The sequence below is a fragment of the Allostigmatella hybrida genome (assembly GCF_020103775.1).
Classification (GTDB): Bacteria; Myxococcota; Myxococcia; order Myxococcales; family Myxococcaceae; genus Hyalangium; species Hyalangium aurantiaca.
Window position 1 is genome coordinate 1,199,297 of record NZ_JAHXBH010000001.1, and the last position, 56,589, is coordinate 1,255,885.

Sequence of the window (56,589 nt, forward strand, 5' to 3'; positions counted from 1 at the left end):
ATCCAGGGTTTTTCTCTTTACAGCGAGGTGAAACCTCGACTTGTGTGCGCGCGCTGATAATGAGCCGGGGGAGGCCGGTCCCTTGGGGCCCCGAGGACTGCCCTCCAGCGCCGACGCCACTGTCTCAAGGGATGACTGTATGAACCAACCCACTTTCTTGCCCACCCGACCGTTGATGCGGTTGAGCCTTCTCTCCGCGCTGGCGTTGAGCACTTCCGCGCTGGCCCAGCCCGCCGGTTTGCCGGAGTTCGAGGTGGAGCGCCTCGAGTTCAATCCCAGTGGCGCGGGCTCTCTGGTGCTGGGCACCGGCCAGTTGCTGCCCGGCGAGCGCTTCCGCTTCGCCCTCATTGGCCACTACGAGAACCGGCCCCTCACGCCGTCCATCGCGGATGTGAATGGGGAGAATGGCTTCCGCGAGGTGCCGCTGATCACCCACCGCACCACCGCGCACCTGCTGGCCGCCTACGGCTTGGGTGGCAACCTGGAAGTCGGGTTGCAGGTGCCCGTCATCCTCAGCAATGAGCAGGGCAACCTGGCCAACACGCCCTTTGGCACGCCCGAGGGCGGCCTGAAGCTGGGCACCCCGCTGGCCACCTTCAACATCGGCGTGCTCTCCCAGTCCGAGACCATTCCGGTGGACCTGGCCGCCGGCGTGAGCATGGGCCTGCCGCTGGGCAGCGACAAGGCGCTGGCGCGCGAGAGCGGGCTGCGCGCCATTCCCCGCATCATGGTGGGCCGCGAGAGCGACGGGTTCCGCACCGGCTTCGAGGTCGGCGCCGCGCTGCGCCCGCGCGTCACCATCGGCGCAGGGGAGAGCAGCGAGGCGTACAACACGCTGCGCCTGGGCACCTCCGTGGCCACCGTGGGCGAGGGCGTGCGCTACGAGGGCAACCTGCTCCTGAACATCCCCTTCGGCACCGAGTCGCTGTCCGCCGAGGCGCTGGCGGGCGTGCGCAGCCCCATGTCCAACGACGTCGAGGTGTTCGCCATGGGCGGCATGGGCTTCGGCGGCACGCTGGGCACCCCGGACTTCCGCGTCATCCTCGGCGCGGCCTACGGCGGCATGCCCGCGCGCTGCGTGGCCGGTGGCAAGCACACGCCCGCGCAGTGCCCGGACCTGGATGACGACGGCGACAACGTGAAGAACCGCGACGACTCCTGCCCCACCGAGGGCGGGAAGGTGGACACCAAGGGGTGCCCGCTCGCGGATGCCGACAAGGATGGCGTCGAGGACGCGGCCGACAAGTGCCCGCAGGTGGCCGGTACGGCCGCCGCCCAGGGCTGCCCGGACCGGGACGGCGACAGCGTGCAGGACGCCGAGGACAAGTGCCCGGCCGCCGCGGGCCCCGCCGCGAACCAGGGCTGCCCGGACAAGGACGGCGACGGCATCGAGGACTCGGCGGACCGCTGCCCGACCGAGGCCGGTCCCGCCGAGCGCCAGGGCTGCCCCATCAAGGACGCGGACAACGACGGCGTGCTGGATGAGCAGGATTCCTGCCCCAGCGAGGCGGGCCTGCCCGAGCTGAAGGGCTGCCCGGCCAAGGACGCGGACAATGACACGCTGGCCGACCACCTGGACAACTGCCCCAACGAGGCGGGCCCGGTGGACAACCAGGGCTGCCCCGCCAAGCAGAAGCAGCTGGTGGCCATCCGGCAGGACCGCATCGACATCAAGGAAGCCGTCTACTTCGACAGCGGCAAGGCGACCATCCAGGCCCGCTCCAACGCGCTGCTCGACCAGATGGCCAAGCTGCTGAACGAGCACCCGGAGATCGTCTCCATGCTCATCGAGGGCCACACGGACGACAGCGGCGCGGCCGACTTCAACCGCACCCTGTCCAAGCAGCGCGCGGACGCCGTGCGTGACTACCTCGTCAAGAAGGGCGTGGCCGCCGAGCGCCTGGAGACCCAGGGCTTCGGTCCGGACCGCCCGGTGCAGCCGAACACCACCCCTGCGGGCCGCACCGCCAACCGCCGCGTGGACTTCATCACCCGCTACGCGAACGCCGAGCCTGCCGCCGCCACCCCGGAGATGCAGCCGCAGCAGCCGTAAACCCGGCATAGCCAGGGTGTCCTGAGCGATAAGAAGGCCGAGGTCCGCTGCCCCGCCGGGCAAGCGACCTCGGCCTTTGTTTATATTAAAGAGGGCTTGCCTCTGGGTTACCTCCCCAGGCGGGCAGGGTAGGCTTTCTGTGGATGGTGGAACTTTTCCTAGACACCCGGTGCGGCCCCGGGTCTGCTCGCGGCCGCAGAACCCCTTTGGGGGCGGGTGACGCAGCCCATGCCGATTCCAGACCGATGTGCCGCCCCGCCTTCGAGCACCGAGGGCTCTCCCCCGCCTCATCTCTTCAGCAGGAAGAACCACGACATGATTGATGCTTCGCTCTCCACGGGCCCGTCGCGGGCTCCCGGCCGCCGTGTGCGCTGGGGCGGCCTCCGCTGCCTGCCGGCGCTGGCGGGTTGTCTCCTGCCGCTGCTGAGCGCCACCGCGCTGGCTCAGCCCGCGGGACTTCCCGAGATTGAAATCGAGCGGCTGTCGCTGAATCCCAGCGGCGCGGGCTCGCTGATTCTGGGCACCGGCGAGCTGCTGCGGGACGGGGGCTACCGGTTCTCCCTCACGGGCCACTACGAGAATGATCCGCTCGTGCTCTTCGAGGGCGACGAGCGCGTGGGGCCCGTGGTGCAGCACCGGGTGACGGGCCACCTGGCGGGCGCGTACGGCCTGTCGGACATGTTGGAAGTGCAGTTGCAGGTGCCCGTGCTGCTGATGCAGCGCGGAGAGGACCTGACCGCGCGCGGCGTGGGCCGTCCCGAGGAGGGGCTGGCGCTGGGCACCCCGCTGGTGGGCCTGCGGTTGGGCGTGCTGTCGCAGCGCAATGGCGACCCGCTGGACCTGGCGGTGGGCGTGAACGTGGGGCTGCCGCTGGGCAACGCCGACTCGCTGGCGCGCGAGCCCTCGCTGCGGGCCACCCCGAGCGTGATGCTGGGCCGCCGCTTCGGCTTCCTGCGCGCCGCGCTCGACGCGGGGGCGCTGCTGCGGCCTCGCACCCTGTTCAGTGATGACGCCGATGTGCGCGACGAGGTGGGCGATGCGGTCCGCCTGGGCGCGGTGCTGGCCACCACGGACGAGGGGCTGCGCGGCGAAGTGGATGTCATTGGCATGATTCCCTTCCGGCGCGAGGGGGCCAACATCGAGGCGCTGGCCGGTGTGCGGCTGCCGCTGGGCGGCCACTTCGAGGCCTATGCGCTGGGCGGGGTGGGGTTTGGAGAGTCTCCGGGCACGCCCACCTTCCGCGGCCTGGTAGGCCTGGCGGTGGGCAGCGGCGCCCCGGCGGCGTGCGTGGCGGGGGGCAAGCACACGCCCTCGCAGTGCCCGGACCTGGATGACGACGGCGATGGGGTGAAGAACCGGCAGGATGCGTGCCCCACGGAGGGCGGCACGGGTGAGGCTCAGGGCTGCCCCGTGCGTGAGGTGGATTCGGACGGGGACGGCATCCTGGATGTCCGCGATGCGTGCCCCACGGTGGCGGGCGAGGCCGTACATGAGGGCTGCCCGGACACCGACAAGGACGGCATTCCGGACGCGGCGGATCAGTGTCCGTCGGAGGCGGGCCTGGCTGCGTTCCAGGGGTGCCCGGACACGGACCGGGACGGGCTGAAGGACTCGCAGGACGCGTGCCCCACGGAGGCGGGTCCCGCCGAGCGCAAGGGCTGCCCCGTCAAGGACACGGACGGGGACGGCGTGCTGGATGCGCAGGATGCCTGCCCGAGCGAGGCGGGCCTGAAGGAGCTGAAGGGCTGCCCAGCGAAGGACACGGACAACGACACGGTGGCCGACCACCTGGACAATTGCCCGAGCGAGGCGGGCCCGGCGAACAACCAGGGCTGCCCCGCCAAGCAGAAGCAGCTCGTGGCCATCCGCCAGGACCGCATCGACATCAAAGACACGGTCTACTTCGACAGCGGCAAGGCGACGATCCAGCGCCGCAGCTACAAGCTGCTGGATCAGGTGGCCAAGCTACTGAAGGAGCACCCGGAGATGGAGAACATCACCATCGAGGGCCACACCGACAACGTGGGCAAGCCCGAGGCGAACCTCCGGCTGTCCCAGCACCGCGCCGAGGCGGTGAAGGACTACCTCGCCCGGAAGGGCGTGGCGCCGCAGCGTCTGGAGGCGAAGGGCTATGGACAGGAGCGGCCCATTGCCCCCAACACCACTCCGAAGGGGCGGGCTACCAACCGCCGCGTCGAATTCCTCACCACGACCCGCGAGGGCGCGCAGCAGTAATCGCGGGAGACGACCCACATGAAATCAGCCTTCTTGAAGAACTCCTTGCGCACCGCGCTCCTGGCGCTTCTGGCCTGCGCGCTGCCCGTGCTGGCCGCTCCTGACAACGTCCTGTTGGGCACCGGGCGGGACGGGGCTTTCACCGCCGCTTCGGCCAATCAGGTCATCAACCGCTATGCCCAGGTGACGGCGCCCCGTGCGCCGGGCGATACGTCCATCACCGTGCTGGATGCCACGGGCTTCGCCGCGGGCGACCTGGTGATGGTCATCCAGATGACGGGCCTCGTCCCCGAGCCGCCTTCGGGCTCGGCGGCGCCCATTGATCTCAGCAACGACCCGGTGGGCCGCTGGGAGTTCGCGCGCCTGGCCTCGGTGTCGGGCACGACGCTGACGCTGACGGCACCGCTCATTCACTCGTACGCCGCGAACGTCACCCAGGCGGTGCGGGTGCCCGAGTACATCACGGTGATCATCGGCTCGGGCCGCACCCTCACCGCGGATGCTTGGAATGGAAGCACCGGTGGCATTTTGGCCTTCCTGGCCACGGGCGCCGTGACGAACACGGGCGGTATCAACGTCTCGGGCAAGGGGTTCCGGGGCGGCAAGCCCGTGGTGGACTCCAGCGGCACCACGGGCTGTTCTGTTCTGGAACTGGACCTTGAGCCCCCCTATGGGGCGCAGAAGGGTGAAGGCATTGCCATCACCCGGTATGGTCCCTCGCAAACTGGCCGGGGCCGGGTTGCCAATGGCGCCGGTGGCGGTGTGTGCTTCAAGTCCGGCGGTGGTGGCGGTGGTAACGCGGGGGCCGGTGGCCAGGGTGGAAACAGCTTCCTGGACGAGTTTGGAACGCCAGACAGCGGGAACCGGCCGGTGGGCGGTGAGGGCGGTGTGGCGCTGACGCTCTCGACGCTCGCGCAGGGCGACCATCTGCTGATGGGCGGTGGCGGTGGCGCGGGGCACTCCGTGGACGGCACCAGCCGGGCGGGCGGTGAAGGTGGCGGTATCCTCTTCATCCGGGCCCAGCAGCTCTCCGGGACGGGCACGGTCACGGCCAACGGATTGCCCTCGACGCCCAGCAGCGGTACGGATGCTGCGGGCGGTGGCGGTGCAGGCGGTAGCATTTACATGCGGTTGTCTTCTCCGACGCTTCCTCCGATTCCTCCCCCCTGCGGCATCATGCAGGCCGTGGGTGGCCGAGGTGGCGAGGCGGAGCTCGAGGTCGGTCCTGGAGGTGGTGGTGGCGGTGGCCGCATCTACTACCAGCGGGCGGGCACGGGAACTGCGTGTTTCCCTGCGGGTACGGCGGCCAATGGTTCCAATCCCGGCAGCCAGCTCAACCCGGATGTGGGGCTCGCCTATGGCGCGACGGCCGGTACCAACGGCACCCAGACCCGGGTTCCTGGTTCCTACCCCACGGTGCTTCCGCCCACGCCCGTAGTGGTGACGCCGGCCAACGGCTCGACGACGAACAACCCTACGCCCAGCTACAGCGGCACGATTCCGACGACCTTCCCTGCGGGCACCCAGGTGGCCGTGTTCGTGGATGGCGCTCAGGTCGCCCTGGTGACGCCGTCGGCTTCCGGCGCCTGGACCGCTTCGCCCGGCACGACGCTGGGCCAGGGGCCGCACACCGTCTATGCCGTGGCTTTCCTCCCGGATCAGGTGGTGTATGGCAATCCGAGTAACACCAATACCTTCACTGTAGACAGCGTTCCCCCGGCCGCGCCCGTGGTGACGACGCCCGCCAACGGCTCGACCACCAACGACAACACGCCTACCTACAGCGGCACGGCCGAACCGGGCAGCACCGTCGCCATCATCGTGGATGGCACGACCGCGGGCACCGCCATCGTGGATGGCAGCGGCAACTGGACCTTCACGCCCACCACGCCGCTGTCCGAGGGGCCGCACACGGTGAGCGCCACGGCCTCGGACACCGCGGGCAACGTCAGCCCCCCGTCCAACACCAATAACTTCATCGTGGATGCCACCGCGCCGGCCGCGCCCGTGGTGACGACGCCCGCCAACAACGCGGTCATCAACGACAGCACGCCCACGTACAGTGGCACGGCGGAGCCGGGCAGCACCGTCACCGTCATCGTGGACGGCGTTCCGGTGGGCACCGCCACCGCGGATGGCAGCGGCAACTGGAGCTTCACGCCCACCATGCCGCTGGGAGAGGGCCCCCACACGGTGAGTGCCACGGCCGCGGATGCCGCGGGCAACACCAGCCCCGCCTCTCCCACCAACGTCTTCATCGTGGATACCACCGAGCCGGTCGCGCCCGTGGTGGTGACGCCCGCGAACTTCTCGACCACCAGCGACAACACGCCGACCTACAGCGGCACGGCCGAGGCTGGCAGCACCGTCAACGTCATCGTGAATGGCACGTCCGTGGGCACCACCACCGCGGATGGCGGCGGCAACTGGACCCTCACGCCCACCACGCCGCTGCTGGACGGGCAGTATTCGGTGAGCGCCACGGCCACGGACAACGCGGGCAACACCAGCCCCTCCTCCAACACCAATGTCTTCACCGTGGACACCACCGCGCCGGCCGCGCCCGTGGTGACGACGCCCGCCAATGGGTCGCTCATCAACGACAACACGCCCACGTACAGCGGCACGGCGGAGCCCGGTAGCACCGTCACCGTCATCGTGGATGGCAACCCGGTGGGCACCGCCACCGCGGATGGCAGCGGCAACTGGACCCTCACGCCCACCACGCCGCTGTCCGAGGGGCCGCACACGGTGAGCGCCACGGCCACGGATGCCGCGGGCAACACCAGCCCTGCCTCCAACACCAACACCTTCACCGTGGATGCCACCGCGCCGGCCGCGCCCGTGGTGGTGACGCCCGCAAATGGCTCGACCACCAGCGACAACACGCCCACCTTCTCGGGCACCGCCGAGCCGGGCAGCACCGTCAACGTCATCGTGGATGGCACGTCCGTGGGCACCACCACCGCGGATGGCGGCGGCAACTGGACCTTCACGCCCACCGCGGGCCTGTCCTCCGGCCCCCACACGGTGAACGCCACGGCCACGGATGCCGCGGGCAACACCAGCCCCGTCTCCAACACCAACACCTTCACCGTGGACGCCGATCCGCCGAGCGCGCCCGTGGTGGTGACGCCCGCCAATGGCTCGCTCACCAACGACAACACGCCCACCTTCTCGGGCACCGCCGAGCCGGGCACCACGGTGACGCTCTCCCTGGATGGCACCGAGTTCGCCACCGGCATCCCCGTGGATGCGAGCGGCAACTGGAGCTACACGCCCACCACGCCGCTGGCCGATGGCACCTACGCCGTGAGCGCCGTGGCCATCGACGCGGTCGGCAACGCCAGCGAGGCCTCCAACACCAACACCTTCACCGTGGACGCCACGGCCCCCGCCGCACCGGTCATCACCTCGCCGGCGGATGGGTCCAGCACCGGGGATTCCACGCCCACCATCTCGGGCACCGCGGAGCCGGGCACCACCGTGACGGTCATCATCGACGGCACGCCCGTGGGCACCGCCCCCGTGGACGCCAGCGGCAACTGGACCTTCACGCCCCCCACGCCGCTGCCCGAGGGCCCGCACACCGTCACCGCCACGGCCACCGATCCGGCGGGCAACACGGGCCCCGCGTCCCAGCCTGTCGATTTCATCATCGATGAGAGCCTGCCCGGGACGCCGGAAGTCACCAGCCCCACCAACGGCTCGGCGACCAACGACCCCACGCCCGTCATCGCCGGCACCGCGGAGCCGGGCAGCACCGTGACGGTTATCATCGACGGCACGCCCGTGGGCACCGCCCCCGTGGACGCCGCGGGCAACTGGACGTTCACGCCCCCCACGCCGCTGGCCGATGGCCCCCACACCGTCACCGTCACCGCCACGGACACCACGGGCAACGTCAGCGCCCCCTCCACCCCGGTCACCTTCACCGTGGACACGGCCGCGCCGGAGACGGAGATCGTCTCCGGGCCCGAGGGCTCCACCCCGAGCACGGATGCCACGTTCACCTTCTCCTCCAACGAGGAGGGCGTGACGTACGAGTGCAGCCTGGACGGCGGGGACTTCGTGCCCTGCACCAACCCCGTCACCTTCCCGGGGCTGGCCGAGGGCGGCCATGTCCTCGAGGTGCGGGCCCGGGATGCGGCCGGCAACGTGGACGACTCCCCCGCCACCTGGACCTGGACCGTCACCGGTTCGGGCGAGGAGCCCACCCCGGGCGATGACCTGAACTTCCTCGGCGACGGCGTCGGTTGTGCGTCGGCGGGGAGCTCGCCGTCCTCCCTGGCGGTGATGGGCCTGGCGCTGCTCGCGGCGCTCGGCTTCCGCCGCCGCCGGGCGTAGGCTCCGGCGGTTTCTGGCTCGGCCGCCGGTGGAGAGTTCCCCGGCGGCCGTCTCACCTGGGGGGTGGGACCGGGCCCCGAAGCCCGGGAATCCAGGGCCCCCTGGGGGCTCCGCGAGGGGCCTGCCGGGCAGGCCTTCACTCTCGGCTCACCCCGCGTGGGCCCGATGGGGTACGATCCAACCCACGCGATGAGCTCCTCCAGCCCCCTTTTCGGCGATCTTCTGCTCAAGCTTGGCATCGTCACGCCCAGCCAGGTGCAGGAGGCGCTTGCGCTTCAGCCCCGCACGGGCCAGCGCGTGGGCGAGGCGCTCATCTCCCTGGGCTACGTCACCCGGGCACAGCTCCACGACGCGCTGAGCGAGGCGCTGGGGCTCAACAACGAGAAGGGCCCCGCGCACCCGCCCCTGGGCGAGCTCCTGGTGGGCCTCAAGTACATCTCCCTGGGCCAGCTTGAGGAGGCGCTCGCCTTCCAGCGCAAGGATGGGCGCAAGCTGGGCGAAATCCTGGTGGAGATGGGCCACTGCACCTACCGGCAAATCTACGAGGCGCTGAGCCTCCAGGGCCGTATCTCCGGCCGCCAGGAGGCGCCCCGCCAGGTGCTCCAGGGCCACCACCGGGTGATGGTGGTGGATGACAGTCCGCTCGCGTGTGACTTCGTGAAGGAGGGGCTGGAGGCGCTGAGCCTGGGCTACGAGGTGATGTGCTTCCAGGACCCGTACGAGGCGCTGGAGCAGGTGGGCAAGGTGCAGCCGGCCATCGTCCTGTCGGACCTGGACATGCCGGGCATCGACGGGCTGGAGCTGTGCTGGCGGCTGAAGGAGAGCCCCTCCCGGCAGGTGCCCGTCATCATCCTCACCGCCAACGACAGCGAGGCCGAGCGCGTGAAGGGCCTGCGCGCCGGGGCCGACGACTACGTGAACAAGTCGGCCTCCATGGCGGAGCTGTCCGCGCGCATTGAGAGCGTCATGCGCCGCACGAGCGAGACGGAGCGCATGCGCAAGCTGTTCGCGCGCTACACCTCGGACGCGGTGGTGGAGGAGATCCTCAAGAGCCCGGACACCGTGGTGCTCACCGGCGAGAAGCGCGAGGTGACGGTGCTCTTCGCGGACATCCGCAACTTCACGGGCCTGGCCGAGAGCCTCCCTCCTGAGCAGGTGGTGGGCGTGCTCAACCAGGTGCTGGGCCGGCTCTCCGACGCGGTGCTCACCTGCGGCGGCACGCTGGACAAGTTCCTCGGCGATGGGCTGATGGCGGTGTGGGGCGCGCCCGTGCACCGCACGGACGATGCGCTCCGGGCGCTCCAGGCCGCGAAGATGATGATGTCGGCCATGGTGGAGCTGCGCCAGGCGGCCCAGGCCGAGTGGGCCGCCAACGAGCGCCTGGGCCGGCCGCTGGTGCTGGAGCTGGGCATCGGCATCAACTCGGGGCTGGCGGTGGCCGGCAACATCGGCGGCTCCATGCGCACCGAGTACACGTGCATTGGCGATGCGGTGAACGTGGCCGCGCGCCTGTGCGCGCTCGCGGGCCCGGGGGAAATCCTCGCGGGCGAGCGCACGCGGGCGCTCGTCTCCAACCGGGAGATGCCCTTCGAGGACTTGCCCCCGGTGCGGCTCAAGGGCAAACAGCAGCCCGTGCCGCTCTACCGCGTGTTGTGAGGCCATGACCGAAACCCCCGCGCAGCTTGCTCCCAGCCCCCGCCCGGCGCGGCTGCTCCTCGTGATTGCCCTGATTCTGTGCGCCGTCGCCGTGCCCACTTCCCTGGCGCTGCTGGGAAAGCAGGACCCCTCGTACGCGCTCGTCCACGCGGACTTCGCGGTGCTGAAGGCCGCGGCGGAGAAGTACCGGGCCGCCCACGGCACGCTGCCCGAGGAGGGCTCGCTCGACTTCCTGGTGCCCGAGTTCCTCCCGGAGCTGCCGCTGGACCCCTGGGGGCGCCCCTACGTGTTCCTGTACAACGGCCGGCAGGTGTTCCTGGCCACCTTCGGCGCGGACGGGCAGCGCGGCGGCTCCGGGGCGGAGCAGGACCACACCATTCACGATGGCCATTCGCCTTGAGTCCCAGGTCTCCCTGAACGCCCGTTCAGTTTGGGGAGTCCCAGGCCGGAAAATCGGCCCCGCGGGGCAAGCCCCGTTCGACGGACAACCCACCGGGGCGTTAGACTGGGGGGTACCTGACTTACAGGGAAGGAAGGTCTGCCGTGTTGAATCCCCGCGGGTATGGCGAAGAGGAGTTGGTCTCCAACCGCGCGTCTCTGCTGCTCTACGGGGGAACGGAGGAGGAGCGGCGTTCCTGGGCGCAGGAGGCGGCGTACCACTTCGAGCACGAGGGCGCGCTGGTGGAGGTCCGCCAGGCGGCGGAGCTGGCCCCGGCGCTGCAACGCCCCAAGGGCGTGGTGTTCATTCCGGATGTGTCCAAGCTGGGCCGGGAGGCCCAGGGCGCCATCTTGCGGTGTCTGCAGACGCAGGAGGAGCGGCCCAAGCTGGTGGTCGCCATCCTGGGCTCGGCGGAGGCGGCGCTGGAGCGCGGGGTGCTGCGCGATGACTTGCACTACCGGCTGCACCAGGCGCAGGTGAACCTGGCCCAGCCCGGGCTGCGCGAGACGCTGAAGGAGCGCTGGGCCCGGCTGGCGGAGCTGCGCGCGGTGAAGGAGGCGGAGGCGCGCGCGGCGGCCGAGCGGGATTTGCAGGCGGCGATGAACCGCGCGCCCGGCACGGTGACGCGGCTCACGCCCCAGCAGCGCAAGGCGCAGGGCGCGAAGCCCTCGGCGCGCAAGACGGGCCGCCGGTAGGGAGGCCCGTCGAGGGGTGAGGCCCTTCGGGGAGCCTCAGGATTGGAGCTGGAGGGCCACGAGCTGGAAGTTGCCCTCCACGTGGGCGAAGCCCAGGCGCTCGGCGCGCTTCACCACCGCGTCGAGCACGGTGTAGCCCAGCAGCATCTTGAAGCCGAGCCTGCGGGCCTCGTCGCTCACCGCCTTCACGATGGCGTCGATGGCCACGCTGCGCTCCTCGCGGCTCAGCTCCGGGGCGGCCACGAGGTTCTCAATCCAGGCCACCGCGCTGTCCGTGCGGTACAGGAAGCCCGCGGCCTTGCCGGGGAGGATGTAGCCCGTCTGCGGCAGGATGTCCGCGGTGAGCACCTCCTTGCGGGCCTGGTTCCAGTGGAGGATCTGCTCGAAGTGCAGCTCGCGCACGAACAGGATGGGGCGCAGCGTCTCACCACCGGCTTGGGACATGGAGGGCTCCCGGCGGCCGGAGCATCGGCGGGGCGGAAGGCCACCGCCCGTCCGGGCCGGGAGACGTGCTAGTCCAGCGCGCCGGGATGAGCAATGCGCGCGGCGCGCCAGGGCTCCGCGTGAGCGGTGGGCCCCGGCGCGGACGGCCTAGCGGCCGGTGTGCATGTGCTTCTGCCCACGCTTGGCCTTGAAGGCCGGCTTGGCCTCCTTGGCTGCCGCCTTGGAGGGCTTGGTGCGCTTGGCGGAGGCGGCCGGCATCGTCTTGCGGCCCGCGTCGCGGCCCATCACCGCGGCCGGCGCCTCGGGGAGGTTGGCCGGGGCGGCGCTGCGCTTGGACTGCTTGGCCACGGGCGCGTCGCTGGCCGGCGGGGTGTTCACCACCGGCGCGGCGGCCTTGGGCGTGGCGGTCTGCTTGGATGCGGCGGCCTTGCCACGGCCCAGCTTCTTCTGAATCGTGTCCACCGTCTTCACGGCGGCCACGGTGGTCTCCACGATGGCGCGGGCACCCCGGGTGCCGGCCTTGGTCGCCACTTCCGCGCCCCGCGTGCTCACCTTGGCCGCGGCCTTCTTGACCTTCTCCACCAGGTTCCGCCTGAGCGTTGCCATGACTGTCCTCACTTGAGAGAAATCTCGGTTTGTTGCCAAAGGTAGTCATGAAGCGGTGAGTGGGAAGCGGGGGAGGGGCGGATCCTCCTCAGAGGAGTGGAGGCCATGCGGCTGGAGCTTTGGCTTGGAGACATCACGGCGGTGGCGGCGGACGCCATCGTCAACGCGGCGAACAGCTCGCTGCTGGGCGGCGGGGGCGTGGATGGCGCCATCCACCGCGCGGCGGGGCCGGAGTTGCTGGAGGCGTGCCGCACGCTGGGGGGGTGCCCCACGGGCGAGGCGCGCATCACCCGGGGCTACCGGCTGCCCGCGCGCCACGTCCTCCACACGGTGGGGCCGCGCTGGCAGGGCGGGGAGCGGGGCGAGCCGGCGCTGCTGGCACGCTGCTACCAGAGCGTCTTCGCGCTGGTGGAGGCGCACGGGCTGCGCACGGTGGCCTTTCCCTCCATCTCCACGGGCATCTACGGGTACCCCCTCGCGCAGGCGGCGCGCATCGCGCTGCGGGAGATTCACGCGGCGCTCGCGCGGCTGCCCGCGGTGGAGAAGGTGACGGTGGTGCTCTTCAGCCCGGCGGACCTGGAGGTGTACCGGCAAGCCCTGGCGGACGTGCCGGGAGCCCGGGGAGGCGTGCCCGGGTGAGCGAGGCTCCCGAGCGCCGGACGCGTGGCCGCACGTCCCGCTCCCGGCTGCGGGCGCTGGATGCGTACCTCGTGCACGCCGAGCGTCCACTGCTGGAACGGCAGGAAGGACCGTGGGACGAGGCCGCCTTCCTGGACGTGGGCTTCGGCGAGCACCCGTGGACGACGCTGGAGAGCGCCGAGGCGTTCCGGGCGTTGAACCCCCGGTTGCGCGTCATCGGCGTGGAGGCGGATGCCGGGCGGGCGGCGGCGGCGGCCCCCCACGCGGCGGCGCACACCCACTTCCGGCACGGGGGCTTCGGCTGGGCGCGCGAGGCGGGGCAGCCGGTCCGGCTCGTGCGGGCGATGAACATCCTGCGCCAGTACCGGCCCGAGGAGGCCGCGGCGGCGCACGCGGAGCTGGGCGAGGCGCTGCTGCCCGGGGGGCTGCTGGTGGAGGGCAGCACGGATGGGCCGGGGGGCATCACCGTGGCGTACCTGCTGCGGCGGGAGCCCGGGGGGCTGCACCGCGAGGCGCTGCTCTTCCACACGGACTTCCACCAGGGCTTCGCGCCGCTGCTCTTCCGGGACTGGCTGCCGGTGGACTGGCGCCGGCGCCTGGCGCGGGGCTCGGCCCTGCACGAATTCTTCGCGGCCTGGACGGCGGCGTGGACCGAGGCCCGGGCCCACGGGGCAAGCACCCCCGAGGCGGGCTTTCTCCAGGGCGCCCAGCGGCTGGCCCACACCTGTCCGGGCGTCAGCCCCGAGCCGTGGCTGTGGGAGCGCGGCTACCTGCGCTGGCAGCCTCCGGGGGGCGTGCCCCGCCCGGGCTAACCGCGGCCCGCACCCACGCCCGCATATAATGATGCGGGGGCCTCCAGGGCCGCCGGAGGCTCGGCCGCCGCCGGGGCCACGGGGGCCCACACGTGAACCCGGCTCACCAGGGTGAACAGGAACTCACACATCCACGCACACATGAACCAGTACGGGGCGTAGTCGAGGCGAATCAGCCCGTGCACGCTGGCCCACGAGGCGGAGTAGTCCCAGGGGCAGAGGCCCACCACGGCGAGGAGCACCGCGCCGGTGGTGTACTCCACCGCGAAGCACAGGAGCATGCCCAGGGTGGCGCGCAGCAGGCGGCTCAGCCCGGCGCGCTTCATCACCCCCACGAGCTGCTCGCCCAAGAGCAGGCCCATGCCCCAGATGGGGTGCATCCACAGGTAGGAGTAGCCCCGGAGCCGGAGGTCTCCCGCGCCCGTGGCCAGGTCCACCAGCGAGGTGAAGAGGCACTCGATGCACCAGCCCACCAGGCCGTAGACGATGAAGCGGGCCACGGGGCCCAGCGGCTGCCCTCCAGCCCCTGGCGGCGTCTCGCTTCTGCTTCCCCGTCCGATCATCCCTGGCCTCCCCACGCCGAAGCTGAGAGGCAAAATGGTTTCCCTGCGTGGGTACGGCAAGGTCCACCCGGGAGGAAACTTGCGCTTAAAAAGAAAACCCGGGCAGACTGTCAACACTTCTTCACACTTGCCCGGAGCCCTCTGTCATGTCCCAGGACGCCCCCCGCCCCAAGCGTGGTCTCAAGCGGCCCATCGAAGTGGTCCGCGCCGAGCTGCTCAAAGACGCCGACACCAAGCGCATCGCCAAGTCGGTGGGCATGGAGCTGGAGGCGTACGTGGAGCTGGTGCTCGAGTACGCCCAGGACAAGGACAAGGAGCCGATGATCGCCGTGGTGAGCGACGAGGAGCTCCACGCCAAGGGCTTCCAGACGCCCACCAACGAGGACGTGGCGAAGCTGCTCACCAAGGCCGCCAAGGGCGAGCTGGGGGTGAACGAGGAGTTCGAGAAGTCGGAGTTCTCCGACGCGCGCGCCGCGAAGGGGCCCTCGCTGACGGGCGATGCGGCCAACCCCACGGGCCTCAAGACGGACCCCGCGCTGCTGGAGCAAATCAAGAAGAACAGCTCGAAGGGTTAGGATCAGGAAAGTGAAATCGGGAGGAAACCTTTATTCAGGCCCCCCGACAATTCAATCAAAGCTTCACCCCTTCCAAAAAACCCTTCAAGAGTTCGAAAGCGAGTCCAGTCATGGGCGGAGTCGTCAAGGCAGTTGGCAAGGCTGTCGGCAAGGTCGCGGAGACGGTTGGCAACGTGGCCGGCAAGGTCGCCGAGGTCGCCAAGGGCGTCGTGAACATCGGTTCGCAGGTCCTCAACTTCGCCAGCAAGGGCCTGGGCGCCCTGACCCAGCCCATCAAGGATCTCGCGGGCGGGTTCCTGGACAAGCTCCCGTTCGGTCTGGGCAAGTTCCTCAAGCCCCTGGCCGAGGGCCTCATCGACAACGCCGCCTCGTTCCTGTCCGGCCCGGTGAACGCCGGCATCGGCCTGCTCAGCAAGGCGCTGCCCACGGTGGGCAAGATCGCCGACTTCGCCAGCACCATCAAGGGCGTGGCGGACCAGGTGGGCGCGCTGGCCAACCCCCTGGCGCAGAACAACTTCGCCAACACCATCGCCAGCGCCCACGCGCAGCACATCTTCTAGTGCTTCGCGCCCCGTAAAGGCGCGATGGTTCACACAGCGAGGGCCTGTCCCGATGAGGGACGGGCCCTTCGCCTTTTGGGGCGCGGAAGGCCCCCCTAGACTCCCGGCCCCACCATGGCCACCTACCCTGAGTCTCCCCGGGAAGCCTTCCAGCAACTGCGCGCCCTGTCCGGACGGCTCGCCGCGCCCGGGCACCGCCCCCAGGCGCTCGCCGAGCTGAGGGCGCTGGCGGAGCTGTCCCGGGGCAAGCCCGAGGGGGCGCCGCTGCGGCTCACCTCGGTGGTGGTGGCGGTGGGCTCCTCGCAGGAGCGGCTGGAGCTGCTCCTCTTGCCCTCCATCTTCGCCCCCGAGGCCTGGGCGCACACCTTCCTGGAGGGGCTGCTCAAGGTGCCCCTGGACGAGTACGCGGGAAAGCGGCTCGTGGAGGTGGGCTCGGGCTCGGGGTGGATCTGCCTGGCCCTGGCCCGCTTCACCCGGCTGGCGCACGTGCTGGGGGTGGACCTCAACCCGCATGCGGCCCCCCTGGCTTGGTGCAACGCCTGGCTCAACGGGGACGAGGCGCTGGTGGCGCGGCTGTCCTTCGGGGAGAGCGACCTGCTGCGCCAGGTGCCCGCCACGCAGCCGTGGGACTTCGTGGTGGGGTGCATTCCCCAGGTGCTGCGCGGCGAGGGGCTGCCCGCGGAGGTGTCCCAGGCGGATGAGCAGGCCCTGTATGACTTGTCCAACTACTGCGCCATCCAGAACGTCTACGAGGACCACTTCGGCCTGGGGCTCAACGCGCGGCTCCTGGATGAAGTCCCCGAGCGCCTGGCGCTGGAGGGGCGGCTGCTGCTCAACCTCGCGGGGCGCCCGGGGCGGGCCATCATCGAGCGCATGTTCACCCGGCGGGGCTTCACCACCCGGGTGCGCGTGGCCCGGCGGGTGATGCAGGCGGCGGACACGGACATCCGCCCGCTGGTGGCGCTGGAGCAGCGCACGCGCAGCGAGTTCGAGTTCTTCATGGAGGCCCACAGCCCCGAGCCGCTCCGGGCCTCCACCGCGCTGGGGTGGCTGTCGGCGGGCCACCCCATCTGGCACGAGGTGGCGGTGTGGGAGGCGCGGCTCGCGCTGCCCCGCGAGACGCTGGCGCTGCGCGCGGCCCTGCGCGGGCTGGGCGCCTCCCGGTTGCAGGAGGAGCTGGACCTGGCGAACGCCCCGCCGGAGCAGCTCGGCTTCGTGGCGGCGCTCGCCGAGCGCCTCGCCCACACGCCCCTGTTGCCCTATGCGCACGAGGCCGGGGACGGCACCCTGCGCCAGCTCGTGGCGCGCTACCTGGGGCGCTTCTTCGACTTGCGGCTGTCGGAGGAGGAGATCTTCATCGCGCCCGAGCGCGAGCAGGCCGTGTACTCGCTGCTCCTGTCCACCTGTGACGAGGGGGATGGGGTGCTGGTGTCCCACAACCTGCACGCCGTGTACGCGCCGGTGCTGGAGAAGGCGGGGGTGCGCGTCACCGTCACGCACAACTCGCTGGGGGAGATTCGCCAGCTGCTCGGCGCCTTCGACGTGAAGGTGGTGCTGCTGGCGGTGGAGCCGGGCGAGCGGACGAACATGGCCGAGCTGCGCGGCATCCTGGAGGAAGCGGAGCGGCGCGGCATCCTCGTGGTGCTCGACGAGAGCGCCTTCTTCAACATCACCGCCGAGGTGGAGCCCCGCACGCTCTTCGAGTTCCTCGCCCGGGAGCCGCACCCCTCGCACCTGGTGGTGCTGTACGGGCTCATCAAGAACGCCGTCTTCCCGGACTGGGAGCTGACGCTGCTCTTGCCGGTGCCCGCGCCGCTGCGGGCGGCGCTGGAGGTGGCCGCGGAGGTGACGTACTCGCGCATCAGCACGCTGGTGCAGTGGTTCTACGAGCGCACCTTCGCGGAGCTGCTCTCCTTCCGCATCGCCTTCACCGAGCCGCCGCCGCCCCCTGCGCGCGGGGAGCCTGCGGTGCCGCCCCCGCGCTCCCGGCGCATCGCGCGGCTCGCGGACTTTCCCGCCTTCGCGCCCCGGGTGTTCCGCGAGGAGGACCCGGAGCTGATCCGCCTGGACTACGGGGAGAACGAGTCCCCGCTGCCCGCGCCGCTGATGGAGGGGCTGGTGGCGGCCTGCGCGGCGCCGAGGGACGCGGGCGCGCAGCATGGGCTGGCGGAGGCCGTGGCGGCCTTCCTGCTGGAGACGCGCGGGGTGCGCTACGAGCCCGGGGACATCACCCTGGCGCCCGGCGTGTGGCCGCTCATGCACCACGTGGGGGTGGCGCTGCGCCGGCTGCTGGGGCGCGCGCCGCGCGTCTTCCTGGCGAGCCCCTGCTACGGGGTACTGCCCCCCACGTGGGCGTCGGTGGGCGCGGCGCTGGACGTGGCGCCCTTGAGCGCGCTGTCCGAGCGCCGGGGGACGAGCGCCCCGGACGTGGTGGTCATCTCCCAGCCGGCGAACCCCGGGGGCAGCTACCTGTCGCACGAGGAGCTGGTGGCGCTGGCCACCTACGTGGTGGAGCAGCGCTGCTGGCTGGTGTCGGACGAAATCTTCGGGCTGGTGAACCTGAGCCACCCGGCGGCGGAGACGGCGCACGGGCCGGTGGGGCTGGAGGCGACGGTGCCGGGCATCGGGGCGCGGACGGTGGTGCTCGGCGGCCTGTCCAAGGAGTTCGCCGCCGGCGGGCTGCGCGTGGGGTGGATGGCGGCGCGGGACCGGGCGCTGACGGAGGCGGTGCGGCAGAGCGCGCCCGGGGTGATGCACCTGGCCACGGCGCGGGCGGCCTCGCGGCTCTATGCGGCGTATGCGCGGGGGCCGGAGGGCAAGCTGCTCTACCCGGAGCGCCACCAGGCGCTGCGGGAGTTCCTCGCGCACATGCGCAGGGATTTGGCCGAGAAGCGGGCGCTGCTGGCCGAGGTGCTGCCCCGCGAGGGCGAGGAGGAGACGGTGCAGGCCGGCGGGCTCTTCCTCGCGCCCCGGATGACGGCTTGGTTGGGCCGGGAGGTGGACGGGGTGCGGCTGACGCGGGAGAACCTCCCGGCGGTGGTGTACGCGCACACGCACGTGGTGCTCAACGGCGGGGCGTGGTGTGGAGACCCCGAGCGGGTGCGCGCGGTGTTCTCGCTGCCCCGCGAGACGCTGCAGCGGGCGCGCGAGCGGCTGGAAGCGTTCGGCCGGAAGCTGCGCGGGTGAGCCCGCCGGAAAGAAAAGACCCCAGCCACCGGAAGGTGCTGGGGTCTCAGACCGCAGGTGCGGAGGGGCTTAGCGGGTGCGGCTGAGGCGGTAGGCCTCGCGCACGCTCTCGTCGCCAATGGACACGCCGCAATTCTCGCTGACACCGGACAGGTGGGTGAGGAAGCAGCCGAGGAGGGAGGAGGAGAACGACTCCGCGGTGGCGGGGGTGCAGGCCGGCAGGTCCGAGAGGCAGTCGCCGAAGTCCCTGATCTTGTCCTTCTCGCTGTCCGAACAGGACTTGACGGCCTCCTCGCACTGCTCACGATCGGCGTCCGTGGGCTCCTCGTAGGGCTCGCCGTCGGAGCAGGCCTTGCTCTTCTCGTAGAGATCCTTGCCGCTGTCGCTCAGGTCGTCGCACAGATCTTCATTGTCATTGCCGCCACAACCCGCCAACACCAGGCACGCCACCGCGAACATCGAAGCCAACTTCTTCATGTCGAAGACTCCAGGAAAAAAAGGTGCAGCGCGCCCATGCTAGCGCGCGCCGGGCGTCTGGCGAGAAATGGACACATGGGCCCTCGTGGCAGGCGCGCTTACGGGGGGAGGATGTGGATGTTGAACCGGGAGGAGCGCCCATCCTGCCGCGACAGGTCCACGCCGTTCTTGTTGTACTCGTGGGAGGTGACGTTGAAGCCGCCCGCCTTGCGGCCAAAGCTCTGGTTGGTCACGTAGTAGCGCTCGTTGGGGTAACCCGGCACGGGCTTGCCGTGGTAGCGCTCGCGCAGGTCGGCGTGAATCCGGGCCAGGTCGTTCTTCGGGACCGTCACGGTGCCGTACATGTCCCCCTTGCCCCCGGCGGCCGAGGACAGCTTGTTGTCGATCTGCGTGAGGTTCTGGTTGAACCGGCGGTCCGGATCAAAGGTCTTGGGGCCCGTGGGCTTCTTCGGGCCGACGGTCTCCCACCCATCGTTGTCCGCGGGCTGAGGGCGGGTGCGCGGCTGCGGGGTGCTGGGGCCCGGCGAGCGGGTGTCGAAGGTGTCCCGCCCCGGGCTCGGGCTGCGAGGGGTGGACGGCGCGGGGCTCTGGGGGACCCGGGGCTGAACCTGGGGGTTCGTCCGGGGGAGAGAGAAGGAAGGGGTCAGGTTCTTGGGGGAGAAGTTCAGGCGGGGCATGGGGGGCCTCGAAGTCAGCAGCAGTCCGTGCAGGAGGCCTATTGCGCCTTCCGTGCCATGCGGCACACCCGGCAGCGGTCCCTCGAAACGCCGTGAAAACACGCTCTTGCGTGAGGGGCAGCCGTCCCACGCGCTCTGGGACTTCCCGTGCCCCTGGTGACAGGCGTCTTCTGTGATGACGGGCGTCACCAGATGGCACTTTCCGGCGCCAACGCGTGCCTGCCGTGAGCTTGCGGCATCCGGCTGTTCGTCTACGCTGCCTCAGCGCAGGGGTGACAGGCAGCGGAGTCACCTCCGAGACCACCGATGCCATCGTCTGAGCCCGCCAAGCAGCATCCCCTCCCGCTTCGCGGCCAGCAGCGGGTGACCTTTTTGACCCGGGTACGCCTTCGCAATTACCGCAGCATCGCTGCGTGCGACGTGCGGCTGGGGCCACTCAACTTCCTCGTCGGACCCAATGGCTCGGGCAAGAGCAATTTCCTGGATGCCCTGAGGCTCATCACAGACTCCCTGCGGACCTCGCTCGATCACGCGCTGCGGGATAGGGGAGGCGTGCAGCAGGTGCGAAGACGGTCGAGCGGTCATCCCACCCACTTTGGAATCCGCCTGGACCTACAACTTCCTGACGGGATGCCGGGGCATTTCTCCTTTGAAGTGGGGGCGCTCACGCACGGTGATTACGCCGTGCAGAGAGAAGAGTGCGCCGTGGGGCCCGTGTCGTACCTCGTCAAGGAAGGAGAGGTGGTCAAGGCGGTTGGCATCGCGGTGGCCCCTCCTGCGGCCAAGGACCGTCTGTACCTCGTCAACGCGGCGGGTTTGCCGGAGTTCCGGCCGATGTTCGATGCCCTCTCGAACATGGGATTCTACAACCTGAATCCCGACAAAATCCGGGCCCTTCAATCTCCGGACAAGGGAGAGCTCCTCGCGCGTGACGGCTCCAATGTGTCGAGTGTCCTGGAGCGTCTTGAAAAACTGCAGGATGGAAGTACCCACAAGCGGATCACGGAATACCTCGGCCGCATCGTGCCAGGCGTGGAAGGGGTCGAGCCGAAGCAGGTCGGGCACATGGAGACCTTGGATTTTCTTCAGCACGTGGAAGGGGCCAAGGTTCCCTTGCGGTTCCCGGCGATCAATATGTCCGATGGGACGCTCCGGGCGCTGGGCGTTCTGGTTGCGCTGCTTCAAGCTCGCGTTGGGGAGCGTGTTCACCTGGTCGGCATCGAGGAGCCCGAAGTGGCGCTGCACCCCGCCGCCGCGGGCATTCTGCGCGATGCGCTCCGCGAGGGGTCACGGCATGCCCAGGTGCTGGTGACCAGCCACAGTCCAGAACTCCTCGATGCTCCGGAAATCTCCAACGCGGAGATCATTCCTGTCATGGCCGAGCAGGGAAAGACCAGCATCGGGTCTCTGGACGAAGCCACACGCGAAACGCTCCGGGACCGGCTCTACACTGCGGGCGAGCTGTTGAAGGCGAACCAGCTGACGCCGGATCTCGACGCGATCCCCGAGCCCAAGCAGCTCCGGCTTTTTGGCGAAGAGTCCGCATGAAGCTGGGGCTCATTGTCGAAGGTCATGGAGAGGTGCAGGCCGCCCCTTTGCTCGTACGCAGGGTGTTGAACGAGCTGGCGCCTGAACTGCATCCAGCCTTTCTTCGTCCCCACCGGGTTGCCAGAGGTCAGCTGGTCAAGGAAGCAGAGCTCCAACGGGCCATTGAGTTCATGGCGCGCAAGGTTGGCGAAGGAGGGCGGATTCTCGTCCTGCTGGACGCGGATGATGACCTTCCCTGTGAAATGGGGCCCCGGCTCTTGGACTGGGCGCGAAAGCGACGGTCAGACCGTGCCATCTCGGTGGTCGTCGCGACGCGAGAGTATGAAGCCTGGTTTCTGGCTGCCGCGGAGTCCCTTCGAGGATACCGAGGGCTTCCGGCGGACCTCGTCGCGCCGCCTGCCCCCGAGACCGTCCGTGACGCCAAGGGGTGGTTGGACAAGAAGATGCCGGACGGCTACCAAGAGACGATCGACCAGCCTGCCTTCACGAGCCGATTCGACCTGGTGGCCGCCAGGCGCATGGACTCCTTCGATAAGCTCGTCCGCGAAGTCGGATACCTGTTCGGTGTTCCTGTGCCGCCCCGTCCACCCGCTTGAACGCGCGAGGTGGTCAGGTGGCGCGGCTCAGAGCCGCTGGAGGAAGGACCGGGGGCAGGTTCATCGTAGAAGCGGAAGCGGTAGCGCGGCAGCGCGACGGAGGCGTTGTACGTGGGGAACAGGCCGAGCTGTTCCATGTACGAGAAGAAGCTGAACCCCACGGGCAGGAACCCGTCATTGGGATGAGGCACTTGCACCCGGACGGGCCCCTGGCCGGGGACCGGGGTGTAGCGGACGTTGCCATCGGGCTGGAGCGACGAGAAGAAGGCGTGAACCTCCGGGCGGGTGATGCGCGTGGTGGTGGCGCTCCCGTGGCAGGCGCTGCACGCCACCGCATACACGTCCCGGCCGCGCTGCTCCTGTGGGGTGAGCGCCATGAAGTCCTCGGGAACGGGAATCTGGGCCAGGGGAACGCCCTGCCCGGCCAGCGCCGCCACGAACCGCGCGCGCCCGGACGTGAACACGCCGCGCTCGAAGAGATGTTTGCCGCTGACGGCCTGCGCCTGTGACGTGAGCTCCGGCTCGGGCTGCCCGGAGGAAGTGCAACCGGCGAGTTCACCCCATGCGAAGGCACTGAGCAGACCCACCAGGGAACGAGAGCGCTTCATGCGAATGCCTCCAGGTGTCTCTTGCGGATGGGCAGGAAACACCGGGGCCCTGCGGGCGTGTCACCGGCTCACGGCAGGAAGCGCTCGGCGAGCAGTTGGATCCGCCGGCGCAAGGTGCGCACTGGGGGCAAATCAGTGAGGAGCCCCTCGACGGCGAGCCTGAACAGCTCGGCGATCTCCTTGGACTCCAGGAGTGCCTGGGTGTACTTGAGCTGCAGCCGCTCGTGCTTCGAGGTCACCTCGGGAAGCAGCTGGGAGCACGCCTCGTAGAACTCGGCCACCAGGGGGGCGCCGGCCAGCTCGCCCCAGGGCTCCACGGTGAGCAGCTCGTAGACCTGGATCAGCTTGTCGCGCTTGCTCCCGGGCCCAGCCAGCACCTGCTCGGCCTTCGGGTAGCGCTCCTCGACCATGGATTCCAGGAGCGCCGAGAAGATGTCGTCCTTGTTCTTGAACTTCCGGTAGATGAGCGTGCGCGAGATGTTCGCCCGCTGGGCGATGTCGTCGAGCGACGTCTTCGCGTAGCCGAACTGGAGAAAGCAGCCCCGGGCGGCCTCCAGGATGGCCTTCCGGCGCAGCGCGTCCCGGGCTTCACCGCTCGATTCCGCCATCCGAACAAGTTGACAAAAAATGCCCTGAACGTCAACTTTGGCACCACGGCGCCCGGAAGTCCTGATCAGCGCGCGGAGATGAACCATGACGTGGCGCAGAGGCGTGCGGAGGGCCCTCCTGGGGTTGAGCGTGGTGGGGGCCGCCGGGCTCGCGGGCATCGCCGCCAGTGCGTGGGAGCCCATGGGCCAGGCGGCGAGCGGCGAGCGGCGGGCGCGGATGGAGCGCTCCCCGCAGTGGAAGGATGGCCACTTCGTGAACCCGCAGCCCATCCGGAGTGATATCTGGGGCTCGGTGAAGGGCATGTTCCGCGCCAGCGCCGAGGTGAGCCCCTCGCGGCCCCTGGAGCCGCTGGTGGTGCCGGGCCGGGAGCGCTTCGAGACGCCGCCCGCCTCGGGCCTGCGCGTCACGTGGCTCGGCCACTCCTCGGTGCTGGTGGAGGTGGATGGCCACCGGGTGCTCACGGATCCGGTGTGGAGCGAGCGCGTCTCGCCGCTGACGTGGGTGGGGCCCCGGCGCTGGTATTCGCCGCCCGTGGCGCTGGAGGACCTGCCGGCCATCGACGCCGTGGTCATCTCCCACGACCATTATGACCACCTGGACTACGGCACGCTCCGGGCGATGAAGGACTGGGACACCCGCTTCATCGTGCCGCTGGGCGTCGGGGCGCACCTCGTCTACTGGGGCGTGCCGCCGGAGCGCATCACCGAGCTGGACTGGTGGGAGCAGACGCGGGTGGGCGCGCTCGACGTGGTCTGCACCCCCGCGCGCCACGCCTCGGGGCGGACGGGAATCGACAAGGACGCGACGCTGTGGGCGGGCTATGCGCTCCTGGGGCCGAAGCACCGGGTGTTCTTCTCGGGGGACACGGGGCTGTTCCCGGCGATGAAGGACATCGGCGAGCGGCTGGGGCCCTTCGATTTGACGATGATCGAAGTGGGCCAGTACCACTACGCGTGGCCCGACTGGCACATCGGGCCCGAGCAGGCGGTGCTCGCCCACCGGATGCTCCGGGGGCGCGCGCTGCTGCCGGTACACTGGGGGCTGTTCACCCTGGCGCTGCATGGCTGGACCGAGCCCATCGAGCGCGTGCTCTCGGCGGCCCGCACCGCCCAGGACACGGTGGTGCTCGTGCCCCGGCCCGGCCAGAGCCTCGAGCCGGAGGCGCCGCCCGCGCTGGAGCGCTGGTGGCCCGAGCTGCCCTGGGTGTCCGGGGCGGAGGACCCCATCGTCTCCTCTCAGATGAACTGACCCAACCTGCTCGCGGATCCGCCCGGCACTGACATCCGGGACGGCTGGGGTACCCTCGGGGGCATGACGGAGTCCCCGGAGGTGGTTTCCAGCCCGGCCGCGCCGCCCAGCGAGCGCTACCCGCTGATCGACGCGCTGCGCGGCTTCGCGCTGGCGGGCGTGCTGCTGGTCAACCTGGGGCCCCTCACGCTGTACGAGTTCCTGGACGCGCAGGCCCGCGCCGCGCTGCCCACCGCGGGCTTCGACCGTGCCGCGCTCCAGGGGATGGAGGCGCTGGTCAACATCAAGGCGGCCACCCTCTTCTCGCTGCTCTTCGGGCTGGGCTTCGCCCTCCAGCTGGACCGGGCCCGCGCGAGGGGCCGCGGAGGGGTGGGGCGCTTCGTCTGGAGGCTCCTCATCCTCGCGGCCCTGGGGCTCGCGCACGGCTACCTGCTGTGGTGGGGCGACATCCTGCTCCTCTACGCGCTGGTGGGGCTGCTGCTGGTGCTGTTCCGCCGGGCCCCGGACCGCGTGCTGCTGTCCGCGGGGCTGTTCATCGCCCTGGCCGTTCCGCCGCTGCTGTCGCCGTGGGTGCGCGAGCTGCTGGCGGGGCTGCCCAAGCGGGGCGCCTTCTACGCCCGCACCCTGGAGGCCTTCTCGTCCCCGTCCTGGGCCGAGGCGCTGCGCCACAACGTGGCGGTGATGAACTGGTCGAGCCTGCTGAACTGGGCGCTGGTGTGCTTCGTGCTGGGGCGCTTCCTGCTGGGCTACTGGGCGGGGCGCCGGCAGCTCTTCCAGCGGCCGGACCTCCACCGGGACACGCTCCGGCGCCTCTTTCTCGGCACGCTGGGGGTGGGCGTGGCCATGACGGCGCTCGCGTTCGTGCAGGAGCCGTTGATGGAGAGGTTCCCGCTCTGGAAGGAGGGGGTGGGCCGCTTCGGGCTGCGCGTCGCCTGGCGCACGGGGCCGCTGGCGCTGGGGGTGGCCTACGCCTGCGGCTTCGCGCTGCTCTTCCTGCGGCCGGCGTGGCGGCGCCGCCTGGAGTGGCTCGTCCCGGCGGGCCGGATGGCGCTGACCCACTACCTGACCCAGAGCGTCCTGGGCGTGGGGCTGTTCTACGGCGCGGGGCTGGGCCTGGGCCCCCGCTGGGGCGTGGCCGGGTGGCTGCTCGCGTGGGGGCTGATCTTCTCCGCGCAGGTGGCGGCCAGCCACTGGTGGCTGGCGCGCTTCCGCTTCGGGCCCCTGGAGTGGCTGTGGCGCTCGTTGACGTACGGCACCCCGCAGCCGATGCGGCGGGAGCCCCCCCTGTCCGTGGGGAGGCCCCTGCCGTAGCGCGGGCCTACGGCTTGGCGGCCCCGGGCTTCGTCCAGTGGTCCATCCAGCCGAGCACCGTGTCGTGCCACAGCACGCTGTTGCCGGGCTTCACCACCCAGTGGTTCTCGTCCGGGAAGTAGAGGAACCGGGACGGGATGCCCTTGCGCTGGAGCGCGGTGAAGGTGCCGATGGCCTGCGTCTCCACCACCCGGAAGTCCAGGCCGCCCTGGATGACGAGCATGGGCGTCTTCCACTGGGCCACGTGCTCGATGGGGTTGTGCTTGGCGAAGGCCTTGGGGTTCTCCCACGGCGTCTTGCCGTGCTCCCACTCGGGGAACCACAGCTCCTCCGTGTCGAAGTACCCCATGCGCGTGTCCAGGATGCCGTCGTGGTTGACCAGGCACTGGAAGGCGTCCTGCCAGTTGCCGGCGATCCAGTTGATCATGTACCCGCCGTAGCTGGCCCCCAGCGCGCACACCCGCCCGGCGTGCAGGAAGGGGTACTTGGCCAGCGCCGCGGCCAGGCCCTTCTTCAGGTCCTCCAGCGGTTTGCCGCCCCAGTCATCCCGGATGGAGTCCGTGAAGGCCTGCCCGTAGCCCACCGAGCCGTGGAAGTCGACGCTCACCACCGCGTAGCCGTGGCCGGCGTACGTCTGCGGGTTCCACCGGTAATGGAAGTGGTTGCTGTAGCTGCCCTGGGGCCCGCCGTGGATGAGGAAGGCCACCGGGTACTTCTTCTTCGGATCGAAATCGACGGGCTTCGTCAGGTAGCCGTACACCTGCTCCCCGTTCCAGCCGGCGAAGGTGAAGGGCTCGGACTCGCCGAAGCGGATGGCGGCCAGGGCCTCCTGGTTGGCGCGGGTGAGCGGGCGCGGATCCGCGCCGTCCAGCGCCGCCGAGTACAGGTCCGCGGGGGCCTGCAGCGTGTCGAACGTATAGAGGATGCGGCCCCCGGCGAGCGGCTGGACGTCCGCGGCGTGGCCCTGGGCCACGAGCGTGCGCACCTGGCCGCTGGCCACGTCGATGGCGAAGGCGGGGTGCTGGCCCTGGCTGTAGGCGGAGGTGAAGAGCGTCTTGCCGTCCGCGCTCCAGGCGAGCCCCTCGGCGGATCGGTCCCACTTCTCCGTCAGCACGCGCTCGGGGCCCGAGGGCCAGGCGCGGAGGATGACGCGCAGGCGGTCCGCCTCGTAGCCGGGGCGCGCCATGGCCAGGTAGGCCAGCGTCTTGCCGTCCGGGCTGAACGAGGGCTGGGTGTCCGTGGCGCGGTTGGTGGTGGTGAGCTTGCGCGGCGGCGCCTTGCCGTCCACGGGCGCCAGGAACAGGTCCAGGTCGGTGCTCCACGCCTCCTGCTTGCCCGCATCCCTCGCGGTGAAGACGAGCCCCTGGCCGTCTGGGGTGAAGGTGAACTCCTCCGGGCCGCCGAAGGGCTTGGAGGGGCTGTCGGCGTCCATGCCCTTCATCACGTCCACGGGCGTGCCGCCGCCCACGGGCAGGGTGAACAGGTGCGAGCGGCGCCCGTCCTTCCACGTGTCCCAGTGGCGGATGAAGAGCGAGTCGTAGACGCGGCCGCTCGCCTTGCTCTTCTCCTGGGCCTCCAGGCGCTGGGGCGTGCACTCCAGCGTGTCGCAGCTGGGGAACACGTTCAGGGCCACGGCCAGGTGGGTGCCGTCCGGCGACAGGGCGAAGGCGCCCACGTCCAGCGGCAGCTTCGTCACCTGGGCGGGCTCGCCGCCATCCAGGGGCAGCCGCCACACCTGGGAGGAGCCGCCGCGCGTGGACAGGAAGAAGAGGCTCTTGCCGTCCGGGGCCCACACGGGCTGGTTGTCCCCGTCCGGGTGGGAGGTGAGCTGGCGGGGGCTCGTGCCGTCCGCGTGGGCGAGCCACAGGTCCGTGCGGCCGCGGTTGGCCTCCAGGTCCGTGGTGCGCAGGACATAGGCGATGCGCTGGCCATCCGGGGAGACGCGCGGGCCACTGACCCGGCGCAGCGTCACCTGGTCCTGCACGGTGTAGGGGTGGGAAGGAGCGGCGCTGAGGGCGAGGGCCGCCAGGAGCGACAGGGACACGGAATCCTCCAGGTCGAGGGAAACGTCCGTGCCAGGACGCACGCGGCACGGGCCCGGCACCGTGCCCGCTTCGCCGGAGGCTGTCCACCCTCGGGTGGCGGCCTTCTTCGGCTCGCGGGAGGGGGCCCTGGCCTGCTCAGGGGGCCGCGAGGCGGTCCAGGTCCTTGAGCATCCGGGCGAAGGCCTCGTCGTCGCTGCTGTCGTAGTAGCCGCGGATCTCTCCGGCGGCATCCACGAGGACGAAGTGGTTGCCGTGGAAGATGCCCATCACGTCGGCCTCGTCCATGTTCTCGCGGCCCATGGAAATCTTGAAGCCCTGGACGACGGTGTCCTTCAGCTTGGCGTAGTCGCCGGTGAGGAAGCTCCAGCGGGCGGGGTCGGCGCCATGCTTCTGGGCGTACTCGGCCAGGCGCTCGGGGGTGTCATAGGTGGGGTCCACCGAGAAGGAGACGAGCTGGAGCGCGGGCCCGGCCGCCTCGGTCTGCTTCTGCACGTGCGCCATGCGGCGGGTGAAGGCGGGGCAGATGGTGGGGCAGCGGGTGAAGATGAAGTTGGCGACGAAGGGGCGGCCACGCAGCTGCGTGAGGCCCCACGGGGTGCCATTCTCGCGCGTGAAGGTGAAGTCCGGCAGCGCGCCCAGCTTGGGCAGGGGCTCGGAGGCGGGGCTCATCAGCCCCACGGCCAGCACGGCCAGGCCCGCCACCAGCACGGAGAGGGCGGCCCAGAAGGCAGGGTGGCGGGAGAGGCGCGGCGGGGAGGAGGCGAGGGCGGAGGGCTGGGCGGACATGGAGGGCGGCGGGCAGAGGACGGGGAGGACAGCTAACGGATGTCTCCCCGGGGCACAAGGCGGTGAGATGCCGCAGGGGGCCTGAAAAGCGTCCAGGCGGGGGAGCCTCCCCTGGCTTGAGGCAGCGAAGGCGGGCGTGTTAACGCAGGCGCCGCGTGCCCATTCCCCCTGGCCAGCTCCGCCGCGCCCCGCGTGCCCCCGTGCTGGGCGCCGCCCTGGGGCTGGGGGCCGGGTGGGTGCCGGCGGAGGTGTGGGCGTGCCCCTCGTGCGTGGTGCGGGCCCCCGGGAACTCCGGGACTTCCGCGCTCCTGCTGGGGGCCATGCTGCTGACGCCGTTCCTGCTGGTGGCGGTGGGGGCGTGGGTGGCCTGGCGGACGGCGCGAGGTGACGCGGCGAGGAAGCCGTGACGCCCGGGGCGCAGGCGCGCACGCTGGCGTTGCCCGAGAACGCGAGCGCCCACGGCCACCGCATCGATGCGCTGATGGCCTCCGGCCACCTCCTGGAGGCGGTGCTGGCGGCGGTGATGCTGGGGTGGTTGGTGCTGGCGGTGGGGCGCTTCCGCCAAGCGCCGCCCACGGCGGTGGACGGGGGCACGCGGCGCAGCCGGCTCTGGGTGATGGTGGTGGCGGTGGTGGCGGTGGGCGTGGTGGACGGCACCCTGTTCGTGCGCTCGCTGGGCTACCTGGACGAGGTGCTGTGGAACTTCAGCACGCCTGTGAACCACCCGGACACGGTGCGGCTGGAGCTGAACGCGCACCAGTGGGCCTGGGAGGCGCGGTACGCGGGCGAGGACGGCCGCTTCGGCACGGCGGATGACGTGGTGACGTGGAACGACGTGCGGGTGCCGGTGGGCGTGCCGGTCTGGGTGCAGCTCGTCTCGACGGACGTGGTGCACGGCTTCGCGCTGCCGAACTTCCGGGTGAAGCTGGACGCGGTGCCGGGGCGGGTGAACCAGACGTGGTTCCAGGCGGCGCGCGAGGGGGTGTGGGAGGTGGCGTGCTACCAGCACTGCGGCACGAGCCACTACAAGATGCGCGGCGAGCTGACGGTGCTCTCCCCCCACGATTATGCGGCCTGGCTGCGAGAGGCGAGCCGTCAGGCGGCCCAGGCGTACGACGCGGCGGACACGGCGGCGCACTGGGGCTGGGCGTGGAGGGACGCGCCGTGACGTGGCTGCCGAGGGACCACAAGGTGGTGGCCCGGTGGTTTCTCTGGGCGGCCCTGGGCTTCCTGGCGGCGGGAGGGCTCTTGGCCATGCTCATCCGCTGGCAGTGGGCCTTTCCGGGCAGGCCCGTGCCCGGGCTGGGCTGGGCGCTGCCCGAGTCGGGCGGGGCGCTCACGCCGCCCCTGTACACCCGCCTCTTCACGATGCACGGGCTGATGATGGTGTTCTTCGCCATCACCCCGCTGCTCATCGGCGCGCTGGGCACCTTCGTGGTGCCGCTGGCGGTGGGCGCGCGGCGCATGGCCTTCCCCCGGCTGTCGGCGGTGGGCTTCTGGGTGTTCGCTGGGAGCGGGGCGCTGGTGCTGGCCTCGTTCGGGGTGCGGCTGGGGACGGCGGAGGCCGGGTGGACGTCCTATCCGCCGCTGTCCACGGCGGCCTTCACCCCGGGCGTGGGGCAGACGCTGGTGATGGTGGGGGTGCTGGGCGCGGCGGTGTCCTCGTTCCTGGGCGCGCTGAACCTGCTGGTGACGGTGGTGCGGTGCCGGGCGCCGGGGATGACGTGGGGGCGGCTGCCGCTCACGGTGTGGGGGCTGTTCTACACCTCGGTGCTGAACCTGCTGTTCCTGCCGGTGCTGGCGGCGGCGACGGGGATGCTGCTCCTGGACCGGCTGGCGGACACGCGCTTCTTCCAGGTGGGGCCGGCTGGAGGAGGAGATCCGCTGCTGTACCAGCACCTGTTCTGGATGTTCGGCCACCCGGAGGTCTACATCCTCATCCTGCCGGGCTGGGGGCTCATCGGGGACCTGGTGTCCTTCTTCAGCCGCAAGCCGGCGCACGGCTACCGGGGCACGGTGGTGGCGATGGGCGCGGTGACGGCGCTGTCCGGGACGGTGTACGCGCACCACCTCTTCACCAGCGGCCTGTCGCCGCTGCTGGGCCGGGCCTTCATGGCGCTGACGCTGGCCATCTCGCTGCCCTCGTCGGTGATGTTCCTCAACTGGCTGATGACGCTGTGGCGGGGCAGCGTGCGGCTGACGGCGCCGATGCTGGCGGGGCTCGGGGCCATGGCGGTGTTCGGGCTGGGCGGCATCTCCGGGCTGACACTGGGCGCGGTGGCCACGGACATTCCGCTGCACGCGACGCTCTGGGTGGTGGGGCACTTCCACCTGACCATGGGGGCGGCGAGCTTCCTGGCGGCGTTCGCGGGGCTGTACTTCTGGTTTCCGAAGATGTTCGGGCGGATGTGCCACGAGGGGCTGGCGAAGGCCCACGGGGTGGCGAGCACGGTGCTGTTCCTCTGCGTGTTCGGCGGCCAGCTCGCGGCGGGGTACGCGGGGCAGCTGCGGCGGCTGTATGACCCCTACCAGTACACCTTCCTGAAGCCGCTCCTGGGCTTGAACCAGTGGACGAGCGGGGCGGCGTTCGCGCTGGGACTCGTGCAGGGGCTCTTCGTGGTGAACCTGGTGTGGAGCCTGCGCCGGGGGCGTGCCGCGGCCCAGAACCCGTGGAACGTGGGGACGCTGGAGTGGACGTGCGCGCCGAGCCCGCCGCCCGAGGACAACTATCCCCAGGTGCCGGTGGTGCTCCGAGGGCCGCACGAGCTGTCCCAGCCCGGCCAGGGGCCAAGGGACTGGGTGGGACAGGCGGAGAGTGCCACCCTTCCTGGTGACTCCAGTCACCACTGATGACGGGAGTCATCAGCCGGGAGTCCCAGGGGGGGCCCTCGGAGCCCCGGGAGTCCGCTCAGGGCCACCATCACTTTGAGAGAAATCAAGTATTTGGCAGGCGCACAGGGTGGTGCGAGGTCTTGGCACGTCGCATGCTGTAGGTCCAATCGTTACCGCACCTCACTTCACCCCCAGGAGCACTCACTGTGGCCATCTCCCCCCTGTCCAGCCCCTCCCAGTCCTTCCGCTCCCTCCAGAACGACACGGCGTTGGCCCCGGCGGCGGTGTCCGCGCCCTCCATCCAGAGCGGCGGGTGCACGGCGAAGCAGGGTGCGAACCCCATGGGGGAGCTGCTGAAGGACAGCTTCGGCGGGAAGGGCCCCGCGATCGACCAGCTCATGGAGGGCATGAAGGAGCTGCTGTCGGCGGTGCAGCAGCTGACCGAACTGCTCCAGTCGCCGGAGATCGGCGGCGGTGATTCGCTGGGCGGCGGACTCGATGCGGCGGCGGGCGCCCCGGGTGTGGCGGGCGGCGGCTGCGGCGGCGGTAGCGCGGGCGGCGCGGGCGGCGGCGTGGGTGGCCCGGCCGGCGCGGGCGGCGCGCAGGCGGCCGGTGGCTCGGCGCCGGTAGGCGAGGCGCCCCAGGGCCAGGTGGGCGAATGGATCGCCGAGGCGCAGAAGGCGCTGTCCGCGGCCGGTATTCCTGCCGACAAGATGAACGCGCAGGACATCGCGACCATCATCCAGCGCGAGTCCAGCGGCAACCCGAACGCCATCAACGAGTGGGACGACAACGCCAAGAACGGCACGCCGTCCATCGGCTTGATGCAGACCATTCAGCCGACGTTCGACGCGCACAAGCTGCCGGGCCATGACGACATCCGCAACCCGGTGGACAACATCATCGCGGCGGTGCGCTACGCGGTGGACCGCTACGGCTCGGTGTCCAACGTGCCGGGCGTGCAGGCGCTCAACAACGGCGGCAGCTACGTCGGTTACTGAGAGCACCCCTCCTCCACTCAGGATGGACCCGGCCCCGGGCACCCACAGGTGCGCCGGGGCTTTCCATTCTCGGGGGGACTTCAACGGCGCGTGGCTGTCGTAGGAGCGACATCACGGCAACACGAAGGGGAAGACGCTGGGGACCTTGGTCGCTCTTCGGGAGAGTCTCCCTTGGAGCGTAACCACGGAGCCCGAAAGAAGTGCCTGGGCTTGTTCCCGCAGAACAGGAACAGGCCCAGGCAGGGGGGCCCACGCGTTCGCCATGCCCTGATCAGCAAGGGGACGATAGGGGGTTGTAGGGTAGTGGGCTAAGAATTCGCGGACTACAAGAGTCGTCGTTTCGTCGTCGCTGGACGAAGCCCGCGCCAGAAAGTGGACGCGTCCTGGTTCAAGGCATACTGAACAAGCTTGAGGGTTCTTATGAACGAACTTCAAGCTGTCATGGGCCTACAGACGATCGGTCTGGCTACTCCAGGAAGGCACTCATGAGCACCTGGCCATCAGTCAAGGCCCAGCGGCTGCTCAGTGCACTTCTCCGAATCGGGTGGGAAGAGAAGCGCCGAGGCGGTTCTCATAGGACACTCAGCCGAGCAGGCTGGCAAGATTATGTCTTCGCTTTCCACGATAAGGACGAGATAGGACCCGTCATGCTTGCCAAGGTGGCTAAGCGGACCGGCCTGACACCCGAGGATCTGTAGGAGCCTCTCCAAGTACGGAGAACTCCAGAGAATCGGGTACGGCTTCTCCATGCTCCATCCGGTCCGCAATGACCCGGAGCGCTAGGATCTTGGCCTGGAGGATGGCCTCTTCTTGGGTGTCCCCGTAAACGAGCACTCCCGGAAGATCCAGAACCTCGGCAATCCACCGTCCGCCCTCCCGGTCCAGCTCGATTTTCAGGGGGGTAGGCATGATTGCGTGTCCTAGAGAATCTGGAAGCAGTTCGACAGAGGCCAAGCGCGGAACTCATTCTACATAATGCATGCGTTACAGCCATAAAAGGGCCGAAAGAAACTCCTTTAACATCAAGGGGTTACAGGTTGAGCTGAACCTGTTGCAGCTCGGTTGGAGGGGAGGCTTCCATCCGGAATGTCCGGCTGAATGCACGAGGCCTGCCTCGCTCGCCAACTGCTCTATGGAGGTTCAAGCCCGCGAAGTACTGTGAGAGTCCCCAAAGCTCAGAGGCGCTAAGGCAGGGAGTTCCGGGAATGTCTGCGCCTCCACCAAGCCCTGGTGAGGATCTCAGTCCGCTTCCACGAGCTGCTTCAGCCGTCCGAGCGACTCGTCCCACTGCTGGGAGATGCGCGCCAGGCAGCGGCGCGCCTCGTCGAGCTGGCCTGGCTCGAACTCCCACAGGCTCTCGCGGCCCTGGCGGAGGCTGCGCACCATGCCCGCCTCGGAGAGCACGTGCAGGTGCTTGGTGATGGCCTGACGGGTGACGCCCGCCCCGTCGGTGAGGCGCGCGATGGACAGGGGCCCCTCGGTGCTCAACCGCGCCACCATCCACAGCCGCGTCTCGTCCCCGAGCGCGGCGAACAGGGGCGCGGCGTGCTTCAGCCCGCCCGCCAGGGCTCCTGCGCTAGGCCTCCTGGGTGACATGCCGCTCGATGTTCCCCAGCTGAATCGTCCAGCCCTCCTCATTGCCCCGGTAGAGCTCCGCCCGGCGCGCGAGCGGAATCCCATCGAAGCCGGACTCCACCACCGTGAGCAGCGTGCCGCCCGGCGCGTCCTCGAGCGTGAACACCACCTGCGTCTTGGGCACCTCGGGGGAGGACATGCCCTGCTCCTCGGGGTGAGGGGGGGCGCGCCAGGACAGCAGCCGCTCGGGCTCCACGCGGTCGATGAGGATCTCGAACGGCAGGTGCGCGTAGTCCGGGTGCAGGATCTTGCCCTTGATGTGCGCCCCGGGCGCGAACGTGCCCTCCAGCTTCAGCCCGAACCAGGTGCCAAACTCCCCCGCATCCGAGATCGCCCGCCAGACGCGGGCGCGCGGTGCACGCAGCAGGAGCTTCTTCTCGATGCGATCGGTACTCGTGGACATGTGCAACCTCCCGGTTGCACATTAAGAAGGAACGGCGAGAAGTGCAACCTTCCGGTTGCCATTCGTGAGGGCCGTCAGAGGACTCCCGCCAGGCGCCCCATCATCCAGACGAGGAGCAGCAACTGGGGCAGGAAGAAGGAGAAGCGCAGGAAGACGAGCCAATGGGAGGTGCCCACCAGGTGCACGACGCTCTGGCCGATGCGCAGCGCCAGGTAGGGGCCCGCCAGAGGGTCAATGAGCGCCAGCTTGCCGGTCAGCCCCGCGGCGAGGACGACGGCGGCCAGCAGGGGCAGGTTCTCCAGGCAGTTCGCGTGGGCGTGCGCCAGGCGCAGCAGGAGGTCCGGATCCTGGAAGGGCAGGTGGCGGCCCCAGGCGTTGGCCCGGCGCTTCCCGCTCAGCACCAGGGCCGAGCGGTACGAGACGACGCCGAGGACCAGCAGCAGGGTCCACGCGGCGAACCCCAGCAGACTCCACAAGGACATGCCCATCGCGCTTCTCCGGGGACGCGCCTGGGGCGCTTTGTGTCCGGACGCTGACACAGTCAGGTGGGGAATGCACCCAGGCCCCTTCGCGTTGGCCCCGAGGCAGGGGACCCTGGGGACACTCTCTTCGTGATGCTCTCCTCGATGCTGCACACTTCCGGATGTCACGGGCCATGAGTCCCCCGGAACCTCCGCCCGGCCCAGGCGGCCCCGGGCTTGAGGCGTTCTTCCCAGGCTCCAGCGAGATGGCCGGGCGCATGCGGGCCCTGGACTGGCCGGCGACGCTGCTGGGCCCGGCCCCGCAGTGGCCTCAGTCGCTGCGCACGGCGGTGAGCGTGATGCTCGCCTCGCCCGAGCCGGCGCTCATCTACTGGGGCCGTGAGCTGGTGGTGCTCTACAACGACAGCGCGCGGTTCATGCTGGGCCACAAGCACCCGGATGGGCTCGGGGTGAGCTTCAAGATCGTGTTCCAGGAGAGCTGGCCGATCCTGGGCCCGATGCTGGAGCGGGTGCTCGACACCGGCGAGACCGTCCACAACGAGAACCTCCTCGTCCCGCTGGTGCGGTTCGGGTTCCTCGAGGACTGTTACTTCACGTTCTCCTACATCCCCACGCGGGAGGAGAGCACCGGCGTGGGCGGCGTCTTCGTCATCGTGACCGACACGACGGCGCAGGTGCTCGGCACGCGGCGGCTGGCGCTCCTGCGAGAGCTGTCCCTGCGCGCGGCGCTCTGCGAGACGGTGGAGGCCGTCCTCCGCGCGTCGGAGGCGGTGCTGGCCCAGTCCTCGGCGGACCTTCCCTTCAGCCTCCTGTACGTGCTGCGGGGCGAGCGCGCCCAGCTCCTCTTCCGCACGGGGCTCGCGCAGGCGCCCACCGGAGACGGCCTGGAGGCGGGCGGTGCGTGGCCGCTCGTGGAGGTGGCGCGCTCCCGGCAGGAGCAGCTCGTGGAGCACCTGCCGGAGCGCTTCGCGGCCCTGCCGGGCGGGTCCTCCCGCGAGGCCCCGGCCCGGGCGCTGGTGCTGCCGCTCTCCAGCGCGGCCGAGGACGAGGCCCCCCTGGTGCTCATCGTCGGGCTCAACCCCCGCATCGCGCTGAACGCCGACACCCGGAGCTTCCTGCAACTGCTCGCCCGGCAGCTCGCCACGAGCATCGAGAGCACCCGCTCGCTGGAGGAGAAGACCCAGCGCGCCGCGCAGCTCGCCGAGCTCGACCGGCAGAAGACGCAATTCTTCTCCAACGTGAGCCACGAGCTGCGCACGCCGCTGACGTTGATGCTGGGGCCGCTGGAGGATGCCCTCTCGGACACGCGCGAGCCGCTGCCCGGCTCCCAGCACCCGCGGGTGTCGCTCGTGCAGCGGGGCGCCGTCCGGCTGCTGAAGCTCGTCAACCAACTGCTCGAGTTCACCCGGTTCGAGGCGGGCCGCGCGCAGGTCCGCTTCCACGCGGTGGACCTCTCGCGGCTCACGCTGGAGCTGGCGGGGCACTTCGAGTCGGCCGCGCGCCGGGCGGGCCTCACGCTGTCCCTGGACTGCCCGCCCCTGGGCGAGCCGGTCTGGGTGGACCGCGAGGCGTGGGAGCGCATCGTCTTCAACCTGCTGTCCAACGCCTTCAAGTTCACCTTCGAGGGCGGGCTCACGGTGAGCCTGCGGCGGGAGGGCGAGGCGGTCGTCTTGCGCGTCCGGGACACCGGCACGGGCATGCCCGCGGAGGCGCTGCCCCGCCTGTTCCAGCGCTTCTACCGGGTGGAGGGCGCGCAGGGCCGCAGCTTCGAGGGCAGCGGCATTGGCCTGTCCCTGGTGCAGGAGCTGGTGAAGCTGCACGGCGGCGAGGTGGGCGTGTGGAGCCGCCCTGGCGAGGGCAGCGAGTTCACGGTGCGCCTGCCGCGAGGCCACGGCCACCTGCCCGCGGATCGGCTCTCGCACGAAGCCACCCCGGGGGCGGGCAATGCCTTCCTGCGCGACAGCTCCGTGCAGGAGGTGGAGAGCTGGATTCCTCACGCGCCCGAGGCGGCCTCGCCGTCCCTGCCCGAGGCGGCCCCACCGGTGCCCCGGGCGGGGGGCGTGGGGGCGCCCGGGGGCCGGGTCCTCATCGTGGACGACAACGCGGACCTGCGCGCGTACCTCACCAGCGTGCTGTCGCCCCACTTCGAGGTGGAGACGGCGGGGGACGGGCAGGGGGCGCTGGAGGCCATGCGCCGGCGCGCGCCGGACGTGGTGGTGAGCGATGTGATGATGCCGAGGCTGGGCGGCTTCGGGCTCCTGCGGGCCGTCCGGGAGGATCCGGGGCTGCGCGCCACGCCGCTCATCCTGCTGTCGGCGCGGGCGGGAGAGGAGGCCAGCGTGGAGGGGCTGGAGGCGGGCGCGGATGACTACCTCGTCAAGCCCTTCAGCGGCCGGGAGCTGCTGGCGCGGGTGCAGACCCAGCTCACCATGTCCCGGATGCGCGCCGAGGCCGCGCTCCAGTGGGGCCGCGAGCTGGCGCTGAAGGAAGCGGTGCAGGCCCGGGACGACTTCCTCTCCGTGGCGAGCCACGAGCTGAAGACGCCGCTCACGGGGCTGAAGCTGCACCTGGAGATGCTGGAGCGGATGCTGCCGGGGGCCCTGCGCGCGAAGGCCGCGGAGCGGCTCGCGAGCGCCCGCAGGCAGGCCCAGCGCATGGGCGCGCTGGTGGAATCGCTGCTGGATGTGTCCCAGGTGGCGTCCGGACGGCTCCAGCTCCACCGCGAGCGCACGGATGTGATGGCGCTGGTGGCGGACTGCCTCGCGCAGGGCCAGGAGGAGCTGCTGCAGGCGGGCTGCACCGTCACGTTCGAGGCCCGGGCGCCGCTGTTCGCGGAGGTGGATCCGGTGCGCCTGGAGCAACTCGTTCACCACCTCTTGTCCAACGCGGCCAAGTACGGCGCGGGCAAGCCGGTGGAGGTGCAGCTCGGCGAGGGGGGCACGCAGCTGCGGCTCGGGGTGGTGGACCACGGCATGGGCGTGAAGCCGGAGGACCGCGAGCGCATCTTCGGGCGCTTCGAGCGGGCCGTCTCCGTGCGCCGCTTCGGGGGCTTCGGGCTCGGGCTGTGGGTGTCGCGCCAGGTGGTGGAGGCGCACGGGGGCAGCATCGAGGTGACGGACACGCCCGGCGGCGGGGCCACCTTCACGGTCCTGCTGCCCCGCCAGGCGCGGTGAGCGGGCGGGCCGTCAGGCGTGGAGGGCGCGCAGGGCCTCGGCCACGTCCGGCAGGCGGGAGAACACCTGGACGGCGCCCGCCTGCTTCAGGGTCTCGGCATGGCCGGGCCAGGTGTGCCCCCCGCCCGTGAAGCCAATCACCCGCATGCCGGCCGCGACCGCCCCGGACACGCCGTGCGCGGAGTCCTCGACGACGAGGGTCTTCGCGGGGCTGACGCCGAACACCTTCGCCGCGTGCAGGAAGACGTCCGGTGCGGGCTTGGAGCGGCCCACCTCGGGGGCGGAGAAGATGTGCGGGGCGAGGCGCTCCCAGAGCCCGGTGGCCGTCAGGCTGAGCTGGAGCCGCGCGCTGCCCGAGTTCGAGCAGACGCAGCGCGGGCCGGTGAGCTGATCCAGCATGTCCTGGACGCCCGGAATGGGCTTCACGGCCTCCATCCGGCGGTCGAGCTCCGTGAGCGCGCGCTGCCGGTAGTCCTCGGGCAGGGGCCGGCCGAGCTGCTGCGCGACGAGGTGGACGATGTGCTCGTGGGTGAGGCCGGTGAAGCGGGTGATGACCTCCTCCAGGGTGATGGCCATGCCCATCTCCGTCAGCAAGTCGGCATGGACGCCCGCGGCGAGGATCTCCGAGTCGATCAACACGCCGTCACAATCAAAGATGGTGAGCACAGGGCTCCTTTCGCGGGCGGGACTCTAACTGAAGCCGTCAGGCGTCCAATGCCTTACCGGGGCTCTCCCCCTGGGACAGTTCTTCCTCCCGGAAGATGCGGGTAGATGGAACGGGAGGCTCTCCGCGCGTGAGCCAGCCGGTGAACCTGTCCGGCCAGGAGGCGGGGCATGACAAGCCGTGTACGGGGCGGGATGCTGGGCGTCTGTCTGGGCATGGGGGTGGCGGCCAGCTGCGGTCCGTCCTCCGGCCCCCCTCCTGACCCCGAGGCGTGGAGCGCGGCCCAGGGGGCGGTAGGGAGGGAAGCGCCGTCCGTGAACTCAGGGCTCGTGCCCGTGCAGGTGCCCGGGCTGCGCGGCGGGGTGGCCGTGGCCGCGGGCTACACCCACGCGCTGGCGGTGCTGCAGGACACGACGGTGTGGGCCTGGGGCGGCAACGCGGACGGCCAGCTCGGCGATGGCACCCACCGCCCTCACGCCGAGCCCAGGCGGGTGCCGGGGCTGAGCGGGGTGGTGGCGGTGGCGGCCGGCGGGCTGCACTCGCTGGCGGTGCGCACGGACGGCACCGTGTGGGCCTGGGGCAACAACCAGCAGGGACGGCTGGGGGATGGCTCGCTCACCTCTCGCGCCACGCCGGTGCGGGTGCGGGAGCTGGGGGGCGCGGTGGCGGTGGCCGCGGGCTCCGCCCACTCGCTGGCGGTGCGCGCGGACGGCACCGTGTGGGCCTGGGGCTCCAACGCGTTTGGCCAGCTCGGCGATGGCACGCTGAGCCACCGCACCACGCCGGTGCGCGTGCAGGGCCTGCGGGACGTGGTGGCGGTGGCGGCCGGCGGGCTGCACTCGCTGGCGGTGCGCGCGGACGGCACCGTCTGGGTGTGGGGGTACGACGCCTCCCGCCAGGGCCGTCAGGGCGCCACCGGGCAGCCCTCCGTGCCGGAGCGGGTGCCAGGCCTGAGCGAGGCGGTGGCGGTGGACGCGGGGCTGTGGCTGTCCCGGGTGGTGCGCGCGGATGGATCCGTGTGGACGGTGGGCGCGGGCCCCCGGCCGGTGCCCGTGCCCGGGCTGGGCCGGGTGGTGTCCGTGGCCAGCGGCGGGCTCCACGCGCTGGCGGTGCGCGCCAACGGCACCGTCTGGACCTGGGAGGATGGCGGCGAGGAGGCCCGGCACCCGGTGCCGGGCCTGGACCAGGTGGTGACGGTGGCGGAGGGAATCGACCACGCGCTGGCGGTGCGCCGGGACGGCACCATCTGGGCCTGGACGCCGCCCGTCAGTGCGCTCCCGTCCGAGGGCTTGCCCCTTCCCTGAAGCCGGGGATGGCCCCGGCCCCAGGGCGAGGGCTACGGCTCCTTCGCGTTCGCGAAGTCCTCGTGCAGGACCTTGGGCAGCCGGGACATGACGTCGGTGGGCTTCAGGGGCGGCAGCAGCAGCAGCTCCTGCATGGACTTGTCCCCCACGACGAAGCCGCTGGCGAACAGGGTGCGCTCCTGGGCCCCCACCCCGCGCAGCTCGTAGGGGGTTCCCAGGGCGAGGTTGAACACCCGCTTGCCATGGACCGGCACGCGCTTCACGGACTTGAGCATCGCGGCGCCCTTGTCGGTGAGCACCTGGTCACGGACCCTCAGGGCCCGGGCCGCCACCACCCTGCCGTCAGCTTTGAGGATGGGGTGCATCTGCGTCAGGGTGACGGAGTGGCCCGCGGTGTCCTGCAACTGCACGAAGTCCTGGGTCTCGTTGCCGCGAATCACGTCGGTGACGGTGAGAATCAGCCCCATCCGGTTGGCCAGGACCTTGTCGCCGGTTTCGATCTGCTCCACGGGAAGCACCCGGCCATTGGCGAGCTGGATGCGGGTGCCCTCGGCCATGCAGCTGTTCTGGAAGAGGAGCCGCTGGGCGGTGGTGGACCGCGCATCGATGGCCTGCGAGCGGTAGAACGGCTCGAGGGTGTGGGCGCCATCGGGCTGCGTGCACCGGGCCATGCCCGCGAGGGTGAAGGTGAGGTGGACCGGCTGGTGGAGGATGCCGGACGTGGAGCACTCCGGGGCGCGCTGGCCCTGGAGGTTGTAGGAGACATCCGCCAGGTGGTTGAACACGGCGGTGTGCTGGCCCACGGGCAGCAGCCGGGTGAGATCCCCAGCGCTCACGCACGCCTCGCCCGTGGGGGCGTGGAGCCGCACCTGGGCATGGGTGTAGTGGTCCACGGTGCACGGCTGGCCGTTCAGGCTGCCGGCCTGGATCTCCACGCGCAAGGGCACATAGGGCCGGGTGGCGTCGAAGGGGCGGGAGAACTCCCAGAGGTCGCCGGGGTTCAGCTCGCCAGGGGCCTCGGTGCGGGAGGCGGCGACGCCCTGGGGAACGGGCGGGGAGGGCTGGAGGAGGCCCTGGTCGTAGCCGGCCACCGCGTAGTCACAGTCCGAGCCTCCGCGAAGCTGGCACATCCAGATGTCGGCCCGCGTGTTGTTCGGGACAGTCTCTCGGGGGTGGAGGAGGGTGACACCCCCCACCTCCTTCAGGGCGAGGGACGTCTTCTCCACCGTATAGGAGATGAACTCCCGGCCCGTGGCCTCATCCATGGCGAGGGAGAGAGACTCCAGGCGCAGCAGCCGGCCCGGGGCCACGTCCACGGAGGCCACGGTGCCCACGCCGGTGAAGCCGGTGCCGCCGCCGTACTCCTCGCCGGCCTGGGATGCCACCACGCGGCCCTCGGTGTCCTCGCGGTTGATGTCGTGGACGAGCAGATCGGCATAGACGTAGGCGGCGCCGCCCTGGCAGCTCACCCGGACATAGGGCTCATACGTGAGGGAGGCGCCGGTGTTGGACGCGGCCGGGGGCTTCACGACCAGGGAGTGGTCGCACCAGGAGGAGCCGTTCGTGACGGTGACGGCGGGGGTGGCCTGCCGGGCGCGGCGGAGGGCGTGCGCGCGGAACTGGGACAACTTGTGGAAAAGTCCGGGAGCGTTCCGCGCGGTCTTGCCCGCGGCCTGGAGCCGGTCCAGGACGAAGGCGTGCTGCGCATCGTCGGAGAGATCCAGGTCGATGCTGCGCCGGCCGCCGTGCTGGAGGCGTTGCGCGTCATACAGGGCATTCATCCGCCGGGACTGCTCCACCAACTGGGGGTGCGGCACCCGGTCCGAGGGGGGCCGCAGCGGACCGCTCCACCCCGCGGTAAACAAGAGCACCCCCATCATCTGGGACGCCCGGACGAGCGGCTCCCACGGGTTCAACGGACCAATTCTCATGAGCTTCCCCCATCGAGTGGCACCGTGCTCGGCACGATGCCCCGCGCCCTATAGGCCCCTTGCCGGCGGCGGACGATGTACCGGAGGGCAGTGGCGGAAGAGTGAACACGCCCCGCCTGGGGCTGTCTCACGGAGGACAGCCCTGGAGTCCAGGAATGGATGCCGTGGGGCGAGCGGGTCTTCGCGGAAGAGGGGTATGGTCCGGTCCGATGCCCTCCCTTTCCCCAGAGCGCGATCCTGCGGATGCGGCCACCCCCGTGTTCGGGGTGACGGTGGGCCTGCTGGCGTGGGGGATGTTCTTCGCGGCGCTGGTGTTCGCGGTGGGCTTCCTGCGGCTGCGTGAGCCCTGGCCTCCTGCCGGCCTGCCGCCGCTGCCCCGGATCCTTCCCGTGCTGGGCGTGGCGTTGCTGGCGGTGGCGGCGCTCCTGCTCCACCGGGGCGCACACCATGCGCCCGCGCGCGGATACGTGGCCGGAGCCCTGGTGGCCCAGGTGGGGTTCCTCGCGGTGCAGGGCTTCATCCTGATCACCCTGTGGCGCGCGGGGCTGCGGCTGCCGGAAGGCGGCGCGTATGCCTCGGCAGTCCACGGCCTGGGCGCGCTGCACGCGGCCCATGTGCTGCCGGGGGTGGCGGGGCTCGCGCTGGGAGGCTTCCGGCGCGGGGCCTCGCTGAAGCCCTGGGCGCTCTATGGCGATTTCCTGGCGGTGACGGGGGCGATGGTCCTCGGGGCGGTGTACCTGACATGAGCGCGTGGCGTGCCCTGGCCCTCGGCGGCTGGGTGATGGCGATGGGGTGCAAGCCGCAGGCGCCGAAGTTCGAGCCCCTGGCGCTGGGAGACGGGCGCACGGTCAGCGTGGCCTCGCTGGAGCGCGGCTACTCGGTCTACATGCAGTACTGCATGTCCTGCCACGGCGAACGCGGGGATGGGCAGGGGCCCTCGGCCTCGGGCATGCGCCCTCCACCGCGCAACTTCCGGCAGGGGCTGTTCAAGTTCGGAGGCGTGGCGGCGGGCGAGCTGCCCACGGACGCGGCGCTGAAGCGCACGGTGCGGCGCGGGCTGCACGGCACGCCCATGCTGCCGTGGGACGTGCCCGAGGCGGACGTGGAGGCCGTGGTGCAGTACCTGAAGACGTTCAGCCCCCGCTGGCGCCAGGAGGCCCCCGGGCAACCGCTGGCCCTCTCCGAGGACCCCTGGAAGGGGCGCGAGCCGGAGGCGGTGGCGCGGGGCCAGGCGGTGTACCACGTGGCGAGCGCGGGCCACGCGGGGTGCTCGGGCTGCCACATCGCCTACCTGCCGAAGCCCGAGCTGGAGGCACTGACGGAGCGGGTGACGGGCCGCAAGGTGGACCTGAGCCAGGCGGATCCGTACACGGCCCTGGCGCGGGAGTCGGACTACGCGGTGGCGGTGAACGCCCAGGGCGAGCCCACGCAGACGGTGAAGGTGCTGCCGCCGGACTTCCTCGTGCACCGGCTGCGCACGGTGTGGCCGCTGGAAGAAGAGGTGGAGGGCGCGGAGTACACGCCCGCGCGGCAGCGGGAGGATCTCTACCGCGTCATCGCCGCGGGGGTGGGGGGGGCGGCCATGCCGACATGGAAGGGCGCCATCCCGGAAGAGAACCTGTGGGCACTCACGTATTACGTCCAGACGCTGGTGAACCAGCGGGACACGCGCGAGGGACAGGCCCTGAAGGAGCGGCTGCTCGCGCCCCAACGCTGAGCAGCGCGGAGGCCGAACGCTCGCCAGTGAGCGGCTTTCCGGGGGGCGCCGCTGGAAAACGGCCATGCCTCCCGCCTCTTTGGGAGGATTGTCTTCTGGCCGTGAACGGTTGGCAGGGCGCGTACCCGTGCGCACATGGACGAGTCTGGTACATCTTCCCGCAACCGCATGAATTCTCTTGAATCCACCGTCATGGACCCATCAAGCGCAACGCCACCCCTGGTGGGCTCAATGGGATGGGAGTTCCTCCTCGAGACCCTCCCCGATGCGGTGCTCGTGCTGGATTCCGACTGGCGCATCCGCGCCCTCAACACGGTGGCCGAGGGCATCATCGGCCGCACCCGGGACGCGCTGGTCGGGCGCAACCTGTGGGCGGAGCTGCCGGACCTGTCGGCGGCCCCCTTGGGGGCGGCCCTGCGCGCGGCCCAGGCCAGCGGCGAGCGCAGCACGCACACCGGCCCCTTCGCGCCCTTTGGCGCGTGGTTCGAGGCGCGGCTCGTTCCCCAGGCCGGGGAACTGGTGGTCTTCATCCGGGATGTCTCGCCGCTGCACGAGGCGGAGCTGGAGCGGAGCCGGCTGGTGGCCGCCGAGCGCGCCGCGTCCGAGCGGGCCGAGCAGGCCGCGCACCGGCTCACACGCCTGCAGGAGTTCACCGCGCGCCTGTCCGCCGCGCGCTCACCGGAGGAGGTGACGCAGCAGACGGTGGCGAGCGCCATGGCGGCGGTGGGCGCGACGCTGGCCATGGTGGGCGTGCCCACCGAGACGCTGCGCACCCTGCGCGTGGCGGCCTGCCAGGGCGCGCCCTCGCACGTCCTCAGGGAGTACCAGGTGCTGCCGCTGGACGCGCCGCTGCCCATGTCGGTGGCCTTCCAGGGCGAGGCGGAGTGGGTGGAGTCCCCCGAGGCGCTGGGGGCGCGCTACCCCGGGCTGGCGAAGACGCTCGCGGGCAACGCGGTGGCGCACGCGCTGGCGAGCCTGCCGCTGGCGGTGGAGGGGCGGGTGCTGGGGGTGCTGACGCTGTGCTACCCCGAGCCGCGCGCCTTCACGGCGGAGGAGCGGGAGTTCCTGCTGGCCCTGGCCCGGCACAGCGCGCTGGCGCTGGACCGGGCGCGGCTCCTGGCGGAGGGCGAGACGCAGCGCGCGCGGTTGGAGGAACTGGTGATGTGCGCCCCGGCGGTGGTGTCCGTCACGCGCGGCTCGGGGCACCGCTACGTGCTGTGCAACCCGCGCTACCGGCAGCTCCTGGGGGGCAAGGACCTGACGGGCATGTCCGCGCGCGAGGCCGTGCCCGTGCTGGAGGGCCAGGGCGTCTTCGAGGCGATGGACCGGGTGTACGAGACGGGGGAGCCCTTCATCAGCAAGGAGTTCCCGGTGCGGCTGGGGCCCAAGTCGGACGTGCCCTCCGAGGCCTTCTTCGACTTCGTCCACCAGCCGCTGCGCGACTCGGACGGGCGGGTGGAGGGCATCGCCACGTTCGCCTTCGACGTGACGGACCAGGTGCTGGCGCGGCGCACGGTGGAGGAGCTGCTGCGGGACATGGCGCGCAGCGAGGAGCGCTTCCGCGCGTTCCTCACCGCCACCTCGGAGATCATCTGGGACATGCCGCCCCAGGGCGGGTTCGACTCGGATCAGCCCGGCTGGCGGGCCTTCACGGGCCAGTCGCGCGAGGCGCTGCTGGGCTGGGGCTGGCTGGACGCGGTGCACCCGGAGGACCGGCAGGCCACGCAGCAGGCCTGGCGCGACGCGGTGAAGGCGGGCACGCTCTTCCAGAACGAGGTGCGGCTGCGGCGGCATGACGGGATGTACCGCCACATGCAGATGCGCGCGGTGCCGGTGCTGGAGCTGGACGGCACGGTGCGCGAGTGGGTGGGCATCCACCGCGACATTACCCGCCAGCGCGAGGATGAGGTGGAGCGGGCGCGGCTGCTGTCGCGCGAGCAGCGGCACCGGGCGCAGCTCCAGGGGCTGGCGGCGGCGTCACTGGCCATTGGCCAGGCGGCCTCGCTGGACGCGGTGCTCCTGGTCATCACCGAGCAGGCGCGCGAGCTCATCGGCGCGCACCAGTCCGTCACCAGCCTGACGACGGGCGAGGACGGGGCGCAATCCATCAGCGCGGTGTCGCTGTCGGAGAAGTACTCGCAGTACCGGGGGTACTCGCCGCGGGCGGACGGCTGGGGGTTCTCGGCGCAGGTGTGCCGGACGAACCGGCCCCTGCGCATGGCGCAGCCGGAGCTGGAGGCGCACCCGGCGTGGCGGAGCATCGGCAAGTCCGAAGCGGAGCACCCGCCCCCGCGCGGGTGGCTCGCGGTGCCGCTGGTGGGCAGCAGCGGCAGCAACCTGGGGCTCATCCAGCTGTCGGACCGGCACGAGGGGGACTTCACCGCGGAGGACGAGGCCATCCTGGTGCAGCTGGCGCGCATGGCCTCGGTGGCCATCGAGAACGCGCGGCTGATGGCGGAGTCCCAGGCGGCCAACCGCGCGAAGGACGAGTTCCTGGCGGTGATGAGCCACGAGCTGCGCACGCCGCTGACGGCGGTGCTGGGCTGGACGCAGATGCTGCGCACGCGCCGCAGCGACGCGGCCATCCAGGAGAAGGGGCTGGATGTCATCGAGCGCAACGCGCGCTCGCTGGCGCAGCTCATCGAGGACGTGCTGGACGTGTCGCGCATCCTCACGGGCAAGCTGACGCTGCACCAGCGCGCGGTGGACCTGGCCGGCGTGGTGCAGGCGGCGGTGGAGGTGGTGCGGCCCCGGGCGGAGCAGAAGGGCGTGACGCTGGTGCTGGAGGCGGTGGGGGGCGGGGGGATGGTGACGGGAGACCCGGGGCGGCTGCAGCAGGTGTTCTGGAACCTGCTGGTGAACGCGGTGAAGTTCACCCCGGCGGGCGGGCGGGTGGAAGTGCGGATGGAGCGGGACAACGCCGAGTGGCGGGTGTGGATCAAGGACTCGGGCCAGGGCATCCGGGTGGAGGCGCTGCCGCACCTCTTCGAGCGCTTCTGGCAGGCGGACGGCAGCAGCACGCGGGAGCACGGCGGGCTGGGGCTGGGGCTGGCCATCGTGCGGCACCTGGTGGAGCTGCACCGGGGCGAGGTGGAGGCGGAGAGCGCGGGGCTGGGCCATGGCTCCACCTTCACGGTGCGCCTGCCGGTGCCGGCCCTGCTGCCCGAGCCGGAGCGCGCGGCCTCCGCCGCGGAGGGCGGGGTGCCCCAGGTGCGGCTGGACGGGGTGCGCGTGCTGCTGGTGGAGGACGCGGAGGACGCGCGCGAGCTCATCGCCCTGCTGCTGAGGGACCGGGGCGCGCAGGTGCGCGCGGTGGTCAACGCCCGGGAGGCGATGGAGAGCCTGGAGGCGGACTTGCCGGACGTGGTGGTGTCGGACATCGGCCTGCCGGGCGAGGACGGCCATGCCCTGCTCAAGCGGATGCGGGCGTGGGCGGAGGCGAAGGACCAGTGGCTGCCGGCCATCGCGCTGACGGCGTACGCGGGGGCGGAGGACGCGCGGCGGGCCTACCGGGCGGGCTTCCAGGTCCACATGGCCAAGCCGCTGGAGTCGGACGCGCTGGTGGAGTCCGTGGCCCGGCTGGCGGCGCGGGACCGGGAGGCGGGGCCGCACGCGGGTTGAGCGGGCGGGCCCTCAGGAGGGCAGGGTGGCCGGATCGAACAGCACCGTGAGGATGGGCCGGGCCTGGTCCAGCCGCGGTGCGAAGAGGGAGAGCTGCCCGGGGTCGGCGAACACCGCCGCGAAGTCCTCGGGGGTGAGCGCCCGGACGAGCCGGGCCGCGAACGTCTCGCGCAGCTGCCGGACGTAGTAATCGGCGTCGTAGTCCCGGGGATCGCTGCCCGCGCTTGTCTCCGCGTCCGGCAGCAGCCCCGCGCGGCCCCCGGATGCACGGTAGACGCGGACGTGCTCGCCGGGCGTCCACTCGGTCCGCCCGCTGGCCAGCACGGCCTCGTAGGGCAGCTCCCGCCGGCGCTCGCGGAGGGCGAGGTACTGGGGGGCGTCCTTCGTCAGCCGGACCTTTGCCGTGACGGCCAGGGTGGGCAGCGCCCGCCGGCGCAGCGCCGTCACGGTCTCGACGAAGACGTTCCTCACCCCGGTGAGGTCTCCGGCCAGCAGGCAGCGCAGGGCCCGGCGCAGGAAGTCCTCGCCGAAGGGCTCCGCCCGGCTGGAGCGGAACGCCACGCCCCGGAGCAGCAGCGAGCCGTCATACGTCTGGAGCGCGTAGTTCTTTGGCTCGTGCGAGAGCATGGCGGCATAGCGCCCATCGAAGGAGAGCTTCACGAGGGGCGGCAGCAGCGCGGCCACCTCGGAGACCACCCGGCGCTCGTCGGCCTCGCCCCAGCCGTCGGGCACGGCGAAGTACACCCCGTCCGTGTCGGCCTCCAGGAGCGTGACGCCGCGCCGGGCCAGCTCGCGGCACAGCAGCCCCAGCACCTCGCGGCCGTGGCGTGTCACGTCGTTGGCGGCGTGGACGTCCGAGAAGCGCGTGAGCCCGGCGGCGCCCAGGTAGCCATAGGCCGAGTTGACGAGGATCTTCATCGCGGCGGAGAGCGCCTCGTGCGTGTGGCGCTCGGGGGAGCCGGGGGCGGCGGCCTGGCCCTGGGCCTTGGCGGCCAGCCGCTGCTCCACGAGCCGGTCCACCAGCGCGAGCAGCACGCCCAGCCGGTCCCGCTGGGGGCGGATCCGGTACTGGCGCATCAGGGACGGGTACATGCTCGCGACGTCGGCCTTCACCACCCGCTGGGCCACGCCCGTGGCGAACAGGTGGAGGGCCGCGCCGCTGTGCGGGGTTCCATCCCCGGGCGCGTGGGCGGGGAGCGCGGCGCCCGAGCGGAGGTAGGCGCGCACGAGGAGCGGATCAATCACGCCGGTGGCAGGGCCCGCGTCCGCGAGGCGCTCGTAGCGGCGCGGGGCCAGGCGGGCCAGGGCGAAGGCCGCGCCCCCGAGCAGGCGCGCCAGGCCCGCGGCCTCCGACACGTCCTCGCGGGCATAGCGCCGCACGCGCTCGGGATCCTGGAGGAACACCTCGTGGACGCGGGGGCCGGGGATGAGCTCGCGCTCGGGGCCCGAGAGGCCGAAGTGCCGGGCGACGGCCTTGAGCCCATGGCCGGGCAAGTCCCGCGCGGAGAAGTCGTGGCGGAGCACGGCGTCCATCGTGTCGATGAGCTCGCGGCCGGGCATCGTGTAGCGCATGCGGCGCATCGGATCCTGGGCGCGCCCCGCGGGCCCCCGTCCCAGGGAGGCGCCCCGGGAGGCGGGGCGCTGCCGCAGTCCGGGCGCTCCATCCCGTCCCAGCGCGAGCGGGACGCCGAGCCGCCGGGCGCGGTGGACGAGGAAGGGCAGGTCGAAGCCGTGCAGGTTGTGGTTCTCGATGACGTCGGGATCACACGCGCGGATGCGGGCGGCGAGCCGCTGGAGCAGCTCGGCCTCGGCCGCATCGCCTGGGCCCTGGGCCTCGAGCGTCTCGGCCTGGCCCTCGGGGGTTCTCACGGCCACGAGGAAGATCCGGTCCTGCTGGGGATCGAGCCCGGTCGTCTCGAGATCGAACTGCAAGCGGTGCAGCGCATCGAAGCCGAGGCCCCGGAAGTACGTGCGCCCGGAGGCGGTGAGGTACTGCTCCTCCGGGGGCAGCGAGAGCACGGTGTCCTCGGGCAGCTCCCGCACGTGCCCGAAGGGGCGGCCGAGGCGGCGCGAGGCGCCCTGGAGCACGGCCGACGCCAGCATCCGCCCATCCTCCGCATGCACCAGGTAGCGGAGCGCCCCGGGCCCCTCCAGCGCTTGATAGGAGACGGGGGCGGGCCCCTCGGCCTCGGGACGCAGCCGAGGGCCCAGGTGGGACAGGTCCTCTAATGAGGACAGGAGCAGCCAGGGGCGGAACCGCACCTCTTCGCGCACCAGCGCGCCCGTCCCGGGCAGCCGCCGCCACACGGTGACGCGGCCATCGGGCTCTGCCCACACCGAGACGATGCCGGGGGTCGGGTCCCAACCCCAGAGCCACTCATCCTCAAAGGTGGGCGTCACCGGGCCGTCCTTAGCCGGGAGCCTCGCGGCCTCGCAACGTCTCCGGAAACGTACGGGCTTGTAGGCGGATGGGCGTCCATGTCGCTGAAAACACAGGGGTTTGGAGGCATTTAACCCCTCTAAAACGAGGAAAACCCGCGTTTGGACAGCCAAGTGGGAATGATCCGCGGGGGGGGCGCAACCAAAAGGCGCTTTGAACGACAATCAGGGAGCGATTCACTTTTTTAAAGAGGGCCTCTCTTTGACCACCACGTCTTCTGTGAAGCCGAGCACCTATTCCGTTCGCAGCGGTGACACCCTCAACAAGCTGGCGGAGCGCTTTGGGACCACCGCCACCGCGCTGGCGCAGAAGAACGGCATCTCGAACCCGAATCAGATCAAGGCCGGCCAGAAGCTCGTCATCCCGGACAGCTTCGAGGCGGCCCCCGCCGCCCAGCCCTCCCGCGCGGCCAACACCACCACCGCGGCCAACACCACCGCCGCCGGTCCTGTCCGGGACAGCAACGGCCGCTCGTTCCCCACGTCGAGCGATGGCACGCCCATGTTCAAGCAGGGCGACGCCGAGTGGGGCAGCCGCACCCTGGGCAAGAGCTCCAGCGTGGGCGCCGCCGGCTGCGCCATGACGGCCACCGCCATGGCGGTCAGCAAGATCTCCGGGAAGACCATCAACCCCGGCCAGATGGACGCCTGGCTGGACAAGAACGGCGGCTACTCCGGCAACGGCCTGAACTGGGACAAGGCGGCCCAGATGGGTGGCCTGCACGCCAGCAGCGCGGCGTGGAACCTGGACACCATCAACAAGCAGGTGGACGCGGGCCGCCCGGTGGTGGTCGGCGTGGACTACAAGGCCGGCAGCAACGGCGGCGCCAACGGCACCGACCACTGGATCGCCATCACCGGCCGAGGCCAGGAGAACGGCAAGCCCGTCTACTACGCGAATGATCCGGCCACCGGCAAGCAGATCACCCTGAGCCAGGAAGGCAACACGCTCAAGGGCGGCCCCCAGGGCTACAAGACGACCGGCCAGCTGCGCACGTTCTCGGGCGGCAACCCCCCGCGCCCGGGCACCGTGGCCCAGCCCCCCGCGGGCGGCCAGACCCCGAGCACCGGCGGCACCACGGCCCCCACCACCCCCACCACCCCCGCGGCCGGCGACGGCTCGCTGAAGGGCACGACGCTGCCCGCCGGTCACCTGAAGCCCGGCTCCAAGGGTGCGGGCGTGCAGCAGCTCCAGGACGCGCTCGTGAAGACGGGCTACATGACGAAGGCGCAGGTGGCCACGGGCCCCGGCATCTTCGGCCCGAAGACCGAGGCGGCGCTCAAGAAGTTCCAGGCGGACCACGGCGTGGAGGCCATCGGCGAGTACGGCCCGAAGACCCGCGCGGCCTTCGAGAAGCTCGGCGCGAAGATCGGCGGCGCCACGGGTGGCACGCCCAGCACCGGCACCCCGAGCACCGGTACGCCGAGCACCGGCACCCCGAGCACCGGCGGCGTGACGGGCCCGCTGCCCAAGACGGGCAACGCGTTCATGGACAAGATGGCGGCCGACGCCATCAAGAGCCAGCGTGAGACGGGCGTGCCCGCCTCGGTGACGCTGGCGCAGGCGGCGCTGGAGAGCGGCTGGGGCAAGTCGGGCCTGTCGACGAAGGGCAACAACTTCTTCGGCATCAAGGGCAAGGGCCCCGCGGGCAGCGTCACCATGCCGACGAAGGAGTTCCTCAACGGCAAGTGGGTGACGGTGGACGCGCCCTTCCGCAAGTACAACTCGCCGGCCGAGTCCTTCGCGGACCATGGCAAGTTCCTGCGCGAGAACAAGCGCTACGCCGAGGCCTTCAAGCACACGGGCGACGCGGAGCGCTTCGCGAAGGAGATCCACAAGGCCGGCTACGCCACGGACCCTGAGTACTCGAACAAGCTCATCGGGATGATCAACAAGTACGGCCTGGAGCGCTTCGACGCGATCGGCCGCCAGTAAGCGGCAGACAGGCCCCTGAAGTCATGAGGACCGCGTACCCCGGAGCAGGGGGCCGCGGTCCTTGCCTTTTGGGGGGCCCAGGCGCTGCCTGCCTGGCTGGGTGGGAGGGGGGCCAGCAGCGGGGGAGGCCGGGCCGGAGCCACATGCGCACCCTTGAGGCTGCAAAGGAGCGACAGCGATGGATCGAGCGCAGCGGTTCGTGGACGCACTGGCGAAGCTGGAAGAGAACGGAGAGCTGGAGACGCTGGTCTCGCTCTTCGCCGAGGATGCGCAGGTGAGCAACGCGGCCTCCTCGCACCGGTTCTCGGGCCAGGACGGGGCGCGGGAGTTCTGGCGCCACTACAAGGGCACGCTGAAGCAGGTGAAGTCCACCTTCCGGAACATGATCGAATCCGGGGACCGGGTGGCGCTGGAGTGGGAGTCCAGCGGCACGGCCCACAACGGCAAGGCGGTGAGCTACGAGGGCGTCTCCATCATCGAGTGGGATGGAGAGCTCATCAGCCGCTTCTACGCCTACTTCGATCCGGAGCTGCTGGGGCGGGAAATCACGGACGGGGTGGCGCCGCGCTCGGAGCCTCCCGCGACGACGCCCGCGTAGCTCAGGCGGCGCGGACTTCCTCCAGGGTGCGGCACAGCTCATCAATGGTGTCGGTGAGCTCGCGGGCGCGGCCGGCCGCATGGGCGGTGGCGCCCTCGTACCGCAGCAGGGTGAGGCGCGTGGCCAGCTCTCCGGCGCGGGCCAGCGCCCGCTCCAGGTCCGCCCGGGCCTGGGCGCGCAGGCCCTCCAGGCGCGCGAGGTGGGCCAGCCGCTCGCGGAGGATGTCGGCCACGGGCTGGGCATCGGCGTGGGCCTCCAGGGCGGCCAGCTCCCGGGCCAGGGCCTTGCCATCGTGCGCGGGCAGGGCCAGCACGGCGTCCAGCTCGGCGAGCCGCTGGGCGGCGGCGCGCAGCGTGGTGCCCAGCACGCGCACCCGGTGGGTCTCCAGCGTCAGGGGGTCTCCCAGCTCGCGGCCGAGCCGCTGGAGCGCGTCGTGGAGCGTGGCCTCGGCGGCCTCGATGCGGCCCCCCTCACAGCCCGGGGAGGCCGCGGGCGCGCTGGGCAGCAACACGGGAAGAAAGAGGGGCCAGAGACAGGCCTGGAGGCCCAGGCGGGCAATGCCCACGAGGCCGGGGCGGCCGGTGCGCCCGAGCAGGGTGGCCACCGCGATGCCCGCGAGTGCGTAGGCCCCCAGGGTGACCAGGGCGATCATCAGAGGGACTCCTGGGCCGGGGAGGCCTCCGTGCTGAACTCCAGGGACTCGGGCTCGGGGCGGCCGCCGTCGAGGGAGTCGAGGTTGGAGCGCAGGAGGGTGGTGGCGGCATCGAAGGCGCTGCTCTCCAGGGGGCGGAAGGCCACGGTGGGGCTGCCGGGGGTGCCGACGAAGGGGCGCACCACCCAGGCCATTTGCATGCCGGCCATGCCGTAGAGGGCGGTCCACGCGAGCAGGTGCAGGACGGTGCGGCCCTGGACGCGAAGGGCCTCCACGAGCACCCAGATGCCCCGCAGGGCCGCGAAGCCCAGGAACACGAGGCTGCCGAGCATGACGTGGAAGTAGCCCGTGGGCGGGTGGTTCACGGTGTTGGCGAAGACGAGCCACACGGGGCACAGGCCCAGCAGGGTGAGGCCGGTGGTGCCCAGGGCCACGAGCGCCTCGCACACGGCCTGGAGCGCGCTGAGGCGTGCCCCCAGCAGACGTCCATAGACGTGGAGGGCGGGAAGACACACGGCGAGGCTGCCGAGCCCCACGAGCATGAGCTTGGGCGCGGCGGCGAGGCCCGCCAGCGGCGAGCGGGTAAAGCCCAGCAGGAAGCCAAAGGCGCCAAAGCCCGCGAGGGCACAGACGGCGAGGCGCAGGGGCAGCTCCCGGAGATCGGGGCCTCCGGCCTGGACCTGGGCAATCAGGACGGAGGGGTTGCGCAGCAGCAGCTCGGCGGTGCGAAGCATGCCGGTGGGGGCCAGGGCGAGCGGGGAGGACAGGGGCTCAGGGGCAGGGGTGACGGAGGACATGGCGGGCCTCAGGACAGGGAGAGCCCGGCGCCATGGGCGCACTGGGCGAAGGTGATGGCGTGAAGGCCGAGGAAGGCGAGCCGGGGGAAGCCGGTGAGCGAAGCGCCCTGGCGCTGGAGGGCCTGGACGAACGCGTGAACGCAGCTGAAGAGGGCCAGGGCGGTGAAGAGGAACGCGAGGACGGAGCTGATCCGCGACTCGGGGGCGGTGGCGGCGAAGAACCAGAGGATGGGCGTGGTGGAGGCGAGGCACAGCCCCAGGGTGTGGACGGCGTCCCGGGCGGCGTGAAGACAGTGGCTGGCGCCGACGTGGGGATGGCGCGTGGCCCAGAGGATGTAGAGGGCCGGGAGGCAGAGCGCCCAGGACAGCAGGGTGACGGCGGGAAGCGCGAAGGCCCACGAGAGGTGGGTGAGGCTCGCGCCCTCATGGCTGACGGCGGTGCGCAGGGCGAAACCGAAGAGGGCGGTGCCCCCGAGGCCCACGGCCAGCGGGCGCACCGAGGGCAAGGACAGCGGGGGCGCACCGCCGAGCGTGGCGAGTGAGAAGGACGGCATGGGGGCTCCGTTCAAAGAGGACGGGAGCGCCCTTGTGCACCTTCAGGGCCAGCGCCTGCCTCAGAGGGGAGCGGGCAAGCCCCGTGGCCCACCAGCCATACCCCTGCGTCCAGCGGGCCGCACGCAGCGGGCTTTATACGTCTGAAGGCCGCACTGGCTCTTCGAGTTCCTTGGCAGAAGGGGAGGGGATCAACTGGGGCTTTCCGCTGGCGTCTTTCCAGACGGCATAGCGCTTTCCGCTGACTTCGATCTGGGCTCCAGGAGCGGGCGAAGACTGACTCAACCAGTCCAGAGCCTGGCCCATGCTGGAGAAGTCTTGCTCGGCATGCGCTGGGCGGTGGGCGGGTGCCTTCACGTCGCGAAGGTATTCGCGGAACGCCGCGAACTGGTCCGTCGAGTAGAGGAAGTGAAGCGCATAGGTTGTGAGCTCAAGCGCCGCCTGCGCATCCGGGGAGGCGTGCTGGGCCACCTCCGCGACGGCACGGCAGGTGGCCTCGAAATCGAAATCCTCGAGCTGCTTCGTCACGGTGAAGCTCCTTCAGAGTGCAGCAAGTGGCACCAGGACAATGGCGCCTGCACCACCGCTGACGGCCACGAACGCCACGCCAGCGACCAGGACGATGGTGCTACCGATGAGGAGCTCTTTCCGATGCCGCTCGAGCCAGGCCCTCGCGGTCGTGATGTCTGGAAAGGTGAGGGGCTGCGCCTCAAGGTTCTTGAGGCATTCCATGTACTCCGCTCGGCACTTCTGGGTGCAATACTTGTCGTGGCCTTTGTCTCCGCGGGTGATGGGATAGGGCGGTGGGGTATTCCAGCATCGCCTGAAGCATTCGAGATGTTCCTGGTGGCAATCGCGAGAACCCCCAGCGGTGTAGACGATGCCGGACCCGGGGGAAGAATGACGGGCTTGCGCCGGTGACGGTTCGCTGGAGGCTCCCGTGTGCGAGGGCCGGGAACTGCTGCAGGCCGCCAGAAGACTGAGGACGGCTGCGGCCCCAACGGATCGGAAGCCTGGCGGCCAAGCACCACTGGACATGCGTTGCCCCCACGGGAGGTGTCCCTGTGTATCTTCTCCCCTTCAGGAGGAAGTGACGAGGATGGAAACCCCCAGGAAGGTGGCAACGGCCCTCACCATCGCGGGTTCGGACAGTGGTGGCGGCGCGGGCATCCAGGCGGACCTGCGCACCTTCGCGTTCCACCGCGTCCATGGCACCAGCGCGCTGACCGCCGTCACCGCGCAGAACACGCAAGGGGTCAGCCGCGTGGACGTGATGCCCGCCATGGCCGTTGCCGCCCAGGTCGAAGCGGTGGCCACGGACATCGGCGTGGACGCCCTCAAGACGGGCATGCTCGTCAATCAGCAGATCATCATCTCCGTGGCCCACCAGGTGCGCGCCCTGAAGCTCCGCCCGCTCGTGGTGGATCCCGTCATGGTCTCCCGCGCCGGCTCCCAGCTCATCGATGACCATGCCATCGGCGCCCTGCGCGAGCTGCTCTTGCCCCTGGCCACCGTCGTCACCCCCAACCGCCACGAGGCGCAGCTCCTCGCGGGCGTGGAGCTCCACACCCTGGAGGACATGCGCGAGGCCGCGCGCCGCATCCACCGGCTCGGCGCCCAGTCGGTCCTCATCAAGGGCGGCAGCATGCCCGGCCCCCTGTGCGGCACCGACGTCTGGTTCGATGGCATGCAGTTCGAGACGCTGAGCCTGGGCTTCGTGGAGACCCCCAACACCCACGGCACCGGCTGCACGCTGTCGGCGGCCCTCACCGCGCACCTGGCCCTCGGGCGCTCCGCCCTGGAGGCCACGCGGCTCGCCAAGGCGTATGTCACCGCCGCGCTGCGCCACCCGCTGGCCCTGGGCCACGGCAACGGCCCCTTCAGCCACTTCTTCTCCCTGGGCGATGGGCCCAAGGATGGGTGAAAAGGGACACCCCTTTTCCGTCAGCAGGTCAAGAAAGACCTGTGGTTTCGTGTAAAGCGGAATAGCACTGTGTGGTTTTGAGGTCGGCTAAAGCCGCGAAAAGACGGCGAAACCTTGGAGCGTGCGCGTCGGATGGTGAGCAGTTGTTGGCCCTGCAATTGCTACAGGCGGGAGGTCCGGAGGTGACGCCATGATGATGACGGGCACCGAGAA

At 70.9% G+C, this 56,589-nt stretch carries 48 protein-coding genes (1 of these 48 running past the window's edge); 29 read left to right on the forward strand and 19 right to left on the reverse strand.

Annotated features, from left to right (window positions below):
* Positions 1-139: 139 nt before the first annotated feature.
* From KY661_RS04840 to KY661_RS04865, 6 genes are all read left to right on the forward strand, one after another.
* Positions 140-2,053, forward strand: coding sequence for an OmpA family protein (locus KY661_RS04840; protein WP_225409062.1), 1,914 nt, complete (start codon positions 140-142; stop codon positions 2,051-2,053).
* A gap of 315 nt (positions 2,054-2,368) precedes the next feature.
* Positions 2,369-4,288 (forward strand): OmpA family protein, encoded by a 1,920-nt coding sequence (locus KY661_RS04845; RefSeq protein ID WP_225409063.1) that lies wholly within the window; start codon positions 2,369-2,371, stop codon positions 4,286-4,288.
* 18 nt (positions 4,289-4,306) lie between these two features.
* Positions 4,307-8,635: an adventurous gliding motility protein AgmC gene (gene agmC / locus KY661_RS04850; protein WP_225409064.1), complete on the forward strand. Its 4,329-nt coding sequence runs from the start codon at positions 4,307-4,309 to the stop codon at positions 8,633-8,635.
* A 189-nt stretch (positions 8,636-8,824) separates the two neighbouring features.
* Positions 8,825-10,291 carry a response regulator gene (locus tag KY661_RS04855; protein ID WP_075005725.1) on the forward strand — a complete coding sequence of 489 codons (1,467 nt, stop codon included), beginning with the start codon at positions 8,825-8,827 and terminating at the stop codon, positions 10,289-10,291.
* Positions 10,292-10,295: 4 nt separating this feature from the next.
* The gene (locus tag KY661_RS04860; protein ID WP_225409065.1) at positions 10,296-10,691 is read left to right on the forward strand and encodes a type II secretion system protein GspG; all 396 of its coding nucleotides are present in this window, start codon (positions 10,296-10,298) and stop codon (positions 10,689-10,691) included.
* A gap of 146 nt (positions 10,692-10,837) precedes the next feature.
* Positions 10,838-11,425 carry a Fis family transcriptional regulator gene (locus KY661_RS04865; protein ID WP_225409189.1) on the forward strand — a complete coding sequence of 196 codons (588 nt, stop codon included), beginning with the start codon at positions 10,838-10,840 and terminating at the stop codon, positions 11,423-11,425.
* 36 nt (positions 11,426-11,461) lie between these two features.
* On the opposite strand, the gene KY661_RS04870 is transcribed toward KY661_RS04865, so the two are convergent.
* Positions 11,462-11,869 (reverse strand): hypothetical protein, encoded by a 408-nt coding sequence (locus tag KY661_RS04870; protein ID WP_225409066.1) that lies wholly within the window; start codon positions 11,867-11,869, stop codon positions 11,462-11,464.
* 147 nt (positions 11,870-12,016) lie between these two features.
* Positions 12,017-12,475, reverse strand: coding sequence for a hypothetical protein (locus KY661_RS04875; protein WP_225409067.1), 459 nt, complete (start codon positions 12,473-12,475; stop codon positions 12,017-12,019).
* A gap of 105 nt (positions 12,476-12,580) precedes the next feature.
* Here KY661_RS04875 and KY661_RS04880 point away from each other — a divergent pair, with 105 nt between their 5' ends.
* Positions 12,581-13,114, forward strand: coding sequence for an O-acetyl-ADP-ribose deacetylase (locus tag KY661_RS04880; protein WP_225409068.1), 534 nt, complete (start codon positions 12,581-12,583; stop codon positions 13,112-13,114).
* A complete protein-coding gene (locus tag KY661_RS04885) occupies positions 13,111-13,926 on the forward strand; it encodes a methylase (protein WP_225409069.1) in 816 nt (271 codons plus the stop codon). Before KY661_RS04880 ends, KY661_RS04885 begins: the two co-directional genes overlap by 4 nt.
* Here the strand turns inward: KY661_RS04885 and KY661_RS04890 are convergent.
* Entirely contained in the window at positions 13,923-14,489 is a 567-nt protein-coding gene (locus KY661_RS04890; protein ID WP_225409070.1) for a putative ABC transporter permease, read from the reverse strand. The genes KY661_RS04885 and KY661_RS04890 overlap by 4 nt on opposite strands.
* Before the next feature lie 146 nt (positions 14,490-14,635).
* Between KY661_RS04890 and KY661_RS04895 the strand changes: the two genes are divergently transcribed.
* The 3 genes from KY661_RS04895 to KY661_RS04905 all read left to right on the forward strand — a co-directional run bounded on the left by KY661_RS04895 (position 14,636) and on the right by KY661_RS04905 (position 18,810).
* Positions 14,636-15,064 carry a hypothetical protein gene (locus KY661_RS04895; RefSeq protein WP_225409071.1) on the forward strand — a complete coding sequence of 143 codons (429 nt, stop codon included), beginning with the start codon at positions 14,636-14,638 and terminating at the stop codon, positions 15,062-15,064.
* A gap of 110 nt (positions 15,065-15,174) precedes the next feature.
* Entirely contained in the window at positions 15,175-15,624 is a 450-nt protein-coding gene (locus KY661_RS04900; RefSeq protein WP_225409072.1) for a hypothetical protein, read from the forward strand.
* Between the two features lie 114 nt (positions 15,625-15,738).
* Positions 15,739-18,810 carry an aminotransferase class I/II-fold pyridoxal phosphate-dependent enzyme gene (locus KY661_RS04905; protein ID WP_225409073.1) on the forward strand — a complete coding sequence of 1,024 codons (3,072 nt, stop codon included), beginning with the start codon at positions 15,739-15,741 and terminating at the stop codon, positions 18,808-18,810.
* Positions 18,811-18,879: 69 nt separating this feature from the next.
* Here the strand turns inward: KY661_RS04905 and KY661_RS04910 are convergent, their stop codons facing one another.
* Positions 18,880-19,287 (reverse strand): outer membrane protein assembly factor BamD, encoded by a 408-nt coding sequence (locus KY661_RS04910; RefSeq protein WP_225409074.1) that lies wholly within the window; start codon positions 19,285-19,287, stop codon positions 18,880-18,882.
* 98 nt (positions 19,288-19,385) lie between these two features.
* A complete protein-coding gene (locus KY661_RS04915) occupies positions 19,386-19,964 on the reverse strand; it encodes a hypothetical protein (protein WP_225409075.1) in 579 nt (192 codons plus the stop codon).
* Positions 19,965-20,270: 306 nt separating this feature from the next.
* Here KY661_RS04915 and KY661_RS04920 point away from each other — a divergent pair, with 306 nt between their 5' ends.
* On the forward strand, positions 20,271-21,512 hold the full coding sequence (locus tag KY661_RS04920; RefSeq protein WP_225409076.1) for an AAA family ATPase: 1,242 nt from the start codon (positions 20,271-20,273) through the stop codon (positions 21,510-21,512).
* Entirely contained in the window at positions 21,509-22,108 is a 600-nt protein-coding gene (locus tag KY661_RS37690) for a DUF4276 family protein (RefSeq protein WP_225409077.1), read from the forward strand. The genes KY661_RS04920 and KY661_RS37690 overlap by 4 nt, the downstream gene beginning before the upstream one ends.
* Positions 22,109-22,784: 676 nt before the next feature.
* Here the strand turns inward: KY661_RS37690 and KY661_RS04930 are convergent.
* Positions 22,785-23,324, reverse strand: a complete 540-nt coding sequence (locus KY661_RS04930; protein WP_225409078.1) for a TetR/AcrR family transcriptional regulator — start codon at positions 23,322-23,324, stop codon at positions 22,785-22,787.
* A gap of 85 nt (positions 23,325-23,409) precedes the next feature.
* Between KY661_RS04930 and KY661_RS04935 the strand changes: the two genes are divergently transcribed.
* A complete protein-coding gene (locus KY661_RS04935; protein WP_225409079.1) occupies positions 23,410-24,573 on the forward strand; it encodes an MBL fold metallo-hydrolase in 1,164 nt (387 codons plus the stop codon).
* 63 nt (positions 24,574-24,636) lie between these two features.
* Positions 24,637-25,884: a DUF418 domain-containing protein gene (locus KY661_RS04940; RefSeq protein ID WP_225409080.1), complete on the forward strand. Its 1,248-nt coding sequence runs from the start codon at positions 24,637-24,639 to the stop codon at positions 25,882-25,884.
* A 7-nt stretch (positions 25,885-25,891) separates the two neighbouring features.
* On the opposite strand, the gene KY661_RS04945 is transcribed toward KY661_RS04940, so the two are convergent.
* The gene (locus KY661_RS04945) at positions 25,892-27,928 is read right to left on the reverse strand and encodes a S9 family peptidase (protein WP_225409081.1); all 2,037 of its coding nucleotides are present in this window, start codon (positions 27,926-27,928) and stop codon (positions 25,892-25,894) included.
* A 136-nt stretch (positions 27,929-28,064) separates the two neighbouring features.
* Positions 28,065-28,715, reverse strand: a complete 651-nt coding sequence (locus KY661_RS04950; protein ID WP_225409082.1) for an SCO family protein — start codon at positions 28,713-28,715, stop codon at positions 28,065-28,067.
* Positions 28,716-28,870: 155 nt separating this feature from the next.
* On the opposite strand from KY661_RS04950, the gene KY661_RS04955 reads away from it, so the two are divergent.
* The 5 genes from KY661_RS04955 to KY661_RS37520 all read left to right on the forward strand — a co-directional run bounded on the left by KY661_RS04955 (position 28,871) and on the right by KY661_RS37520 (position 33,246).
* Positions 28,871-29,122, forward strand: coding sequence for a hypothetical protein (locus KY661_RS04955; RefSeq protein WP_225409083.1), 252 nt, complete (start codon positions 28,871-28,873; stop codon positions 29,120-29,122).
* Positions 29,119-29,883, forward strand: a complete 765-nt coding sequence (locus KY661_RS37185; protein WP_317987210.1) for a cytochrome c oxidase subunit II — start codon at positions 29,119-29,121, stop codon at positions 29,881-29,883. The genes KY661_RS04955 and KY661_RS37185 overlap by 4 nt, the downstream gene beginning before the upstream one ends.
* On the forward strand, positions 29,880-31,565 hold the full coding sequence (locus KY661_RS04965) for a cytochrome c oxidase subunit I (RefSeq protein WP_225409084.1): 1,686 nt from the start codon (positions 29,880-29,882) through the stop codon (positions 31,563-31,565). The genes KY661_RS37185 and KY661_RS04965 overlap by 4 nt, the downstream gene beginning before the upstream one ends.
* A gap of 188 nt (positions 31,566-31,753) precedes the next feature.
* Positions 31,754-32,548 carry a transglycosylase SLT domain-containing protein gene (locus KY661_RS04970; RefSeq protein ID WP_225409085.1) on the forward strand — a complete coding sequence of 265 codons (795 nt, stop codon included), beginning with the start codon at positions 31,754-31,756 and terminating at the stop codon, positions 32,546-32,548.
* 485 nt (positions 32,549-33,033) lie between these two features.
* Positions 33,034-33,246 (forward strand): type II toxin-antitoxin system HicA family toxin, encoded by a 213-nt coding sequence (locus KY661_RS37520; RefSeq protein ID WP_225409086.1) that lies wholly within the window; start codon positions 33,034-33,036, stop codon positions 33,244-33,246.
* A 541-nt stretch (positions 33,247-33,787) separates the two neighbouring features.
* Here the strand turns inward: KY661_RS37520 and KY661_RS04980 are convergent.
* The 3 genes from KY661_RS04980 to KY661_RS04990 all read right to left on the reverse strand — a co-directional run bounded on the left by KY661_RS04980 (position 33,788) and on the right by KY661_RS04990 (position 35,068).
* Positions 33,788-34,144, reverse strand: a complete 357-nt coding sequence (locus tag KY661_RS04980; RefSeq protein WP_225409087.1) for an ArsR/SmtB family transcription factor — start codon at positions 34,142-34,144, stop codon at positions 33,788-33,790.
* Positions 34,125-34,586, reverse strand: a complete 462-nt coding sequence (locus KY661_RS04985) for an SRPBCC family protein (RefSeq protein WP_225409088.1) — start codon at positions 34,584-34,586, stop codon at positions 34,125-34,127. The genes KY661_RS04980 and KY661_RS04985 overlap by 20 nt, the downstream gene beginning before the upstream one ends.
* Before the next feature lie 74 nt (positions 34,587-34,660).
* Positions 34,661-35,068: an MAPEG family protein gene (locus tag KY661_RS04990; RefSeq protein WP_225409089.1), complete on the reverse strand. Its 408-nt coding sequence runs from the start codon at positions 35,066-35,068 to the stop codon at positions 34,661-34,663.
* Between the two features lie 173 nt (positions 35,069-35,241).
* On the opposite strand from KY661_RS04990, the gene KY661_RS04995 reads away from it, so the two are divergent.
* Positions 35,242-38,241 (forward strand): ATP-binding protein, encoded by a 3,000-nt coding sequence (locus KY661_RS04995; RefSeq protein ID WP_225409090.1) that lies wholly within the window; start codon positions 35,242-35,244, stop codon positions 38,239-38,241.
* A gap of 12 nt (positions 38,242-38,253) precedes the next feature.
* Here the strand turns inward: KY661_RS04995 and KY661_RS05000 are convergent, their stop codons facing one another.
* Positions 38,254-38,907: an HAD family hydrolase gene (locus KY661_RS05000; RefSeq protein WP_225409091.1), complete on the reverse strand. Its 654-nt coding sequence runs from the start codon at positions 38,905-38,907 to the stop codon at positions 38,254-38,256.
* A 168-nt stretch (positions 38,908-39,075) separates the two neighbouring features.
* On the opposite strand from KY661_RS05000, the gene KY661_RS05005 reads away from it, so the two are divergent.
* Positions 39,076-40,209 carry an RCC1 domain-containing protein gene (locus KY661_RS05005; RefSeq protein WP_225409092.1) on the forward strand — a complete coding sequence of 378 codons (1,134 nt, stop codon included), beginning with the start codon at positions 39,076-39,078 and terminating at the stop codon, positions 40,207-40,209.
* Positions 40,210-40,241: 32 nt separating this feature from the next.
* Here the strand turns inward: KY661_RS05005 and KY661_RS05010 are convergent, their stop codons facing one another.
* Positions 40,242-42,140 carry a Hint domain-containing protein gene (locus KY661_RS05010; protein ID WP_225409093.1) on the reverse strand — a complete coding sequence of 633 codons (1,899 nt, stop codon included), beginning with the start codon at positions 42,138-42,140 and terminating at the stop codon, positions 40,242-40,244.
* A gap of 209 nt (positions 42,141-42,349) precedes the next feature.
* Here KY661_RS05010 and KY661_RS05015 point away from each other — a divergent pair, with 209 nt between their 5' ends.
* The 3 genes from KY661_RS05015 to KY661_RS05025 all read left to right on the forward strand — a co-directional run bounded on the left by KY661_RS05015 (position 42,350) and on the right by KY661_RS05025 (position 47,478).
* The gene (locus KY661_RS05015; RefSeq protein WP_225409094.1) at positions 42,350-42,886 is read left to right on the forward strand and encodes a cytochrome C oxidase subunit III; all 537 of its coding nucleotides are present in this window, start codon (positions 42,350-42,352) and stop codon (positions 42,884-42,886) included.
* Positions 42,883-43,857 (forward strand): c-type cytochrome, encoded by a 975-nt coding sequence (locus tag KY661_RS05020; RefSeq protein WP_225409095.1) that lies wholly within the window; start codon positions 42,883-42,885, stop codon positions 43,855-43,857. The genes KY661_RS05015 and KY661_RS05020 overlap by 4 nt, the downstream gene beginning before the upstream one ends.
* Before the next feature lie 231 nt (positions 43,858-44,088).
* Positions 44,089-47,478 carry a PAS domain-containing protein gene (locus KY661_RS05025; RefSeq protein WP_263436625.1) on the forward strand — a complete coding sequence of 1,130 codons (3,390 nt, stop codon included), beginning with the start codon at positions 44,089-44,091 and terminating at the stop codon, positions 47,476-47,478.
* A 12-nt stretch (positions 47,479-47,490) separates the two neighbouring features.
* Here the strand turns inward: KY661_RS05025 and KY661_RS05035 are convergent, their stop codons facing one another.
* Positions 47,491-49,878: a ribonuclease H-like domain-containing protein gene (locus tag KY661_RS05035; protein ID WP_225409096.1), complete on the reverse strand. Its 2,388-nt coding sequence runs from the start codon at positions 49,876-49,878 to the stop codon at positions 47,491-47,493.
* Positions 49,879-50,119: 241 nt separating this feature from the next.
* Here KY661_RS05035 and KY661_RS05040 point away from each other — a divergent pair, with 241 nt between their 5' ends.
* Both KY661_RS05040 and KY661_RS05045 read left to right on the forward strand, forming a co-directional pair.
* Positions 50,120-51,853, forward strand: coding sequence for a glucosaminidase domain-containing protein (locus KY661_RS05040; protein ID WP_225409097.1), 1,734 nt, complete (start codon positions 50,120-50,122; stop codon positions 51,851-51,853).
* A 178-nt stretch (positions 51,854-52,031) separates the two neighbouring features.
* Positions 52,032-52,451 carry a nuclear transport factor 2 family protein gene (locus KY661_RS05045; protein WP_225409098.1) on the forward strand — a complete coding sequence of 140 codons (420 nt, stop codon included), beginning with the start codon at positions 52,032-52,034 and terminating at the stop codon, positions 52,449-52,451.
* 1 nt (position 52,452) lies between these two features.
* Here KY661_RS05045 and KY661_RS05050 read toward each other — a convergent pair whose 3' ends face one another.
* From KY661_RS05050 to KY661_RS05070, 5 genes are all read right to left on the reverse strand, one after another.
* A complete protein-coding gene (locus KY661_RS05050) occupies positions 52,453-53,103 on the reverse strand; it encodes a hypothetical protein (RefSeq protein WP_225409099.1) in 651 nt (216 codons plus the stop codon).
* Positions 53,103-53,900, reverse strand: coding sequence for a hypothetical protein (locus tag KY661_RS05055; protein ID WP_225409100.1), 798 nt, complete (start codon positions 53,898-53,900; stop codon positions 53,103-53,105). The genes KY661_RS05050 and KY661_RS05055 overlap by 1 nt, the downstream gene beginning before the upstream one ends.
* Before the next feature lie 8 nt (positions 53,901-53,908).
* The gene (locus KY661_RS05060; protein ID WP_225409101.1) at positions 53,909-54,454 is read right to left on the reverse strand and encodes a hypothetical protein; all 546 of its coding nucleotides are present in this window, start codon (positions 54,452-54,454) and stop codon (positions 53,909-53,911) included.
* Positions 54,455-54,587: 133 nt separating this feature from the next.
* The gene (locus KY661_RS05065; protein WP_225409102.1) at positions 54,588-54,980 is read right to left on the reverse strand and encodes a hypothetical protein; all 393 of its coding nucleotides are present in this window, start codon (positions 54,978-54,980) and stop codon (positions 54,588-54,590) included.
* 12 nt (positions 54,981-54,992) lie between these two features.
* Entirely contained in the window at positions 54,993-55,184 is a 192-nt protein-coding gene (locus KY661_RS05070; RefSeq protein WP_225409103.1) for a hypothetical protein, read from the reverse strand.
* A gap of 367 nt (positions 55,185-55,551) precedes the next feature.
* On the opposite strand from KY661_RS05070, the gene thiD reads away from it, so the two are divergent.
* Positions 55,552-56,376 (forward strand): bifunctional hydroxymethylpyrimidine kinase/phosphomethylpyrimidine kinase, encoded by an 825-nt coding sequence (gene thiD, locus KY661_RS05075; RefSeq protein WP_225409104.1) that lies wholly within the window; start codon positions 55,552-55,554, stop codon positions 56,374-56,376.
* 190 nt (positions 56,377-56,566) lie between these two features.
* Positions 56,567-56,589, forward strand: the beginning of a protein-coding gene (locus tag KY661_RS05080; protein ID WP_225409105.1) for a hypothetical protein. Its footprint extends 262 nt past the window's final position; 23 of the gene's 285 nt are visible here — the first part of the coding sequence; its start codon is at positions 56,567-56,569; its stop codon lies beyond the right edge, outside the window.

What these genes read in the sequence shown, in the direction of transcription:
- KY661_RS04950 (WP_225409082.1), bottom strand. Translation starts at nt 28,715, where the DNA reads ATGTCCGCCCAGCCCTCCGCCCTCGCCTCCTCCCCGCCGCGCCTCTCC.
- KY661_RS04840 (WP_225409062.1), top strand. Translation starts at nt 140, where the DNA reads ATGAACCAACCCACTTTCTTGCCCACCCGACCGTTGATGCGGTTGAGC.
- KY661_RS04980 (WP_225409087.1), bottom strand. Translation starts at nt 34,144, where the DNA reads ATGTCACCCAGGAGGCCTAGCGCAGGAGCCCTGGCGGGCGGGCTGAAG.
- KY661_RS05010 (WP_225409093.1), bottom strand. Translation starts at nt 42,140, where the DNA reads ATGAGAATTGGTCCGTTGAACCCGTGGGAGCCGCTCGTCCGGGCGTCC.
- KY661_RS04940 (WP_225409080.1), top strand. Translation starts at nt 24,637, where the DNA reads ATGACGGAGTCCCCGGAGGTGGTTTCCAGCCCGGCCGCGCCGCCCAGC.
- KY661_RS04860 (WP_225409065.1), top strand. Translation starts at nt 10,296, where the DNA reads ATGACCGAAACCCCCGCGCAGCTTGCTCCCAGCCCCCGCCCGGCGCGG.
- KY661_RS04895 (WP_225409071.1), top strand. Translation starts at nt 14,636, where the DNA reads ATGTCCCAGGACGCCCCCCGCCCCAAGCGTGGTCTCAAGCGGCCCATC.
- KY661_RS05060 (WP_225409101.1), bottom strand. Translation starts at nt 54,454, where the DNA reads ATGCCGTCCTTCTCACTCGCCACGCTCGGCGGTGCGCCCCCGCTGTCC.
- KY661_RS05070 (WP_225409103.1), bottom strand. Translation starts at nt 55,184, where the DNA reads ATGGAATGCCTCAAGAACCTTGAGGCGCAGCCCCTCACCTTTCCAGAC.
- KY661_RS04930 (WP_225409078.1), bottom strand. Translation starts at nt 23,324, where the DNA reads ATGGCGGAATCGAGCGGTGAAGCCCGGGACGCGCTGCGCCGGAAGGCC.
- KY661_RS04935 (WP_225409079.1), top strand. Translation starts at nt 23,410, where the DNA reads ATGACGTGGCGCAGAGGCGTGCGGAGGGCCCTCCTGGGGTTGAGCGTG.
- KY661_RS04845 (WP_225409063.1), top strand. Translation starts at nt 2,369, where the DNA reads ATGATTGATGCTTCGCTCTCCACGGGCCCGTCGCGGGCTCCCGGCCGC.
- KY661_RS37520 (WP_225409086.1), top strand. Translation starts at nt 33,034, where the DNA reads ATGAGCACCTGGCCATCAGTCAAGGCCCAGCGGCTGCTCAGTGCACTT.
- KY661_RS05005 (WP_225409092.1), top strand. Translation starts at nt 39,076, where the DNA reads ATGACAAGCCGTGTACGGGGCGGGATGCTGGGCGTCTGTCTGGGCATG.
- KY661_RS05045 (WP_225409098.1), top strand. Translation starts at nt 52,032, where the DNA reads ATGGATCGAGCGCAGCGGTTCGTGGACGCACTGGCGAAGCTGGAAGAG.
- KY661_RS04915 (WP_225409075.1), bottom strand. Translation starts at nt 19,964, where the DNA reads ATGCCCCGCCTGAACTTCTCCCCCAAGAACCTGACCCCTTCCTTCTCT.
- KY661_RS04875 (WP_225409067.1), bottom strand. Translation starts at nt 12,475, where the DNA reads ATGGCAACGCTCAGGCGGAACCTGGTGGAGAAGGTCAAGAAGGCCGCG.
- KY661_RS05015 (WP_225409094.1), top strand. Translation starts at nt 42,350, where the DNA reads ATGCCCTCCCTTTCCCCAGAGCGCGATCCTGCGGATGCGGCCACCCCC.
- KY661_RS04890 (WP_225409070.1), bottom strand. Translation starts at nt 14,489, where the DNA reads ATGATCGGACGGGGAAGCAGAAGCGAGACGCCGCCAGGGGCTGGAGGG.
- KY661_RS04985 (WP_225409088.1), bottom strand. Translation starts at nt 34,586, where the DNA reads ATGTCCACGAGTACCGATCGCATCGAGAAGAAGCTCCTGCTGCGTGCA.
- KY661_RS04990 (WP_225409089.1), bottom strand. Translation starts at nt 35,068, where the DNA reads ATGTCCTTGTGGAGTCTGCTGGGGTTCGCCGCGTGGACCCTGCTGCTG.
- KY661_RS04880 (WP_225409068.1), top strand. Translation starts at nt 12,581, where the DNA reads ATGCGGCTGGAGCTTTGGCTTGGAGACATCACGGCGGTGGCGGCGGAC.
- KY661_RS04910 (WP_225409074.1), bottom strand. Translation starts at nt 19,287, where the DNA reads ATGAAGAAGTTGGCTTCGATGTTCGCGGTGGCGTGCCTGGTGTTGGCG.
- KY661_RS04855 (WP_075005725.1), top strand. Translation starts at nt 8,825, where the DNA reads ATGAGCTCCTCCAGCCCCCTTTTCGGCGATCTTCTGCTCAAGCTTGGC.
- KY661_RS04905 (WP_225409073.1), top strand. Translation starts at nt 15,739, where the DNA reads ATGGCCACCTACCCTGAGTCTCCCCGGGAAGCCTTCCAGCAACTGCGC.
- KY661_RS04900 (WP_225409072.1), top strand. Translation starts at nt 15,175, where the DNA reads ATGGGCGGAGTCGTCAAGGCAGTTGGCAAGGCTGTCGGCAAGGTCGCG.
- KY661_RS05020 (WP_225409095.1), top strand. Translation starts at nt 42,883, where the DNA reads ATGAGCGCGTGGCGTGCCCTGGCCCTCGGCGGCTGGGTGATGGCGATG.
- KY661_RS05055 (WP_225409100.1), bottom strand. Translation starts at nt 53,900, where the DNA reads ATGTCCTCCGTCACCCCTGCCCCTGAGCCCCTGTCCTCCCCGCTCGCC.
- thiD (WP_225409104.1), top strand. Translation starts at nt 55,552, where the DNA reads ATGGAAACCCCCAGGAAGGTGGCAACGGCCCTCACCATCGCGGGTTCG.
- KY661_RS37690 (WP_225409077.1), top strand. Translation starts at nt 21,509, where the DNA reads ATGAAGCTGGGGCTCATTGTCGAAGGTCATGGAGAGGTGCAGGCCGCC.
- KY661_RS04920 (WP_225409076.1), top strand. Translation starts at nt 20,271, where the DNA reads ATGCCATCGTCTGAGCCCGCCAAGCAGCATCCCCTCCCGCTTCGCGGC.
- agmC (WP_225409064.1), top strand. Translation starts at nt 4,307, where the DNA reads ATGAAATCAGCCTTCTTGAAGAACTCCTTGCGCACCGCGCTCCTGGCG.
- KY661_RS04995 (WP_225409090.1), top strand. Translation starts at nt 35,242, where the DNA reads ATGAGTCCCCCGGAACCTCCGCCCGGCCCAGGCGGCCCCGGGCTTGAG.
- KY661_RS05025 (WP_263436625.1), top strand. Translation starts at nt 44,089, where the DNA reads ATGGGATGGGAGTTCCTCCTCGAGACCCTCCCCGATGCGGTGCTCGTG.
- KY661_RS05050 (WP_225409099.1), bottom strand. Translation starts at nt 53,103, where the DNA reads ATGATCGCCCTGGTCACCCTGGGGGCCTACGCACTCGCGGGCATCGCG.
- KY661_RS04870 (WP_225409066.1), bottom strand. Translation starts at nt 11,869, where the DNA reads ATGTCCCAAGCCGGTGGTGAGACGCTGCGCCCCATCCTGTTCGTGCGC.